Raw genomic sequence first — 57671 nt, 5'->3', positions numbered from 1 at the left:
GTCAAATAGCGACGAAAGAGTGCCGGTTGAGTAATGGTCGCGCTGTAGGTGCCAGCATGGGTGAAACGTCCCCACGCCCGCACGCGCTGGACAGGTGTCTGCTCACCTTGCCAGTGCAGAACAAGCTCAGGATAGGCAAAAAGACCGGCTTGTCGGGCGTCGCTGCTGGGTAATTCGCCTGAGGTAACATAGCGTTCTAATGCCGCTCTTAATGCGGCCACGGCACTCTCATAGTCGATTTCTAACTGATCTAACGCTTGTTCGATGGCTAACTGTGGTTGTGACATGATGGTGAACCTCTCTTCATCAGGCGGGGCATAAAATCAGGATTACTCTACCCCGTGTTTTTATACACTACAAACAGAACTCAGCATAAACCAGAATTGTATTAAATTTGTTAAATATTATTGAGTTATTAATGGTTAAACACTAAAGTTAATCCATCGCCTGTCGTAATAGATAATCGTTGAGTATCTCTGTCTTCTCCGTGCGGAAAAAGGATGTGCATTGTGCAACGTGTTATTCGTCCCCTTGCTCAAGTGATTCAACGAACGCCTTGGTATCGTCAACGACGCCGCTACCGAACCCTATTTTGGCGTGAAATAACCCCTTTTGCGGTCCCCATCTTTATCGAAAACCTCTGCGTCCTGTTAATGGGGGTATTAAGTACCTTCCTGGTCAGTTGGCTCGGCAAAGCGGCGATGGCCGGGGTGGGGCTTGCCGATAGCTTTAATATGGTAGTGATAGCCTTTTTCGCGGCGATCGATCTGGGTACCACCGTCGTGGTGGCGTTTAGTTTGGCGCGAGGTGAGGGTGAACGCGCCCGAGCCGCGGCGCGACAATCTCTCGGGCTGATGACCGTCATCGGCTTTGTGCTGGCGATCATTATTGAATGTTTTGGACAAGAGATTATCCAAGTCATTGCCGGCAGCGCTGATCCTGAAGTGAAAGCCATGGCGCTTAACTATCTGCATATCTCAGCGTGGAGCTATCCTGCCGCCGCCATTGCATTGATAGGCAGTGGGGCATTAAGGGGAGCTGGTAATACCAAAGTGCCGATGTTGGTTAATGCGGGGATGAATATTTTAAATATCATCATCAGTTCAATTCTTATTTATGGTTGTTTAGGCTGGAATGGACTCGGTTTCAGTGGGGCAGGGTTAGGGCTAACCCTCTCTCGCTATATCGGGGCGTTAGTCATTATTATTGTATTGGCTAACCGTTTTAGTGGCGCACTCTTGATTCCGATTAAAAGTTATTTCTCGCGGTGGAATACACTGATTCTTAAAGAAGTGTTGAGTATCGGGGTGCCCGCCAGCGTCGAGTCGGTGCTATTTAATGGCGGTAAACTTCTCACGCAAATTTACGTCGCGGGCATGGGCACCAGCGATATTGCCGGAAACTTTATTGCGTTTTCCATTGCCTCGTTGATTAATCTCCCCGGCAATGCCTTGGCTTCATCATCGACGATTATTACGGGTAAACGCCTAGGATTAGATCAGGTGTATCAAGCAGAAAAGCAAATACGTCATGTTTTTTGGCTAGCGACCGTGGGATTAACGCTTATCGCGTGGTCAACTATTCCTTTTGCTGGGCTATTGGCGCGTTTCTATACCGCCGACCCGGAAGTGATTAGCGTTACACAGCATTTGTATGGCTTAACGCCGCTTTTATGCCGATCTGGGCCTGCTCTTGGGTGTTACCGGCAAGCCTGAAAGGGGCGCGAGATGCGCGGTTCGCCATGTATGTTTCGATGTTCAGTATGTGGGGCGCGCGCGTCGTAATGGGCTATGTTCTCGGTATCTGGTTAGGCTGGGGCGTGGTCGGTGTATGGCTTGGGATGGTGATGGATTGGGCAGTGCGTGGCGTCTGTTTTTGGTGGCGATTGCACAGTGGTACTTGGTTAAATAATTATCGAAAAATGATCCAACGCGCGAATAAATCGATTTAACTCGGCCTATAAGACAATTCCTATCGCAATCTGAATTATTAGGCTTATTGTGTAAAGCTGGCGAAAAAATAGCACCCTAAGCTTCAGCTGAAAGTGTACGGTAAGCGAAAAGTTTTAATTTTCTGAGGAACTAATGACAAAGACTTTACCTTCGGCTGTCTCATCGCCTTCTTTTGATGATGGCGCATATGATAAAGGTCATTTAGAGACTTTGTATGCTTACAAAGCGATGCTTGATGCCAGTATAGATTGTATTAAAATTCTTAGCCCAGACGGGCGAGTAATCAACATGAATCAATCTGGCTGCACTGCCTTGGGGGTGGATCCTCTTTCAGGCTTTGGAATGGAGTGGCTACCGCTGTTGCCGGAAGAAATTAGAAAGCCGGGCAGAAAAGCGCTGCAAAAGGCTCGCTCAGGCGAGAATGCGCAGTTTCTGGGAAAAAGCATTAATGAATTAGGCGAAATTACCTTTTGGGACAATCTCCTCACCCCGGTTCACAACGAGCAAGGTGTCGTCAGCAGCATTCTCTGTGTGTCGAGAAACGTGACACAACAGTGCTCGGCGGAGACCAAACTGCGTCATCTTAGCGAGTTCGATGAGTTAACCAATATCCCGAATCGCCGTCATTTCCAGTCCTATCTTAAGAAAGCGTTGCGTATTGCTAAAGCGACGCATCAATCCGTGACCTTATTACACGCCGATCTCGACCACTTCAAACTGTTAAACGATACCCGTGGAAGCCTTTTCGGCGACCATATACTCAAGGTTGTCGCCAAACGGTTAATAAAAAAGCTATCGGGTCAAGGCTATGTTGCGCGTCTGTCGAGTGATGAATTTGCCATCATTATTCCTCAAACAGTGAGTACTGAAGAAATCAATCAGCTCGCGCAAAATATCATCAATGCTATCGCTAAACCGATCAGCCATAATGGACAATCCGTCCGTCTATCAATGAGCATCGGTACCGCCACTTGGCCTTATTCGGTCGAAAATAGCGAGATGTTAACGAAAGCAGCGAATGTCGCCCTCAGTGAAATCAAGCAGAACGGTCGCGGTGGCGTGCTGCAGTATCATAGCCAGTTGATGAAGAGCGTCACGCGCATTGCCGAGCAGTTAGAACTGGCGCAATATGCTATCGATCATCATAAAATCGAACCCTATTACCAGCCCAAAGTGCGATTGAACGATGGGCAGTTGGTGGGCTTGGAAGCGTTACTACGCTTTACCACCCCAACAGGTGAATTAGCTTATCCCGGTGCTATCTGGGCGGCCTTTGAAAACCGGTCACTGGTCGAAAAAATCGGTGAGCAAATGCGTACGCGAGTGTTCGAGGATATCAAAACGTGGACTGAGAAAGGCCTCACGCTGGTGCCGGTGTCACTGAATGCTTCGCCGGTCGAATTTATGTGGGACGACTATGCCGAAAAATGTCTGGCGCAGATTGCCCACTATGGAATCGACCCTCGGCTGATCGAAATTGAAATTACCGAGCATATGATTGTTGGGCATGGCGCAGAATTTGTGATCCGCGCGATTAAAGAGCTAAGAAAGCAAGGAATACGTATTGCGTTAGATGATTTCGGCACCGGTTACTCAACCCTGAGTAATATCAAGGATTACTCGGTGGATGTGATTAAGGTCGATCGCAGTTTCGTCAGCAGCTTACACCAAGGCCGCGAAGGTAAAGCCATTATCAAAGCGCTTTTGCTGTTGGCAAACTGCCTAGGTATGGATGTCGTGGCGGAAGGGGTGGAAGAGCAAGAGCAGTGTGACACGCTGATTAACGAAGGCTACCTTATCGGACAGGGATTCTTATTCAGTCCAGCAGTCAGTAACGCAAAAATCCAAAAACTTCTCGAATCCGATTTGGTCTCCGACTAATTAAAAATGGGCTAAGCCATAGGGATTAGCCCATCGCGATCTTTTAACTTTCCGGCTGATATACCTGCCACCACAATGCGTCAAGCGGCGTATCGCGATCCTGCTCATCAGCGTTAGGGTGACGGGGCTTCTGCCAAGGCTTTTTCAAAATATAGTGAATATTCTTCACCTCATCGAATTTCCATAAGCCTTTATGCTGGAAGGGTAAGGTTTTCAGCGCGTTATAGCCGTAAGAAAGCGGTGTCCAGCGGTTCTCATAGACTTCATTAAGCAAGTCTTGTTCTGAGAAGGGATAACGACTTAAATCACTGATCCCCTCTACCTTTTCCACGAGATGGTTAGCCATCGCTTCATCTGGTGTTAACACTAGGAATCCGCCATTTAGGTAGAGATCCAGTGATGCAGGCGGCGGTTGCTTTTTCTCTTGCCAAGTATAATGACAGGCTTGCGGTTGCCAGCTAGCAGGGTAGCTAGCGATCTGATTAGGGTTACAGCGGCAGGCATGACAGGCGGCAATGTGCCCCTCGGCAAGAGGTAAGTCAAACAGCTCATCCATATTGCGTACCGCCAACATATCCGCATCGAGAAAGACGATACGACGGTAGTCGGTTAAGCCCCAGACACGCAGTTTCGACCATACCTCGCCAAATTGCGCGGAGGCATAGTGTTGGCTTAGCTCCGCTTTAGGGTATAGCGGGGTGATCTCCACCCAACGGCAGCCCTCAGCCGCCAATTGATCGCGCGCGGCTTGACTGATGGCAGGTGTGACCATTACCACCAACGGCCACTGGCTCTGTTGTTGCGTTAGAGAGCGCTGGAGCGCAATGACTCCGACCAAGTAAGCATCTTGGGTCAGAAGGGTTGCCCATGCGTTCATGCGGGATCTCCTATCGATGAGGGAAACAGTTGCTGTATATAAGGGTTGCTAAAACGCTGCTGCGGGTCAAGTTGCTGCTTCACCGCAGAAAAATCCTGCCATCTAGGATAGAGGGTGGGCCAGTCATAATGTTGGGGATCATAATATTTACCCCAATGCGGCCGTCCGCCGTAAGTAGCCAAAATCTTCTCCACCTCGGTGAGGAAGTGTAAGCCATCTTGCGACAGAGAACCGTCGTCGGCGTAATAGACGACAAAGCCGAAGTAACAGGTATCCTGTTGATAGGCCGGACTTAACCATGCCTCCGAGGCACCGGTACAACGCAAGATAATCGGATAGTGCATATGCGGCTGTTGCTCGGCATACCATTGCTTAATATGGCTTATAATCGCCGGGGTTTGCGCGAGCGGCACACCGATTTCAACGTTGATTTGCGGCACGGCGATGCCGCGGCATAACAATTGGTAAATATCCCCGGTGACATCGGTGAAATCTTTAAAGCGCGCGACAGTCCGAAACTGCTTGCCACCATGGCCATGAACCTGAGTGTCCGCGTGCATCAAGGCCAAGGTTTGGTCAATGGTCGCGTTTAAGCTCTCGTCCTGATCGGAAGAGTGCTGTACGACTTGTTGGGCGTTCTCTTGATAACGTTGCTGCGCCGAGGCGTCGGCAGGGTCGATATTCCAGACATGCAGCAAGTTATCGTCGACAAACCACCATGCTTTACTGAAAAGATGCTGATGGTTCCAATCGATAATATCGGTCTCTAGGCTATCGGCGCTGACCGCCGTCTTAACGCAGGTAAAGTAGTTTTCGGGTACCGTGGAAAGCGTGACTTCGGTAATAATCCCTAGGCAACCTAGATTGACCATTATCGCAGAGAATTCAGCATCCCCACGTTGAAACGTCCGTTTTTCACCATTGGCGAGGATAAGGGTGAAGCTTAGGACTTCGTCAGTGATGGCACTTTGCTGCAAACCTTGGCCATGCGTACCGGTCGCGAGCGCTCCGCCCACGGTTTGCACGGCAATCACCCCAGGGGAGCATTTCAACATCCGGCCGTTCTGCTGCAGGGTTTTAAACAGTTCTTGTAAAGGCGTCCCTGCGGCAACACGCACGCTGTTTTCATCCATCGCGAGTACACCGCGAAAGTGTTTTAAGTCCAGCAGGATGCCTTCGCTCTGTGGCGAAACCATACGACCAGGGGATAGGCGGCTGCCGATAATCCGGATAGGGCCTGAGGATTCTTTAAGCAGTGCTTGTAAGGCTGCCTCGTCTTTCGGCGTATACAGCTGCTGCTTAGAGCCTAGTTGTGCATTCCGTGCCCAGTTGAAGATCTGCTCTGCAGAAGGTTCATCCGTTGAACGCTGGGGGTAAAGTATTGGGTTCTGTATCACTCTCGCTCCACTCGCTCATTGGCATAAAAAGGGTTGTCGTTTAAGCGTAGTCGATTTTTATTAAAAATATGAAATGGATCACTGTTCTAAAACGATCTTAGCAAATTTTTTCGGCAGAGGGACGGTAAAAGGCACGATGAGCGTTTAGTTGGCGAATTAATGAGTCACAGTAGGATAAGGGAAGCCTGCGGCGTGAGCCTATCGCCAAGACTTCCCACTGACGATTAATAGCCGTGATGTTTATCGACGTGATTACGCAGCGGACGATGTTGCTCGACCCGCGCAATGTTATCGATAAGCTGCGAGACAATCACGGAGACCTGAGCGGAAGAGGCCATATGCGGCGTGACGATGACGTTAGGATGTGTCCACATCGGGTCCTCCGAGGGCAGGGGTTCAATCGGAAAGACGTCGATCACTGCGCCGCCAAGCTGTCCGCTGTCTAAGGCCGCTATCACCTCATGATTGACCATGTGGTCACCCCGACCACAGTTAATTAAAGCCGTACCCTGGGGTAAGCGATTGAGTAAGGGGGTGCCTAGGATGCCGCGTGTTTGCGCGGTTAATGGTAAGACATTAATAAGGACATCCAAGTTGTGGCAGAAGGCGTCGAGTTGATCAGGACCGGCAAAGCAGTCTACCCCAGCCAGTGTTTTTTCGCTGCGCGCCCAACCTGATACCGGGTAGCCGAGTGAAGCGAACTGACTGGCAAGGTAACTTCCTATCTCCCCCAGACCCATTATCCCCACGCGAAATGCATGGCTTGGCCGTTGTGCGTAAAGTTGCCACCGTTTCTGTTGTTGATTATGGATCGCGCGGTCGAAATAGCGCTGAAAATGTAAAACGCCCCACAGTGCATACTCGAACATTCCATGGCGGAAATTATCATCGACCACGCGACACAAAGGAACATCACTGGTGAAGAGCGCCTCGGGGAGATGATCGACCCCTGCAGAGGCTGCTTGTACCAGCTTGAGGTGGGGACAATGCGTTAACAGTTCTGGGTGAGGAAACCAGCAACTGGCATAATGTGCCGCCTGTGCTGACGGATGTGAAGGCAATACCGCCTCCACCTCATTATAATCAGCCAGTGCGCTACAGATCTCTTCTGCTAACTGCGGATCATCACAATCCACCACAACGATTGATTTATTCATAGTCATCAACTTTTATAAGAGTCATCAATACGGTCTAATCGGCGTAACCAGGCTTGCCACACGAGCTGACGTTCTTGTTCGACGCCCATCAGCTGTTGGCAGGCGTGGTGACTCAAGGGTTCAGGAATCGTGCAGATTGTACCCAGTGGCGCCAACTGTGCCGCCGCCAGCTGAATTTCACAGGCCCGATTAAGGTAGTACATAATATAAAAAGCATCAGCGATGGTACGTCCGACGGATAGCAGGCCATGGCTTTGTAAGATCAGCGCAATGTTCTCGCCCAAAGAGCGTTGGATCCGCGCCCGTTCATCCAGGTCAAAGGATACGCCCTCATAGGGATGGTAACCCACCCGTTGATAAAACTCAGTACTGATCTGATTAAGTTGCAATAACCCTTCTTCACATGCGGCAACCGCCATACCCGGTAAGGTATGCAGTAGGGTGAGGGAAACATCTCGGCGAACAATAGAAAGCAAAAAGCCCGCTAAACTTGCGTTAAGCGGGCTTCTTTAATATGGCTCCTCTGACTGGACTCGAACCAGTGACATACGGATTAACAGTCCGCCGTTCTACCGACTGAACTACAGAGGAATTGTCCTGAAGACGGGGCAGATAGTAGCGTCTCCCCATTGGCTTGTCAAAGCGGTTTTTAGCTTGCGATGACTGACTGCTGATAAAAGAAGCAATAGGCAAGCGTCAGGCATAGAAAGGTAGGGGCGAAGACTAGGGCACCTGACACTTCAGGTGCCCTAAAGGCTAAGCGGTACGCGCCCGGTTACGGGCGGCACCGAGGTAGTTAATCCCGACAGCTACCGCGATAAGTGCGCAACCGGCCAGTAAGCGTAATAACGGCACATCACTGCCCCAAAACAGAAGGTTGATCACTAAACCAATCGGGACGTGAAGTTCGTTGAAAATTGCCAGAGCGGTGACACTGACCAGCGTGCTACCTTTCGCCAACCAAAGGCTCCCTAAGGCGGTAGCGATTAATCCAAGGTAGACCAGTAATCCCCACTGTAACGGCGTTTGCGGCAGTTGGTCGGTATGACCAAATAATCCAAACAGCAGTGCAGAGATCACTACCGCGCCCAAGAAAAAGTGACCGAATAGTTTGGTCATTGCTAATTGTGGATGACGGGCGAGTAGCAAGCGGCGACAGATCACTTGCCCTGCGGCGAAAGTGGCGTTGGCTAACTGCAAAATCCAGAAGCCACGCCAAAAATCACCGGTTAAACCATGGTAGTGAATAACCATCCCCCCAGATACGGCGAAGGCGGCAGCCAATAAAGTCCAAGGGTTGAACTGACGATCCAGCGCGTTATTGATTAAGCCGATATAGAGCGGCGTTAGCGTGGTGAACAGTAACATCTCCGGTACGGTTAACAGGCGAAAGCTTTGATAAGCCAAGGCATAGGTGATGCCAAATTGTAACGCCCCACATAGCCACAGTCCGGTAATTAATTTTGCCGGGAGCCCGCGCCACGTCATCATTGGCACAAAGACTATTGCCGCGATCAGCGTTCGGATAAATACCGAGAAAAATCCATCAACATGACCGGCAAGAATATGTCCGGTTAGGCTGAATGATGACCCCCATAGGAGGGTGACTGCTAACATATACCACACAATAATTAACCTTTACGAAATGAACACTGACCTAACCCGTGAGAGGTGAAAGGCACTACGGGTTTAGGAAGCTTCTGTCTGCTGGTCTGGTACCGAGGTTTGTGAAGCCTTAAGTAACTGAATATCTAACATCACATAGACCATCGTACTGATAAACAGTGAGATGACACTGCCAATTACGCCGCTGGTGGTAAAGGTGAAAAAGTTATACAGCACCACCCAAGTCACGCAAACGAACAGCGCCAAGGCGCTCTGTAAACCGGTATTCGAGTAATTTTGCGGACCACAGTTTAAACCTTCAATAAATTGGCTGAGTTGTTGACCCGTGCGAGCCTCTAAGGCAGCGATGGTTGTTTGCCAGCTGAGCTGCCGACGGTAGGCCCGACGGGTAGAGAAGAAAAACAGTACCGAGATAAAAAAGCCAGAGAACGAGATAAGAACTGGGATTGACTCAATGGCGTAGCGTAAAGCGGTATGGCTAAAGTCTATCGGCGAGGTCGGTAAGGTGAGAGAGGCCCCCAACATGACATAGAGGAACATAAAGAGCACCATAAAGGCGCGGGTACGCTTATCGGCCGAAACTTCCTCGTGACGCTGTTGCGTACGCGCCGTGGTAAGTAGCGTATTGATCTGACGCGCACTCTGCTCATCCAAGGAGGCGTGGGAAACGATAAGGGTATCAATATTTGGCGTAGCGAGTGACTCGGTGTTGATCGTCATAGTGTTGAATACCTGTCATTAGGTGTGAACTGGATTGGCTCAGTGTATCACGTAGCGAGGTGGCTAAGTGCAGGGTAAACCCGTCAGGGTAAGAGAGCAGCATTTACTGCTCTCCCCGTCTTATTTTAGGCCGCAGTGCGAGGGGCTTTTTTGACGAAGCAGACGGTAAATACCGAAAGCAGACAGCCCAAGGTTAAATAGAGCGCAACGCCCTGCCAGCTGCCTTGGGTTAAGGTGACCAGCCCCGCTGCGATAAAGGGTGTAAACCCACCGCCGACCACGCTGGCGACTTGGTAGCCCACACCCGCACCGCTGTAACGATAACTCGCTCCGAACATTTCGGTAAACATCGGCTGTTGTACGCAGACCACCATATCGTGGGCAAGATTTGCTAACAGCAGCGAAAATAGGATGATCGGCAGGGTAGCCCCCTGTTCGAGCGCCAAGAAAAAAGGCCAGGCGCTGACCGCGCCGATCATTGCACCAGTCACGTAAATACGTCTACGACCAAAGCGGTCCGCTAGCCAAGCGAAACAAGGGATGGTTAAGCAGCTGACGGCACCCACCATTAAGCCTATCGATAGGAACAACTCGCGAGGTAAGCCAAGATTTTGCGTAGAATAATTAAGCGCAAAGGTGGTGACGATATACATCGTCAGTAATTCACATAAGCGTAAGCCGATAATTAAGAAAAATGCGGCAGGGTGTCGCGTGAGCGCTTCAATCACCGGTAGCCGCGGTTTTTTCTCGGTCGAGGCAGCAACCGGCGACTCGTCGAGGCCATTACGTAACCACAGCGTGACTGCAACGAGGAAAACACTCAGCAGGAAGGGCACACGCCAGCCCCAGCTGGCGAATTGGCTTTCGCTGGTTAAAGCGCTGATTAGGCTAACGGAGCCAGTGGCCAAGAGAAGGCCTACGCCATAGCCCATTTGCACACCACTGCTGTAGAACGCTTTGCGATGTTGCGGGGCATGTTCGACCGCCAATAACGCTGCGCCCCCCCATTCACCGCCGACAGCAAAACCTTGTATCGCTCTCAGCATCACCAGTAAGACTGGCGCCCACCAGCCTAGGGTATCAAAAGAGGGCAGCAGGCCAATCCCGGCGGTTGAGATCCCCATCAACCAGACGGTGATGATCAACATTTTCTTGTGACCTAAGCGATCACCAAAGTGGCCAAATACGATGCCCCCGAGAGGCCGAAACAGAAAGCCTACGCCGAAGGTGGCAAAGGCCACTAAGGTCCCCATCGCAGGACTGATGGCAGGGAAAAATTGATGATTAAAGACTAAGGCAGCGGTTATGCCATATAATAAGAAATCATACCAATCGACGACTGCTCCGGCGAAGCTTCCCCAAGCTGCGCGTTTAGCTTGAGAAGAAGAGGGTGACTGGGCGGGTGTTGAAAGGTTGGTGTTTGCTTGCATAATTATATCTATTATCCACGACGACGTGTTTTTTATTGGCGGACAAATAATACTGAGTTCTCATTGAAAAACAATCGCCTGTTACCGGCTTTACGCACTGTTTTCGCTTGAAAATTGGCAGGATCCTGGGAATTGTGTAAAGCTAATTGAATGATTATCCCGACATTAACGAGGAAAGTTATGCCGAGAATACGTCTGACCGTGACCCGCCTCTACGCGCTAAACGACGAGCGGATGGTGGCGAGTAAAGCCACTGCAAAGATTTATGTCGGGGACGAGTGCATCGCGACGGAAGCGATCTCCGGGTTAACCGAAACCCCTGTCTTTAAATATATCCACCATGCTTTTCCAGCGGGAAGACCGATTCGCGTGGAATGGGATACGCCAGGTTTCGCCGACATGACGGCAGTCGAAGAAAATGACTGCCCGTGCTGTCAAGACAGTGCCATCATTTAACGCTACTGATAAGGATACCTATTTTGGCTGGAACAAGTTTATTTGCGCTGTTGGATGATATCTCGACCCTCCTTGACGATGTCTCGGTGATGGGTAAGGTGGCGGCGAAGAAAACCGCTGGTGTGCTGGGGGATGATCTCTCACTGAATGCCCAACAAGTCAGTGGCGTGAAAGCGAATCGCGAACTGCCGGTCGTGTGGGGGGTGGCGAAAGGCTCGTTACTTAATAAAGTGATTTTAGTCCCACTGGCGCTGCTGATTTCTGCGTTTGCGCCTTGGTTAATCACGCCATTATTAATGTTGGGTGGGGCTTATCTCTGCTTTGAAGGGATTGAAAAAGTCCTCGATTGGATTTTTCCTGAAAAAGATAAAAAAAGCCCGGAAGCCCGACAAGCGCGGTTAGCCAAGTTAAGCCAAGAAGATGCAGCGAACTACGAGAAAGATAAAATTAAAGGGGCGGTACGCACCGATTTTATCTTATCAGCTGAAATCGTGACGCTGACGTTGGGCATTGTTTCTGAAGCACCGCTACTGGATCAGATCGTCATTATGGCGGGGATCGCGCTACTGGTGACAGTCGGGGTATATGGCTTAGTGGGTGTTATCGTCAAAATCGATGATGCAGGTTATTGGCTCGAAGCGCGTCAAAACGGCTTGGCGCGAGGCCTCGGGAAATTTTTATTGCTGTTGGCACCGAAGTTGATGAAATTTCTCTCCGTAGTCGGCACCTTAGCGATGTTTTTAGTTGGCGGTGGTATCGTCATCCACGGTTGGCCGATACTGCACCACTGGATCGAACAGCTGACGCATGGCCTGACGCAGGCGCTCCCTTCAGCAATCAGCAGTATTGGTGAGAGCGTGATCACTAACCTCGCCAGCTTGGTGGTGGGAGCCATTCTGGGCGGCGTGGTGCTGATCGTGGTGAAAGCGGTGAGCAAGCTGTTGGGCAAAAAAAAGCCCGCCGAGCAGTCAAAATAAGTCATTTCTAGCCTCTCCCCCTCGACGTGTTGCGTCGCGGGGGATTCTTACCCCCGATAGTCGGTCATCATTTTTTCTTCAGCCCCTCCTTCTACTTTACGCCTTTCATCTTCTTATGCCTGCTATCCCTCACGGTTAGAAAAATGGCTTTAAAAAACACTCGCAGTCAATTGTCGTGATGCTAACTGGGATGCCACCGATCCTACGCATAAATGGCGGATTCAAGCCGATGATGCTGACGTCTCTTCCTACAGAGGGGCTAACACGACTCTGCCGTGACGCTAGCCGCCACTGAAGATCAGCAGCAGTTGTTGGCTCTGGTTAAGTAGCATAGCCTGAATCGCATCCAGTAGCAGAGGCATACTCTGGTAAAGGGAGAAAATACCGATCAATAGGGTTAAGGGAAAGCCGATGACGAAGGCGGAAAACTGTGGCGTCATACGGTTAAGTAGTCCTAAGGCCAGGTTCACGGCCAGCAACATGAAAATTAGTGGGAGTGAGAGTTGCAGCGCTTGAGAGAATATGGCGCCGCCAAATTGCGCCAGACCGACAAATCGGTCGGTTAATGGGGTTAGGGCATCGTAGGGTAATTGCTCGAAGTTATCGGCCAGGTGCTCGATCATCCACACAATGCCATCGACACTGACAAACAGCAGTAGGCTCATATAGGTCAGTAATCGAGAAACCACAGAAAGAGAGCTGTGGCTACCGCTATCAAAAAACGAGGCAAAAGAGAGCCCCATTTGCAGGGCAATGACCTCTCCGGCTAAGCGGATGGCAGCAAAGACACACTGCATACTGATTCCCAATGCCGCGCCGATCACGCATTGATTGAGTATAAGCAATACACCCTGCGAGGAAAACAGCGTCACGGGGTGAGCGGTACTCGGTAGGGTAATCAATAGGCTGATGACCAAGGCGAGCGCCACGCGTAGGCGAAGGGTGATCGATTTCTCTGACAGTAATGGGGCAACGCTAAAGAAGGCGATGATCCGACAAAAGGGCAGAAAAACCGAAGGTAAACGGTCAAGCAACCCGAGTAGGCTCAGCCATTCCATCGCTTAACCGACCCACTGCGGAAAGGTGGTGAGCAGGCTCTTAATATACTCGGTCATAATGGTTAGCATCCAAGGGCCAGCCACCATCAGCGTCACGACAACAGCGATAATCTTAGGGATAAACGATAGCGTCTGCTCATTCACTTGAGTCGCCGCCTGCAATAGACTAATAATTAACCCGGTAAGTAGGGCCGCCAGCAAGGGAGGGGCGGCGAGAAATAACGCTACCTTCATCGCGGCCTGACCTAAGGTGGTGATCATTTCTGGTGTCATCATCAATTCTGCCCCGTTAACTGATAAAGCTCTGTGCCAAAGAGCCGATTAAAAGTTGCCATCCATCTGCCATCACAAACAGCATCAGCTTAAAGGGCAGCGCCAGGGTTGCCGGGGGAACCATCATCATCCCTAACGCCATCAATACACTCGCCACCACTAAATCGATGATCAGAAAAGGAATAAACAGCGTAAAACCAATCTGAAATGCCGTTTTTAACTCACTGGTCACGTAGGCAGGTACCAGAACCCGAAAAGGGACGGCCGCGGGGGTTTCTGGTGCTGGCAGGTGGGCCAGACGGGTAAAGAGCGCCAAATCGGTTTGCCGTGTTTGATGCAGCATAAATTCCATTAAGGGTTTTTTTCCGATATCGACCGCTTCAACTAACGTCACCTTCTGTTGTTGATAGGGAAGATAAGCCTCTTGCCAGATACGATCGAAAGTAGGCCCCATAATGAACCAGGTTAAAAACAGCGATAAGCCTATGACCACCTGATTGGGTGGCGCTGAAGTCGTGCCTAACGCATTACGCAGTAAGCCAAATACGATGATCAAGCGGGTGAAACTGGTCATCAGTAATAAGGCTGCAGGAATAAAACTGAGCGCACCGATGAGCACTAACGTTTGCACCGGCAACGCCCACTCTTGCTCGTGGCCAAACAGGGGTTGCGCCGCCGCATACTGCGGGAGGAGGCCTATCGTCACCATAGCGATGAGGCGAATACGCATAAAATCTTTCATCGTGTTTTCCTTGCACGCAACTGTGCAAATTTCTCAGCAAAGTGGCTGGAGGCGGTCGTGGGCTGAGCGCTTAGCTCCTGCAGCGGCTCGGTCAGCGTACAGAGTAAGTGAATCGACTGCGGCGTCACCCCAATAACGATCTGTTGCTCCCCCACTTGCGCAATCATTAGGCGCTCGCGTGGCCCAATTACCAATGTCTCCTTAATGGCAAGCGCGCGCACGCCGCGATATCGCCCTCCCTGAGGAAGATGCTTAAGTAACTTTTTGATCCCGAGCAGTAGCAAAATAATCACGATCAGTGCCCCACCTGATTGCAACAGCATTTGGCTTGCTGGGAGCGCGACATCTGGGGCAGCAGTGGTTACCGTCATGACCATTCACTATCGACTTAAGCGACGCATGCGCTCGGAAGGGGTAATAATGTCAGTGATACGCACACCGTACTTATCATTGACGACCACCACTTCGCCCTGCGCAATCAGGTAATGGTTGATAAGAATATCCAGAGGTTCGCCTGCCAAGCCTTCCAGTGGAACGATCGACCCTTGGGTTAATCGGAGTAACTCTTTAATCGTCATCCGCGTCCGGCCTAATTCAACGGTGAGTTGAATAGGGATATCCATGATCAAATTGATATCTTGAAGCGGATCAATAGGCTCGGGCGCAGTGATTGCGGGGAGCGGGTCCTTTTCGGCCTGCTCATCATTAACCTGTTGTTCTGCCAAGGCTTCGACCCAAGGGTCCGAAGCTAATTCATTATTTTCTGGGGTCGCAGGGGTATCACTCATGGGAAGTTCCTTCTTGTAAAGTTGAGAGCAGTGGCGTAATCAGTTGATTCACACTCAGGGCATATTGGTCGCGATGAATACCGTGAGAGGCGGTAAATACCGGCACGTTATCGACGGTAGCGATGATATTCTCCGGCGATTCTATCGCCAGCACATCCCCAACCTGTAGGCGCATAATTTCCCGCAGTGTGATGGATAGTTCGCTGAGCCGTGCGGTGACTTCTAACGGTGATTGTTGCACTTCGTTGACCAAGTTTTCCCGCCACAGGCAGTCTTCTTGCTGACTATTCTCTAAAGGGGGATTTACCAGCAGTTCGCGAAGGGGTTCTATCATCGAAAACGGGATACAAATATTGAAGTGTCCCACCAAATTACTGATCTCGACTTGGAAAGTGGTATTGATCACGATGTCATTAGGCGAGGTAGTAATATTGGTGAACTTAACCTGCATCTCCGAACGCACATATTCCATGGTCAGGGGGTAGATGGCCTGCCACGCTTCCTGATAGTTGTCTAAGGCTAAGCTTAATAAGCGGCGGATAACGCGCTGTTCGGTATAGGTGAATTCACGGCCTTCTACCTTGGTGGGGAAACGGCCGTCCCCACCAAATAAGTTATCTACCACGATAAAAACGAGGCTCGGTGAAAAAACAATCAGTGCCGTCCCGCGCAAGGGTTTCATATGCAGCAAATTCAGGTTAGTCGGTACCGGCATATTGCGCGCAAACTCTTGATAAGGCTGGATATCGATCGATTCCACCGTAATATCAGGACTGCGACGCAATAGGTTGAATACCCCCATACGAAATTGGCGTGCAAAACGTTCGTTAATGATTTCTAAAGCTTGTAGTCGTTCCCGAACCACCCGACGCTGTGTCGTCGGGTCATAATCTCGAATGCTATTCGGGTCACTGTTTTCGGTGGAGGTTTCCGTTTTACCGGAGTCACCGTTAAGTAATTGGTCGATCTCAGCTTGAGATAAACTCGTATCAGCCATTACTGCTACCTCAAAATAAAGGTGGTATAGAGAATATCGGCGACATCCTGCTCAGGTAATCCGGGAGCGAAAGGGGGCTTTAATACTTGTTTGATTTCCGCCGATAATGCCGTTTTACCTTCTTCGGTTTGCAGCGCCGATTGTTCTTGATGGCTGAGCAGCAATAGAATCCGGCTTCTGACTTCCGGCAAGTACTTCACTAAACGCTCCTCGGTGTGCATATCCTTAAGCCGCAACGTGAAGCCAACGTAGAGCACGCGCTCATCTTGGGAGGCTGACTCCACCAAGTTAACGGTAAAAGGTTCAAGCGGGTAGAAAAGGGGTTGAGGGACGGTGACCTCCTCAGGGACTTGGGTTAGCGTCTGAGTCTGGGGTGAAGTCGTCAACGCCTGCAGTTTCCACACCGCGTAGCCTGCCGCACCGCAGGCAATAAGCACGATGACGAGTAAAATAATGATCCATTTACGGGCGGATTTGTGGGTTGATTCGGATTTGGTCGACATGAGTCCCGATATCCTTTCATTAGCAATTAAATTGGTGTGAGGCTTATTATCCAAGGTTGAAAGAGGGGTAATCGGCGGAATAGCGGTAGTTTACTTGGCGATATTAGGGTGTTCGCTCAGTCTTTAATCGACCGAGCGAAGCGTTAGACCAGCAGTGAGATTTGACTGCCATCACGTAGCAGTGCGGGGGGAGTCTCTGCCGAGGACGATGGCTCGTGGACCTCGCCTTGCGTCAGCGTAACACTGGGCGGTTCAGGGGTCTGATGCGATGAGAACGCTGACTGTTGCCCTGATGCCGCGTCGTGACCCACTTGACTGTTCCCCAATTGAATACCGTTATCGGCCAACGCTTGGCGTAACTGCGGCAGGGCTGCCTCTAAGGCTGATCTGACTTGCCCGTGATTGGAGAGCATGACTAACTCAGCATGGTCCTTATTCACCGTCATCGAAATCTTCACATCCCCCAACTCTTCTGGATGCAATTTCAAGTGGATAGTCTGTTGCCCTGGCTTATGAAAAATAATCTGCTGTGACAGATCACGTTGCCACTGTAGAGACCCTAAGGGGGCCTTTAATTCTTGAGCGCTCGCCGGCTGGAGGGCGAGTTCAGGAAAGGAGGGGGACTGTGTCAGTGGCAAGGAGGCCGTGAAAGCGTGAGGTGTACGGGAATCGTTTACTGAGGTTTGCACCGTCATGACAGAGTGTGGCAGCAACGGCGCTGTCGCGGCAGCGAGTGCGGTAGGCACTGTCGGGGTGAGAGGCTGCCGAGTCTCGAGCGTCTGCTGTGCAGAGTGTGGGTCTAGCGTAGCGTTAAGCATACCTTTTTTCGCGGCGAGGGCGGGGCCTACATGCGCTGCAGAATGTGTTACACCGGGTGAGGTGGACGGTTCGATATCTGACTCAGAGAGCGTCGAGGGGCTAGAGGACAGTGGACTCTGACTTTGCGGCGCCGTAGGTAACATTGCGCTAACGAGGTTAAGCAATGTCGTCGCCTGCGCTGGCTTAGAACGCTCCTGGCTATCAATATCAAGCGTTTCAGGCTTGGGCTCGGCTTTACTCCGCGCGAGGGATTTTATTGCGTGGTGTTGAGGGGCCAAGAGATCACCGAAAGTGGGGGTAAGACGATCGTCGGTGAGGCATGTTTCAGGCTTGAGCGTCGTTGAATGCGGTAACTTCACGACTTTCCCGGGGGGGGCGAGCAGCGTTACTAGGCTAATGGTCATCACTCTTTTCCTTGAAAACGACGGGTAGCAAATTCATCATTGGATTTCTGTTGGGCGCGAGCCTGGCTCAGCGTATCGCGTTGATGGCGGCGTTCTAGTAGCACCTGTAGCGCGTTAACTTTTTTTCGCGACTGTTGCCAATCGCCTAGCAGATGATGTTGCTGTTGGTCGAGCACCTCGACCGCAGCATCTTGCGCGCTCAGGGCCTGCTCGACGGTATGTAAAAAATCATGGTAATTATCGCGGCGGTAGCCGTAGATCCCGCCTTCCGACTCATGACGCAGCAGTTGTTGATAATCATGGCGGTAGTGCTGCAGTAGCTGTTGCTGCGCGTTAGCCTGTTGACGCTCGTTTTGTAACGTCGCCAGCTGCTGGCTAACGTTATCGAGCTGAACCGTTGCCCGCTCTTTTAATACCTCTAAAACGCTTTTATGACTCATTACTCCTCCTCATTCACTGAGACCAGTGCCGCGAGCGCACTACACGCCTGCGTGTAATCACAACGTTCATTAATCTCTTGCTGCAAGTACCGACAAATTTCCGGGTAGCGTTCGATTGCCCTATCCAATCGCGGATCGGAGCCTGCGGTGTAAGCGCCAACACTGATTAAGTCTTGGTTACGCTGATACAGTGCCAATAATCGTTTGCATTCGCGTGCATGCTGCAACTGCTCAGGCGAGACAATCTCGTGCATCACTCGACTGATCGACGCTTCAACATCGATAGCTGGGTAGTGACCTGATTCGGCAAGTTCACGAGATAGGACGATATGGCCATCAAGAATGGCGCGCGCTGCGTCGGCGATGGGGTCTTGCTGATCATCACCTTCTGTTAACACGGTATAGAAAGCGGTAATCGATCCATTAATACTCTCGCTATTGCCCGCTCGTTCGACCAGTGCCGGAAGTTTAGCGAATACCGAGGGCGGATAGCCTTTGGTGGCGGGAGGTTCGCCAATCGCTAACGCGATTTCCCGTTGTGCCATGGCATATCGGGTTAACGAATCCATAATTAGCAGCACGTTGTAACCGCGGTCGCGAAAATCTTCGGCAATCCGCGTGGCATAACTTGCGCCTTGTAACCGTAATAAGGGGGAAACATCTGCCGGGGCGGCCACGACGACTGCCCGTGATAATCCCTCCTCGCCAAGAATATGTTGGATAAAATCTTTTACTTCGCGGCCACGTTCACCGATAAGGCCGACCACAATGACATCGGCACTGGTGTAGCGGGCCATCATGCCCAATAGCACACTCTTGCCAACGCCTGACCCGGCAAATAAGCCCATCCGCTGACCCCGGCCCACCGAGAGTAACCCGTTAATGGCCCTGACTCCGGTATCCAATACCTGATCAATCGGCTTGCGCAGTAAGGGATTAAGCGGTGGGGTAGTCAGTTTTCCCGTCTCTAAGGGCGGCAACGGGCTATTATCCAAGGGGCGGCCACAACTGTCGACAACCCGACCAAGCAGGGCGGGGCCTAGAGGTAGGCTCCCTTCCATCCCCGCCTTACCTAGCGATGCATAGACCCTGCATCCTGGGCGGATCCCCTCCATAGCTCCGAGTGGCATTAAGTAGAGCTGGTTGCCTTTAAAACCCACCACCTGCGCTTCGCATTTTTTTTCAATTGCATCGTGTTCGCGCTCAATCCAACAGCGACTGCCTAGCGGCAATTGCAAGCCACTGACTTCTAACACTAAGCCTGTTGCGCGAGTCAGGTAGCCATAATGGCGAGGGGCGAAAGTGGTGCTGAGGCTTTGCTCGAAACGGTCTAACCGTGCCATCCAGCGATGTAGCGCAAGCATTAGTAGACTCCCTGTTGCGCGAGTTCGCATAAGCTTTGCCAACGGGTGGAGAGGGCGCTCTCAAGTTCACCCTCTTCACTGACTAAACGGCAATCACCGCGCGATAAGCTATTATCTACCACCACTTCCCAACGCGGATGTTCGGTGAGTGTCGACAGTTGGCCTTGCAGACATTGATGGTCTTGTGGGTTCATTTTTAGCGTGAGAGTACCGCTAAGCAGTGCTTCTTGGGCCAATAACTGTTTGACTTGCGTCATCACCATTCGCGCATCGTGGCTGACCTCTTCTCCTGTCAGTTGGTGTGCAATTTCCAAGGCTAATTGTACTAATCGATAGCTGACGGTCTCCTCCAGCAGATCGAATGATAAGGTTACCTGTTGCACCAGTTTTTCCACACTGGCCAGTGCCTGGTGTTGTTGGGCGCTAGCCTGCTCACTCGCCTGCTGGGTGGCGTGTTGCAAGCCTTCGCGTTCACCCTGAGCGAAACCGACGGCATAGCCTTCTTCCCAAGCCTTATCGCGTACTGCAGCACGAAAGGCTTCAATCTCTTGTTGGGCTTCGAGCGTTGCCGTCGGCGCTGGCGCACTGACGGGCAGTGGGTCGGCTGGCACGGTGACCGCAGTATGTCCAGGCTCGCCAAACTGTTGCGGTTGCCATTTCTGCCACGGGATTGAGGGATCTTGTTTAGACATAGGCTTCATCTGCACCTCCAATGACCATATCGCCGCTTTCGGCAAGCTTTCTCACAACCAGTAGAATGGCTTTTTGTGCCGTTTCCACATCGGATAGACGTACTGGGCCACGGTTGACCAAGTCATCACGTAAAATATCGGCAGCACGCGTCGACATGTTATTCAAGAATTTGTCACGCAGTGCGTTATCTGCACCTTTGAGTGCAATCAATAATTGTTCTGCATCGATCTCTTGCAGTAAGCGTTGTAGGCTGCGGTCGTCGACATCCACCAGATTTTCGAAGAGGAACATTTCGTCGATAATTTTCTGCGCAAGATCGCCGTCAAAGGCACGAACTGCATCGATAATGGTCTCTTCTTGCTGAGATTTCATTAAGTTGAGAATTTCAGCCGCGGTACGAATTCCTCCCATCTTGGCACGCTTAATATTTTGACCATCGAGCAGGTTATTCAGTACCTCGGTGAGTTCCGCCAAGGCTGCCGGTTGTACGCCGCCGAAGGTGGCAATCCGCAGCATAACATCTTGGCGTAAACGCTCATCGAACTGCGCCAAGATATCGGCGGCTTGTGAACGTTTTAAATGGACCAAGATGGTGGCGATAATTTGCGGGTGCTCCTCGCGAATCAAGTCGGCAGCAGAAGGCGGATCCATCAGGTTCAACGTATCCATGCCGGAGGTGGTATCGCGCGTTTCCAATAAATCTTCCAACAAACTGCTGGCGCGTTCTTCGCCCAAGGCTTTAATCAGAACGGTACGCAAATAATCATTCGAATTAATGGATAGCGCAGCATATTGCTCCGCATCTTGCTCGAATTGCTGCAGCACATGGGTCAATTGCTGATGGGACACTTGACGCATGGTCGCCATCGCACTACTCAGGTGTTGGACTTCGCGCTGATTAAGGTGTTTAAAGACCTCTGCCGCGCGCTCCTCACCGAGGGTCATCATTAATATTGCACTGCGATCCGTGCCGGTCATTTTCATAGTTCACTTCCCATCCAATCGCGGATCACTAAGGCCACCACTTGAGGCTCATTTTCTGACATTGTTCGAATTCGTTGACTCATCTGCTCGGCATTGATCCGTAACTGTGCTTTGCGTGCCGCCTCGTTAAGACTTGGATCAACCACGCTGGTTTCTTGAGGTGTCTCGACAACCGGTGGGTTGAGCGTCTGTTGAACGTGGCGGAAAGCGGGTGACACAATTTTGCGGTAGAGCACGAGGGCGATGATGATGACCACTAACCAGCGTAATGCCTGAGTCGCCAAGGCAATCCATTGAGACTGTTGCCACCAAGGTAGGGCATCGTCGGCAAATTCCTGTGCGCTAAAAGGGGTATTGACCACATTAACGCTATCACCACGCGCCTCGGAAAAGCCCATCGCTTGTTTAACCAAACTGGTTATTTGATTGATTTGCTCGGTGGAGAGGGCGACGTCTTTACCTTCCTTATCCTGTTGATAATTCACCACGACGGCCACAGAGAGTCGCTTGATGCCACCGGTGCTCAACTGGGTATGGCGAGTGGTTTTATCGAGTTCGTAGTTGACGGTACTTTCATTGTTCCTTTGCAGCGGTGTTTTCTTCGTAGCGGCGGTATTGTCTGCTTGTGCCGCGGTGTGCTTATTGCCTTCGATATTGGCTTGGGCTGGCGGTGTGGGTTGATTCGATAAAGCCCCTGGAACGCCCTCGGCTTGCTGTGCGTTTAACTCGCTCTGGCTACGTTGTGCGGAGCGAATGGCTTGTTTAGCCGCATCACTATTGGGTTGATAACGTTCATCGGTCTGTTCTTGACGGTCGAAATTGATCTCGGCAGTGACTTGCGCGCGAACATTCTGTTGCCCCAGCATTGGACGTAGTAACTGCTCAATACGTTGCTGCACCGTTTTTTCAACACGCTGGGTATATTTTAATTGCGTGGTATTTTGCGTTTGTGCGGCTAATCCCGCGCCAGAAAGCAGTTCGCCCGCTTGATCGACCACCGTCACATTATCGGCACTCATCCCCGCCACGCTACTGGCGACTAAGTGCACCACAGCATTGATTTGTGAGGCATCAAGCACGCGCCCAGGTTGTAATTTAAGCGTGACGGCAGCAGTCGGCGGCTGTTTTTCCCGCACGAAGACACTGGGCCGAGGAATAGCGAGATGCACCCGGGCGGTCATGACGGGATCGAGTGTTTCAATAGTGCGCGAAAGCTCTCCGGCTAACGCGCGTTGAAAATTCACTTGTTCGTTAAACTGGCTTAAGCCAAATTTTTCATCATCCAGTAACTCAAACCCCGTAGTGCTACTTTTCGGTAATCCTTGGCTCGCTAGCCGTAAACGAAGCTCCCTGACTTGCTGATGAGGAACAAGAATGGCACCAGTATCGGTATCGAGTTGGTAAGGGACGTTCATTTTAGTTAAGGCGCTGACGATATTTCCGCCTTCGGCTTCGGATAATGAACCATAGAGTGTCCGATAATCAGGGCTTCTCGCCCATAAGGCGAGAGCCGCAATCACTGCTATGGACAGTGCGGCAGCCACGATAAAGACCACCTTCTGTTGGTCGCGCAAGGTAGCGATAGATTGCTGGACTCTGCTCCATAGAGACGTGGGTAGGGTGGCTGTGTTAATGCTCATACAGACACTCCTACTGAAGCCCAGCGGTGGATGTGATGTGACAGCACATGATTCTCCTCATTGACACAAATTAATAATGACTCTTTATCAGGCTTATTATTTGAGTTCTGAGAGGAAGTAATGGTCGAATGAGGGGATCTTTTCGGGGTTAATTTTTAGATTTGAATCATTAGCAGGCTGCTAGAGTGTGAGGATACTTTGACATTTAGGAGACTTATCGTGACTACGGTATCTGCCATTAACTTACCCGAATCGACACCTTTATCGAGCATTTCAACCCGTCACGAGGGGACGGAACAGCCCTTTTCATCGGTATTTTCTTCCATGCTTAATGGGATCAGTCAGTACCAGGATCATGCCGCACAACAAGTTCGCGAGGTGGAGTTAGGCCATAGTGAGGTGGGGATCAATGATTTAATGGTGTCGATACAGAAAGCCACGGTTTCATTACAGTTAGGCGTGCAAGTGCGTAATAAAATGATTGCGGCTTATAACGAAGTAATGAATATGTCGGTGTAAAGGGGTTAAATTTATGATATATATAGTTATTTATTGACCACCTTTAATCCATGGGGCAATGATGGGGCAAAATCGTTTAATTTGTTGTTCAGCATCGCTCTTTGAGTCTCATCATTTTCAGGCATCCAAGACCCGTACACATTGTGAACCCTCTGCGCGTTGGCATGACCCATTTGGTTAGCAATAAAATTGGGGTTAGCTCCAGCAGCTAAAGACCAGCAGGCATAGGTATGACGAGATTGATATGCTTTCCTGTCTGTGATGCCTGCAACCTTCAAAGCTGCTTTCCCTCTTAGCGTCATAAGTAAACTGGTCGAGTAACCTCATTTTTGAATTCAAAACCAGATTGTTTTTAATCTCATCCTTTCTCTCAAGTTCAATCTTCTATTATAAATCGATACTTTTTTGTGTGGACTTATTGCTTATTTATGATGCTCTGGCAGAGCTAAATGCTGCAATCATCACTGCTGCTGTTCTTATAGAAAAGAAAAAATTTATGTAATCATCGAGACCCTAATCCATGAATTTCCCCGTAATTTTTATACGAATTTTATATATCTCGTCCCACTTCAACACACACAAGCTCATGCTTAAACTGAATGTCTTTCATAGCCTCTGTCTGAAGCTCGCATTGTTATTGGGTGAGGTAGACGGCCATGAGGCCTGTCTATGTTATTAACTGATTTTCAGCATTGGCTTGATTATGCGTCCGGGTGTTTTATACAGCTTCAAAGCATCCTTCCATGATGAAATTGGATAGGTGTAAGTAGCGTTTGACAGGCTGCAACTAATTAGTGGCCATATTTCTAAAAATAACGATTGCTACTGTTGAACAGGTATTCTGTCTAGATAATTTCTTAGATGAAACCAGGTTACTGATGGGTGATGTAACGCTTGTTTATATGGCTTTCCAGATAAAGAGCCATAACCGATGAATTTTGACACCTTAGGTAAGTGATTTAGTATTAATTCCGCCAGGTCGCCTCCCGTAGCGTCGTAAACTACATCTGACATCGATGAATAATGCTGTATTGCTGATAAGTCATCCTGACTTATTGGCAATATTCCACATGAAGAAATTTTTTATGGTGTATTGGCGATCGGTGTATACCCGCTACTGATTTTGCCCCAAAGCGTATAGCCCACTGCCCAAGATAAAGAGCACAGTCAGATCCGGCAGCAGTCAATAAAACTCTTTTACCTTTCACTGGGAAAAAACGTAACATCATTAGTGCAGCTAAGGGATTGATGTATGCTCTAGCAGCTAACTCATCAGATATATTGGTAGGGACAGGAATTGCTAATTCAGCATTGCAATCGACAATAGACTGCCACGTTCCAGGACCTCTCAAAGGTAAGACTCGTCTTCCTTTCAAATGTGACCATTTATCAGTTGCTACAAGGACTTCACCGACCCCTTCATAACCAACGATGAATGGAGGGGTTATCCTGTGGCCATATGCTCCAGTTACGGGAATCAAATCTGAAGCGTTAATAGGTGAAAGATTCATTTTTACTCGTATGTAATTTTCTTTCAGCGCTTCTGTGTCCGTATTTTCAATCTGAAGTATTTCCTCTGGAACTCCAAACCTTCTGCACCATATAGCTGTATTACTCATTATTACTTCAGACAAAAATCTATTAAAATTCGTTGATACGAATGTGAATCCCGTTTAGAAACTAATTATGACCATAAAAATGGAGTACGCTATTTTATCCAATACACTAATGAACTATCTAGTAATCTTTAGTTGGTTATTCTTGACGTTAATAGACCTTGCTAGTTAGCTTTAATACTGATGGGTTAGTCGCCGCGACCGTTGAGTTAGATATGACGACTCCTTCAGACTTTTACATAACCTCAGCCTATTCTTTACCTCTTCATCACGCTTCCTTGCACGTTCTGCCAGCATGGATTCTGGTAGCGGAGGGTTAAATGCTGCCTTGTTATTCTCAGCTCTGTGCTTTCCCTGCTCGGTGTAACCTGTATTCCTCCAGTCAGGATTTTTCCGTCGTTGGTAATCGACATCACCATGCCCAAATATAACCATGGCGATTACCTCTCCCCAATGACCAGAACGCGCCCAGAAAGAGTAGATATCATTCGGTTGCGGACATCGTCTGGAAAGCGTGCTAATGCCTCTCTCTGACCAAGAGACTGGCGTAAGAATACCGCCGATTATTTCTCGGATAAGCTTATGGGAATTCCGTAGATTAAGTTGGGAGGGGAGTTATTACTGGTTGCTAAAAGGATACGTCGTCATCGAAGTCCATTGGCGGCTCATTCGATTGCTGTGGCTGACTACGTTGAGTCTGCTGAGTATTATTTTTAGGTTGGCTATGGCCATTTGATTGGCCTTCTTGCTTGCCGCTTAACCATGCCCCCTTAATCCAGATGCTCAACCATAAATACCCCGAGCAGAAAGGATTTACCCGCGAAGAGTATGACCAAGTGGTTGACGATTACTTTACGATGAAAGAGCTGCGGCTGAAATAATTATCGGGCGCGATTACAACGTTGACTCCTTGCCATACACATTGATGTTAAAAGCCACTATGTTAATCTTTGGTTACTTATAAGCTAAGGACTGTTTATTATGAAATGCCACAAGTCACTATTATTGATGTTTGCTATGGCAATCACCTGTACTTCCCATGCAGCGGAGACGTTTAACTTCACCTGTAATGGCAAGGAGATGAAAGCATCTTTCCCTGATACTGACCACGCAGTGATGCAATATGATGGGGAGTTGTTTCTACTTAAGTCAGTAGTTTCAGCTAGCGGGGCTAGGTATCTTGGCGATGGTTGGCAGCTATGGTCCGCTAAAGATGACATCACATTAACCAAGTTAACCAAAGAGCAGACTGAAAAGGATGATGTGCCAATGGGACATGAGATTGAGTGTCAAGAAGTTGACGCAGACTCATTAACTCCTTAGTAATCACTCTTGTTACAGATAAGCCACCCACGGGTGGCTTTTTTGTGCCGGCTACGAGCCTGTAATTTAAATTGTGTACCTGCCTGTTTTTGGTATCTTCACTCCAACAACGGAGACAGGCAAATTATGGACGAAAAGAAACTCAAAGCCCTCGCGGCTGAACTAGCTAAAAGCCTCAAAAACGAAGCCGACCTCAATGCGTTTTCCCGCATGCTGACGAAGCTGACTGTTGAAACTGCGCTCAATGCAGAACTGACTGACCACCTTGGGTACGAGAAAAATTCCCCAAAATCAGGCTCGAATACCCGCAACGGCTATTCATTTAAAACGCTGCTGTGCGACGACGGAGAAATCGAGCCGAATACGCCACGTGACCGTGAAAACACCTTCGAGCCGCAGCTGATAAAGAAAAATAGACCCGTCTCACGCAGATGGATATCCTGATTGCCTGCGTGGACGGTTTGAAAGGCTTTCCTGATGCGATAAACAGCGTATACCCGCAAACGTACATCCAGCTGTGCATCATCCATATGGTACGCAACAGCCTGAAATACGTATCGTGGAAAGACTATAAAGCGGTCACCAGCGGGTTAAAAACGGTGTACCAGGCGCCTACAGAAGAGGCGGCCCCGATGGCGCTGGATAACTTTGCAGATATCTGGGACGATAACTACCCGCAGATCAGTAAAAGCTGGCGGGCGCACTGGGAAAATCTCAATACGTTCTTCAACTATCCACCCGACATCCGCAAGGCCATCTACACGACGAATGCCATCGAGTCACTGAACAGCGCGATCTGTGCGGTCATCAAGAAGCGCAAGCTGTTGCCGACAGACGCCTCGCTGCGAAAGGTAATTTATCCGGCGCTCAAGGATGCTTCGAAAAAATGGAGTATGCCGATCCAGAACTGGCGGCTGGCGATGAGCCGTTTTATTATTAAGTTCTGTGACCGCCTGGGCGATCACCTTTGACACGGTGGCAGTTACACAGAGCTACTGACAGGCTCTTAGGTTTAGATATGACGACTCCTTCAGACTGACGCGTAACCTCGGCCAATTTCTTTACCTCTTCATCACGCTTCCTTGCACGTTTAGCCAGCATGGATTTTGGTAGCGGAAGGTTAAATGTTGCCTTGTTATTCTCAGCTTAGAAATGGGTCTTTCTAGTCTATAAAGTCTGCACTCAACAGTGAGATAACGTCCTCCTTGTATGGGGTGACACAGTCAGCTTCCTTTAGACGGTTCGAAATATCGTTAATTCCATAAAATAACATTCACGCTTTTTTACGATCGCTTATCGAAGGCTTATTTTCATGTTGCGAAAGCCGACTGAATAAATCTGTTAATTATTTACCATTGGTGCAGCTAACCGGTAGTTCTGATAAGAGTAAATCCGCCTCATCTAAGGTTTCCCACTACGAGACCGTACCTTTTTAGATGCCTCTCCTACTATGCCAACACCCAATTACATTATCGATATCAACTATCAATAAATGAAGAATGATTAGTTTATTTTTCACCGTAGGCGAAAAATAACGCTTATATTAGGAGAAATCTCATTACTGATTAAAGTTATGAAAAACATCTTATTGTGTTTTAGCCTGCTCTTTTTGTTCAACTCCAGTGCACAGGCTTTCGCCTGCAAAACGGCTGCCGGTGCGACGATCCCAATTGGCGGGGGCAACGCTAACGTTTATGTTAACCTGACTCCTGAGGTTCAATCAGGCGGCAACTTAGTCGTCGACTTAGCGAACAGTATTTTTTGTCATAACGACTATCCGGCAAGTATTACTGACTACGTGACGCTGGCATCGGGTTCTTCCTTCAACGGGGTGCTGAAGAACTTTAAAGGCTCCGTAATCTATAATGGCCAAAACTATTCATTCCCGACAACGAGTGAAACGTCGAGAATGCTCTATCGATCCAAAACAGATACGGCCTGGCCTGCGCGGCTATTACTGACGCCCATCAGTACCGCTGAGGGGGTGGTGGTGACTTCCGGGACCTTAATCGCTTCATTAGTGCTCCACCAAACCAACAATGTCGGTAATGACTCCTATTATTACACTTGGAATATCTACGCCTCTAATAATGTCGTGGTGCCAACAGGAGGCTGTGATGTCGATAACCGAAACCTGACCGTACAACTCCCTAACTATCCTGGTCAGCAAGCTTTTACTATCAATGTTCACTGTGCCACCGATAAAAATCTTAACTATGCCCTCAGTGGTACGACAGTCGACTCCGCTGGGACAATCTTAAAGAATGTGCTCGAAGGAAATACCGATTCGGCAAGCGGAGTAGGGGTTCAGATTCTCAAAGACGGTACGCCGGTTAAGTTTGGGGATACCATCAAACTCGGTAAAGTCACCTCTTCTGGAACAAATATTACCTTGACGGCTCAATACCAACCCACCAGTGGGCAAATGACCGCAGGGAAGGTCCAGTCAATTGTCGGGATGAATTTCACTTATCAATAATATCTAACAGACAAAGCTACCTAAGGTAGCTTTGCTGAATTAGCGCCAAGCGTTATCTTTACCTACCAACGATGCTTCACCCTTTTAGCTTAAATCGATCTCTTCCCAAAAAGTAGCGCCATTAGTGACACTATCACTTAATTGAGTGGTAATACTTGTTGCTCTAAAGGTTAACTAGAATCACCATGCATAATACGCCGAATAGGGTTTAAATCATTGTTATCTATGTACAGGTGGCTGTTGCGTATAAAGCTATTGTGCGCGCGACCGTTAGAACAAATAGCCCAGTCGCACACTAAGAAAACTATCCTGCTTAAAGCCTTGTTCGACGCTAAGGTCACGGCCCAAGGAGAGCTCTGTTTGAAAAGCGGCGGTGAAAAAATGTGCCGCCGAGAGACGAAGGTAACGGGTATCCAGCTTATCGTTTAGCGACTGATGATTGACGACATCGCCTGCGCCTTTTATCCAGCCGCCACCGAAGCCTAATTGGGTGGCGGGGTCAAGATTATAGCGAAGATAGAGTTGGTACTCGTATTTAGGCGTTTCCAGAAGGTTATCAATAATGTTGAGGCGATGGCAGCCAAGCGTGGCATATCGATGGCGCAGCTTTCCCTCGCTTGGCTGTTAAGTCAGCCCGCGGTGACGGCACCGATAGTCGGTACGACAGCAGAAAAGCATATTATTGAGGCGGTAGAAGCTCTGGATATCACGCTGTCAGAGGAGGAGATTGCCCAGTTAGAAGCGCCTTATATTACGCATCCCGTATTGGGCATGATGTAGGCTCATAGGCTTAGGTGACCCCATCAGCCCCGGTAAAGGGCCTGATGGGGCAGGGTGCTACTGATGTTCTACCGAAGCAGAAGTGTCTTTTTGCATATCCATACGGATCTGCGCGTGGCTGAGAAGCGCGAAGATAAAGGTTCCGCCACAGATATTCCCCAATAGTGTTGGAATAGCGAACGGCCAAACGAAGGATTGCCAAGGCAGTGCGCCGGTAAACACAAGGTAGAGGACTTCGATGGTGCCGACCACGATATGTGTAGTATCGGCGACCGCAATAAGCCAAGTCATTAGCAAAATAACCAGTATTTTGGCATTCCCCGCCGACGGCAGCATCCATACCATGGTGGCGACAATCCAGCCAGAGACCACCGCTTTAGCGAACATTTGTGTGGGGGTGTTCTCCATCACCTTCATGCCAATATCGTGGAAGGCCTGTTTAATGGCGGGATCAAACACCGGCATATAGCCAAATGCCCACGCCGCGATAGCGGTCCCAATCAAATTACCCAATAGCACCACAGCCCACAGCCTTAAGAGCAGATAGAGGTTGTTGGCGGTGGGCTTCTGCATAACGGAAAGTACCGGAGTGATGGTATTTTCGGTGAACAGTTGTTGGTGAGCCATGATGACGATAATAAAGCCAAAGGTATAGCCGATGCTTTCGATCATCAAGCTGCCGGAAAAATGCCCTAATTCAGCATGAAAGATCCCTTTTGCCATCAGCGAGGCGCTCATCGATAATCCTGCGGCAATTGCAGACCATAATAACGCCCAGATATCGCGTTCTAGCTCTTTTTCACCCTCTTGACGGATATGCTCGTGGGTCGCCATGGCCTGCGAGGGAAGATTCTCCTCATCCACTTCGATATCTTCCCCTTTTTTGTTCTCTTCACTCTCGACCTCTTGAGAGTGAGTCTCATTTTTTTTGTTTTGATTCATCGGCTTTACTCAGAAAATAGCGTGGTACTTCAAGTCTAGCACTCTTTAACAAAATTGCAGTATCCGGGCGGGGAGAAAGAAGGGCTTTTCTAACAGTGAACGACGAAGCGTGGTGGGGGAAAGAAAGGATTATGTCGCGAGCGATCATTGCGCAGCCTAATAACCCTTTACTTCACCGGTCAAGGCGATAGAGGCGGATCATAGAGCTTAATCAGTGCATTATTGACGATAAGGGTAGAGAGGGCTAGAAGACGCTCTTCTTCCTGCTCGTTATAGAGACGATAGGAGTAGAGTTCGACAATTTGAATGTCAACGATATCCACCTCAAAAAAAGGGGCAAGGAACGCTATTTTCGTCATCAGCAATCTCCTTTTAACCGGGGTTGGGCCATTACCACGCAACCTAAACCAGTAGGATTGGGAGGGATCTCCGCCTTATAGGGCAGAGATGAATAAGTATAGTGTATTGTCGGCCAGCTAAATGGAAAGTTAACACTAAAATGATATTTTTGTGATAGCGGCTGAATGGATATTGCTGACTGCTCTGCTTAGGAGGGGGCGGTGATACCAGATTAAAGTGACTTTAGGATAGCATCGGTGCGTTAATGTGAGATAAAAAAAACCCGCACGAAGCGGGAAGTAGGAACATAACAGGATTTCGAATGAACATACTGACAGTCATCGGGGGATGACTGTTCTTTTCCGGACGAAAAGAGTATGTCTTCAGTGATTAAGCGTAGTACGACTTACGTGATAATCAATATTCTATTAGTTAACTTTGTGATTATTTGTGCGATAACTTGTTCCAAATAGCGGTGAGGCAGAACAGGCAAAAAAAACCCGCCATAAAGGCGGGAAAAATTTTATTGCAGTTTTCAGGATGTAACAGCATTGAGGTGCTATATCTATTCAGACTGGCGCATTTTCATAAAGTTCACAAAGTTTGCGAAAAAATTACGATCCCGGTAAGTAAGCGCCACTGGCTATAAACCAAATAAGTAACGCAACCCCCGCAACGATAATCGCTACGGGGAAAAGATAGCCTAATTTCATGATGCATCATTCCCTAGTGGGTAAAGTCCCCATTATCCCACGGACTGAACGAGAGGCAATCCCCGTCGGTAAGATAATGGGTTTATCACTAAGCCTAATAGCCGCGGGCTGATCCTGCTGGGCGTCTGACATCATTCGCCCCATACAAAAAGCCCGGTCTGACGTTGCCCGACACGGCACTGTCGTTACCTGAACTCGGTGTGCCTACGCCCGCTGCACCCGGAAGCCCGACCATAATAAGCTCCGCTGCGCCCCAAGGCGTTTGCTCGACCGTGTGATAGCCCATCTTACTCAGAATATTCAAAGTATCGACCGAGAGACCATTTTTCTCGTAGTAGACCTCATCGGGATACCACTGATGGTGGATCCTAGGCGCGTCCACCGCTTCTTGTGGTTTCATCCCAAAGTCGATGATATTCAGTGCGGTTTCCAAAGTAATAGTGATAATGCGTGATCCCCCCGGCGAGCCAAGCACTAAGAAGATTTTACCCTCCTTGGTGACCAAACTAGGGCTCATGGAAGAGAGTGGACGTTTACCCGGTGCGATACTGTTTGCAGTGCCCTGGACTAAGCCATAAAGATTTTTTGCCCCGATTTTGGTGGTAAAGTCGTCCATCTCATCATTCATCAATACCCCTGTACCAGGTGCCATCACCACGGCACCAAAGCGTCCGTTCACCGTATAGGTAGTGGATACGGCATTACCGTAGTGGTCTACGATGGAGTAGTGAGTCGTTTCCGGCTTTTCACCGGTGGCCACCAGTGGCTTAACTTCAGTGGAAGGTGTCGCCTTATCTTTCTGAATTTTTTCACGCAACGATGCGGCGTATTGCTTATCCATTAACTTGGCCACGGGGTTTTGAACGAAGGCAGGATCCCCTAAGTAGGTGTTCCTATCGGCATAACTAAAGCGAAGTGCCTCCGTCAAGGTATGCACCATTGCGGCAGAGTTAAAGCCCATCGATTTCAGATCGTAGCCTTCCAAAATATTCAGTGTTTCACAGAGTGTTACCCCGCCTGAGCTAGGCGGTGGCGCTGAAACAAAGGTATAGCCGCGATAGGTACAAGTGAGCGGGGCGAGTTCGATGGCGTGATACTGTGCAAAGTCTTGGGCGGTAATGATACCGCTACCGGCTTTAGACGCCTGTTCAACGGCTTTAGGGAATTGACCATGATAGAAGGCATCTGGACCCTCTTTCGCGATACGTGACAGCGTACGCGCGAGGTCGGTTTGCCGTAAACGATCACCAGGTTGTAGCGGGGTACCGTCTGGACGTAGGAAGATTTTCGCCACCGCCGGGTCTTGTTTAAAATGCGCCACCGTGGTGTCGAGAATGTCAGTATCGGCACGGGTGAGGATAAAACCTTCTTTCGCTAGCTTGATCGCGGGGGCCATTACCGCTTGGCGGCTGAGTTTCCCATATTGACGACGTGCCATTTCCATACCCATCACCGTACCGGGAACGCCAGTGGCTTTCCAGCCATAGAGACTGCTACCGGCAATCAAGTCACCCTGGGCATTTTGATACATTTCCGCGCTGGCGGCGGCTGGTGCCATCTCGCGGAAATTAATAAAGGTATCCTTACCGTTTGCCAAATGGATGGTCATAAATCCACCACCACCGATATTGCCACAACAAGGATTAACGACGGCTTGGGCATACCCCACGGCGACCGCGGCATCGATGGCGTTACCGCCTTGTTTCAGAATATCAACCCCGACTTGGGTTGCTAAGTCTTGCGAGGTCACCACCATACCATTTTTGGCTTCGACGGCGGGAGCGGAAGCGGCTTGCACGAAGGGGGCTGGCGCTAAAACGAGTAACGCGAGGGCGGAGAGAGTGTATTTGCTTAACATTAAACCTAACCTTTTGAATTATTTTCTTCTACCATAAACGGATAAGAAAAAAACTCAAGCAATTCAATGGGATATCATAAGTAAAAAACAATATCTGTGATAGCGCACAAAAAAACCTCACCTTGGCTGGCGTTGTGGCTCGGCAATCTTTATCATTAGCTCCCTTTTATTCGCTATTTTTTGACACGTTAAGCGTGTATTGAGCGAGGTTTATCGTGTTTGTAGAGTATGGTGTGCTGAATTTCTGGACCTATGTGGCAGGAGCTATATTTTTAGTCTTGATACCGGGTCCTAATACGCTTTTTGTTTTGAAAAATAGTATGAGTGGCGGGGTAAAGAGCGGTTACCAAGCGGCGGCGGCAGTGTTTATTGGCGACGCGGTATTAATGTTTTTGGCTTACACAGGGGTTGCTACCTTAATCAACACTACGCCGGTACTATTTAATGTGGTGCGTTACCTTGGTGCAGGTTATCTGCTTTGGTTGGGGCTTAAGATGCTTTACACCACGTTTAGCCAGCGTCAACAGAGCGCGGTAGCGCCGAGTAAAAAAGTGCGGGGTGCGGTGTTTAAACGTGCTTTGGTGTTAAGCCTAACCAATCCAAAAGCGATCTTATTTTACGTGTCGTTCTTCGTACAGTTTATTGACGTACAGAGTGCGCATCCGGGCATCGCCTTCTTTATTCTGGCGACAGTATTAGAAATTGCGAGCTTCTGTTATCTCAGCGTGCTTATTTTTAGTGGCTCGTCGCTGACTCGCGCGATTGGCTCACGCCAGCGTCTTGCTAAGGTTGGAAATTCAATGATAGGTCTGTTGTTTCTTGGATTTGCCGCTCGTTTAGCCACGATGCAGTAGCGCCCGAAAAAAAGCTCACGTTAACGTGAGCTTTTTTGGCTAGAGATGGTTTTTTTCGCAGAATTCTTCCCATGTCATTCCCAGTGCCTCAGCGTGGCTACGCAGGTAACTCTCAATCGCTTGCGCGGCGACGGCATTATCCGTTTCGACTAGTTGAATGGAGAAGATAATACCGTCTAATTGTTTTTGACGTATAAACGCGGCGTAGATACGCTCAGCATGAAGAGTACGCAGTTGTTCTACCGTCATGCCATTATCGCGAGCATCTTTTTCAGTCACTTCATCAAGTGCCACTTGAAAGTCTGGGTGGGCTGAGAAAAAAATATCGCGCGCTTGGGCGTAGTACTGTTCTGGGGTTTTCATCGAAGGGCCTAGCTTTTGTAAGAATCTGAATTAATTATACCCGTTTCAGGCAAAGATGTCAGGGGAAGTCATTAGCTAGCTTGCATTGTGCTAGCGAAACATTATACCTTAGCGCCAGAAAAAATCTGTAGGGATGCCATATGAAAACTCGATTATTACTGTCACTTTTCGTGCTTGCGGGTTGCAGTCCGATTACTAATTATCAAACTATCGTCAAAACCCCAGCGCCACAATCACTGGAAGGGGTATGGCGGACATCAGGCCCACAATCCGGATTAGTCAGTAAAGATGCCGTCGGCTATTTAATTATTGACCCGGCGGGGAACACCTTAGACTGTCGTCAATGGCAACGCGTGATTGCTAAGCCAGGGAAGTTGAGCCGCATTGATGATCAATGGGTTAACGTCAACCATCAAGTTCGTATCATGCCGTTAACCCGTGAGAACGGTATGCTGCATTACGATCGACTCACCCTGACTAAGGTCTCTTCACCTAGCGAAGCATGCCAAAAAGCCCTTGCCGAAGCAAAGGCCCAACCTCAAGCAGAGACCATTCAAAATATCGAGATTGACGGTCAATAATTAGCGTGTCAGGCGGGGTTAACCCGCATGATAGGCATGATTGATTTTATCTTGCGTCACCTGTTCAATTTGCGCGTTAACCTCTCTCTGTAATTGATAGAGAGAGGTTTCCACACCCTCCTGAGCAGCCAATAGCCGCTGAATCATTGCTTGATTATCCATGTCCTCTAAATGCCGCACAGCGTGTGAATACGCCTCTGCCATGGGAAGTAAGGCGGTGAAATCTTTTATCTCAAGCGCCTGCTGAATTTTATCGAGTAAATCGAGGCTTTGTTGTACCTCTGGAAGTAACGCCATGATGATTATCCCTCTTGGCTAAGTGACGTTTGCCATGCCGTAGCAATGGTCTGCAGTAATTCACGGCAGTGGTCGAGTTTTTGGCGATCATTATGCAGATTCGCCAGCATCAATTGCTGTACAACATAATGAAACAGTGACAAAAGCTGTCCGGCGAGAGGATCCTCAGCATGAGGTTCAATGGCCTGTATCAGGCCAGTATCGATAATCGCGACGGCTTTCGCGATCATGTTGCCCTTATTGATGATGTCCTGGTGCGCCATCGAAATGGCTGCGCGCCCTAAGGCATTCAAGGCGCCGTCAAATAACAGGGTCGTCAATTGATGTTGGCTGGCGCTTAACACCGAACTTTCCAGCCCCACTTGAGCATACACATTCGCGAGTTGACGTTTATTCATAGCGATAACCTTAATCGTCCGATGTGGAGAATTGTGCCGTCAGATAATCTTTGGTGGTATTCATCTGCGCGATAGTCTTTTTTAACTGGACGAACTGAGACTTGTAACGCGCCATGGTGGCATCGATGCGTGCTTGCTGCTGATCATAACGAACCTCTAATTTATCGTAAGAGTCATTTAACGCATTGACTGCGGTTGTCAGCGTGCCTTTAGATGAATAGTTGTCACTTAAAATATTATCGAGAGCGTTGTTGGCTAGGGTACTAAAGCCTGTGGTTTTCCCATCGCCCAAAAAGAACTGGTAAACCGCCTGAGGCGTTGAGGTTAATGCAGACGAAAGCTTGGTCTCATCAATATTTATGGTACCAATGCTGCCATCTGCCGCTTTAGTGGTATTTTGGGTGATCCCCAACTCAGCCATAATGGTTAAGGCACCCGATTGCGTGGTGTTTAGCACTGAGCGCAACTGATTTTGAATATCACGCACTGTACCGTTACCCATTAACGGACCATTCGAACTGGTATCGCTCGACAAGGTACTCCCGCCAGTGTATTTGGTGATGTTGGTGATAACCGATTGCACAGTATTGTAGGCAGTCACCCAGGCTTTGATATTCTTTACGGCGTCAGCGGTATTATTGGCAATTTCCAAACGTTCTTCGCCGTTAGAAACCGCTTTGAGGTTTAAGGTCACACCATAAGGCGCATCGGTGACGGTATTTGACGCACTTTGTACTTCGATACCGTTGACGACTAAGACGGCATCTTGCCCTGCCGTAGTTTGTTGCATACCCGTCGCCGAATCACTTCCTGAGTAACCTATCAGTGCTTGCAACTGATCATCGCCATTGACTGAGACACTCAGCGTATTATTTGCCCCCGTCTCTTTCGAGGAGAGAGAGAGATAATATTCCCCATCATTCGACTTAATACTGGTTGCCACAACGCCAGCGCCACTCTTATTGATGGCATTGACGATACCATTAAGACTGGTATCAGCGTCGTCTAACGCTATGGTTACAGGCTGACCCTCGCCGGTTTGTAAGGTTAAGGTACGACCTTGCGCACCTGCCGTGCCGAGAGGCTGGTTGTTACTACTGATGGCGTGCGAAAGCAACGTCTGCGCGGTAGCAAGCTGTTTCACATTGACTTGGTAACTGCCGACGCTTGCATCACTGTTACTGGTTGCAGTAAACGACTGGTTGGTGCTGATGATACTGGTTGAATTCAATGCTGAGGTCGAGTTAAGCGCCGTCGTCGCCTTTTGTAACGATTCCAATGCACTGCGTAGTTGGCCAAAGGCCGAAATTTGGCTTTGAACGGTGGTGGCCTGTTGGGTGATGGGAGTTAGACTTTGTGATTCATAGGTTTCTAACTCAGCATACATTGAGTCGAGATTGAGCGTACTGTTTCCGATATCTAAACTATTAATAACCGCCATGGTGTCCTCTCTATCTACTAAATTGTAAAATCTTTATCGGCAAAATAGAGAAAACAGTTAGTCAGCAGCAGTTAATTTTGCGCTATCGATAAAGTTCATTCAGCACCTGCCGATAATCCCTTTGACCACGTACTGAGACGCAGTACGTAACATTCACTCAGAGCAAAGGAATTGAATATGGCTGTTATTAATACCAATATCATGTCTCTAACCACTCAAAATAACCTGAATAAATCACAATCGGCGTTGGGGACGGCAATTGAGCGCCTCTCTTCTGGGCTGCGTATTAATAGTGCTAAAGATGATGCTGCAGGGTCAGCAATTGCCAACCGTATGTCGTCTAACATTCGTGGGTTAACGCAGGCTTCGCGTAATGCAACGGATGGGATTTCACTGGCGCAGACCGCAGAGGGTGCGTTAAACGAAATGAACTCCAACTTACAGCGTATTCGTGAGCTGACAGTTCAAGCGAAAAATGGGACCAACAGTGCCGAAGACGTGAAATCAATTCAAGCAGAGGTCGACGCCCGTCTATCGGAAATTACCCGTATCGGTACCGCGACGACTTTTAACAACATCAAATTATTCGACAGCGATCAAAGCATCAATATTCAAGTAGGTGCGAATGATGACGCCGCAGCGAACGTGATCACTATCTCATTGACGGATGATGGTTTTAAATCCACCGCACTGGGTGCCGCCTTCTCTGTCAGTGGTGGTGGTGGTGCTGGCAGTACCGATGCTTCTCTTGCAGAGATCGATAAGCGTATCGCTTCAGTCGACTCCGCGCGCAGTAGCTTAGGTGCGATTCAAAACCGTTTCGAGTCAACCATCAATAACCTGAACACCACAGTTAACAACTTAAGCGCTTCACAATCTCGTATCCAAGATGCGGACTATGCGACAGAAGTTTCAAGCATGTCACGTGCGCAAATCCTGCAACAAGCGGGTACCTCTGTACTGGCAAAAGCGAACCAAGTCCCACAAACCGTTTTATCTCTGTTACAAGGCTAATAACGGCGGCATAACCCTAGCGGTATTGACGGCCCGACTCCCTAAGCGGACTCGGGCCGTTTTTCGTTTCTATGGTCGATTTCAAGCCGTTTTGCAGGAAGAAAATCTTCTCTTCAAGCTCATCGTAAAAGCATGTTTTTTTCCTGCGATAAGAAATGATTCCTAGCCTCGATAATATTCAGTATGAATAAATGGAAAAATAGGAACTGCACAGTGGAGTGTCTATATAATCAGGAAGGATTGCAGAGTGAAGCCATTGATTGGCCACGCTACCTACAGTTAGTTCGCCACGAGGCATTGCGGCTGCAGGTACGTTTGCCCGCCAGCGTCGATCTTGATGATTTAATACAAGCCGGGGCAATGGGATTGATGAATGCGATATCACGTTATGATGCTCAGCAAGGGACTGCGTTTACCACCTATGCAGCCCAGCGTATTCGGGGCGCAATGCTTGATGAATTACGCAATCTGGACTGGGCGCCACGTCGCGTACGCCGAGACGCGCGAAATGTTGCCGCGGCAATTGCCAAAATTGAGCAGCAAAGCGGCTGCCATGCAACAGAAGCAGAGATTGTCTCTGCCTTAAATATTAGCCGAGAAGAGTATCGCACCATTCTGATGGAGACAAATAATAGCCAACTGTTTTCATTAGATACGCTCTACGAGGACCATAGCGATGCGGCAGACCATTTATTCATCGCTACCGACGATCAAAATCCACTCGAGGCTCTGGTTGACCAGGATCTGCGTCAACAAATTATTGCGGCGATCGGGCTGCTTCCTGAACGAGAACAACAGGTACTCAGTTTATATTACCAAGATGAGTTGAATCTCAAAGAGATTGGAGCAGTGTTGGGGGTGGGTGAGTCTCGGGTCAGTCAAATTCACAGTCAAGCGATCAAAAGGCTCAGTAGTCGATTAAAGGGATAAGCAAGGCATGGGGACATGCCTTGCTGTGTTTTTATCGATTAACCAATCGTCATTAAGCTTGCATTGCCTCCGGCTGCTGCCGTATTGACGCTGACAGAGCGTTCGAATAAGAATCGCTCCAGCGCAATACTGGTTTCGCCTTGGTCATAGCCTTGAACGATAGCGATTGGCCCTGAACGTTCAGCCACTTGTTGGCATAACGCCGAGAGCTGATCAGTCACACCGTGGTAGATGACGGCATCATAGCGGTCGCTAATGGCTTTAGCCGAGAGATCGATACAGTTGCGTACTGCATCCGGCAGGGTAGCGAGTAGCTGACGGTGCTCGGCATCATCAGGCCAGAGTGCGCGACTGCCACAAGCGGTGACGGCGGCTAACTGAATCAGCCGATCTGAAGGCTGTTTAGCGATACAGAGCACGCGGGCACGCGGGAGTAATTGATAGGTATTACGTTCCCCTGTTGGGCCCGGGAGTAACGCGATACGATTCGACACCGTAGTATCGCGGTACATCTCACACGCCTGCGCAAGCACGCTATGCTCGTTCTGCTCAGCCCACAACTGTAAGGCGCTTACCGGGGCAACATCGGAAGGCTGATCCGCAGTAGAATGCAACGGTAATCGTGACAGTGTCACTTTTGAGGCGTTATTCGGCGCACTCGATAGCAGACGAGTGAGGTAGAGCGGTCCACCGGCCTTAGGCCCAGTACCGGATAATCCCTCACCACCAAAGGGTTGAACCCCGACGACGGCACCGACCATATTGCGGTTAACATAGAGGTTACCGGCATGCATTCGTTCAGTGGCCAAGCTGATGGTTTCATCGATGCGGCTGTGTACACCAAAGGTCAGTCCATAGCCTAATTGGTTAATCTCAGTCAGTAGGCGAGTGAGGTGCTTACTGTTGTAGCGCACCACATGTAATACCGGACCAAAGATTTCACGGGTGAGATCGGCTGCTGAATTAAGCTCGATCAGGGTCGGGCGAACGAAGGTGCCTTGTGACAGAATCTGCGCATCGCTTTCACCATGCCAGCTGAATTGGGTCACCTTAAAGCCACGCTGCCGCATATCGTCAATATGATTAACAATATTATCCCGTGCCTCTTCATCGATCACCGGGCCAATATCGGTGGTCAGCAATTCTGGATTACCGACACGATATTCTGCCATGGCTCCTCGTAACATTTTAAGCGTGTGGTCCGCGATATCTTCCTGTAAACACAGTAAACGTAATGCGGAGCAACGTTGGCCGGCACTATCAAAAGCGGAGGCCACAATATCGACCACGACTTGTTCAGTCAGCGCGGAGGAGTCGACCACCATCGCGTTAATCCCACCGGTCTCAGCGATAAGTGGGATCGGACGGCCTTGGGGATCGAGGCGTTTAGCCAGTTCGCGTTGTAGCAGGGTGGCAACCGCCGTCGACCCTGTAAACATCACCCCGCGTGTGCGCTTATCGGCCACCAGACGGGCACCCACCGTTTCCCCATCACCTGGGAGAAATTGCAGCACACCTTGCGGAATACCAGCTTCCAATAAGATCGATACAGCCTGATAAGCGATTAACGGCGTCTGTTCCGCCGGTTTAGCCAGCACAGTATTACCTGCTGCCAGTGCCGCAGCGACTTGACCGGTAAAGATTGCCAGCGGGAAGTTCCACGGGCTAATACAGACGATTGGGCCAAGAGGACGGTGGGTCTCATTATCAAAATCTTGGGTCACTTGGTCTGCGTAGTAGGTTAAAAAGTCAACCGCTTCACGCACTTCAGCAATGGCGTTGGCATAGGTTTTACCGGCTTCTCTTACCAGCAGCCCCATCAGTGTTTGTAATTGACCTTCCATTAACATCGCTGCGCGTTTTAGGATCGCTGCGCGCTCTTCAGACGGCGTTGCAAACCAGATCGCGCTGGCTTCATGACTCGCATCCAAGGCGAGATCGACTTGTGCTTCGCTGGCGTTAATGACTTCGCCAACAATATCGGTTAAGTAAGAGGGATTACGTACCGGTTGTCCGGCTGCGTGCTCACTCTCTACACCCAGCACGGGTTTAGCCACCCACGATTGCGAAGCAGTGGTGAGCAGGGCGCTGGATAGCGAGGCTAAACGATGTTCATTCGCCATATCCAAGCCTGAGGAGTTAGCACGGCTGCCATACAGTTCCCGTGGCAGAGGAATACGGGGATGCGGAAGCCCTACCTGTCCTTCCTCTCGAGTGAAGGTATTAATGGTTGCGACGGGGTCAACGATTAGATCTTCAACGCTTAACGATTTATCGGCGACGCGGTTAACAAAGGAGGTATTCGCCCCATTCTCTAACAGGCGACGGACTAAGTAAGCGAGTAAGGTTTCATGGGTACCCACCGGGGCATAGATCCGGCATGGTCGGTTGAGTTTCCCATCAGCCGTTTTACCGACGACTTGATCATAAAGTGGCTCACCCATGCCATGTAGGCATTGGAATTCGTATTGGCCAGGGTAGTAGTTATTGCCTGCCAACTGATAGATTGTCGCCAAGCTGTGGGCATTGTGTGTAGCGAATTGCGGATAAATCAGATTAGGTGCGGCTAACAGTTTTCTCGCACAGGCAATATAGGCGGCGTCGGTATACACTTTGCGAGTATAGACCGGATAATCTTCCAGACCTTCGACCTGCGCACGTTTAATTTCACTATCCCAGTATGCGCCTTTAACCAGACGGATCATAAGACGACGTTGGCTACGCGCGGCCAAATCAATCAGTTCATCAATCACAAAAGGACAGCGTTTTTGGTAAGCTTGAATAACAAAGCCAATTCCGTTCCAGCCAGACAGTGCGGGTTCAAAACAGAGCTTCTCAAGTAAATCTAACGACAGTTCAAGACGGTCAGCCTCTTCTGCATCGATATTGATGCCAATATCGTATTCGCGGGCAAGCAGCGTCAGGGACTTAAGAATAGGATACAGCTCTTCCATCACACGGTCATATTGGGCGCGTTGATAGCGCGGATGGAGGGCCGAAAGTTTAATGGAGATGCCCGGACCTTCATAAATACCGCGACCATTCGACGCTTTACCAATCGCATGAATCGCCTGTTGGTAAGAGTGCAGGTAGGCTTTAGCATCTTCGGCAGTGAGCGCGGCTTCACCGAGCATATCGTATGAGTAACGGAAGCCTTTATCTTCTAACTTACGGGCATTCGCTAAGGCTTCGGCAATGGATTCGCCGGTGACAAATTGTTCGCCCATCAGGCGCATCGCCATGTCGATCCCTTTACGGATCAGTGGTTCACCACTTTTCCCGATAATACGGTTGAGGGAACGCGACATATTGACTTCGTTGTGGGTTGACACCAATTTTCCGGTAACCAGCAATCCCCATGTCGCTGCATTGACGAACATGGAATTACTTTGACCAAGGTGCGCAGACCAATCACCATGGCTAATTTTGTCGCGGATAAGCGCATCACGCGTTGGTTTATCGGGGATCCGTAACAGGGCTTCGGCTAAGCACATTAATGCTACGCCTTCCTGAGAGGAGAGGGAGAACTCTTGCAAAAGACTCTGTACTAATCCGGAACGCCCGCCTTGGTTTTTCTGATTACGTAATTTCTCGCTTAAGTGCAGGGCTAGGGCATGGACTTTCTCTGCAACCTCTGGACTCACTTTCGCTTGTTCAAGCACCATCGGCACCATATCCACTTCTGGGCGACGCCATGCGGCAGTCACTGCAGAACGCTTGACGCTTTGTGGCAGGACATGCTCAGCAAACTCTAAGAAAGGCTGATAAGGCGTGGCGATATCGGCGGCATCTTGGGCAGACGGCTCAGTCGATGAGGCGGAAGCCGTCGGATAAATGGTTTCACCCGCTTCAACCTGTGCAAGCAGGTTAAAGATAGCCTGTTTGATTAGCCAGTGCGGTGTACGGTCTATTTTTACCGCAGCACGCTTAAGTCGTTCGCGGGTTTCATCATCAAGTTTTACGCCCATGGTGGTGTGTGCCATGCCAGTTCCTCATTAAAGAAGTCGATAAAAGGTTGCACCTTGACTATCTCTTGAGTTGCACCTTTAGCGCAACCCATTTGTAGTAAAAAAGTGAACAAAATTAAATAAATGATAATTACTAGTGGATTTATTCAAACTAAAAGCGGTTATAAGTGCGATTTAGTTCAAATAAAACGCTTTGTAGCATAAAAAAATTTGATCGAGATCCCTGTTTTGTAAAGAGTGAAGTGAAGCCTATCGCTTTTATGTTAAAAGTTTGTATTCGTTGCAACCAGCGGTGCAACTTTTATGATGTAAAAGATGGACGACAGCGATAAAAAAAGAATATCTTAATTAGGAAAACTCATTGATAATACTAATAAAATAGAGGATTAATCATGGTAAGCACTCCCTTATTAGTGACGTTCTGTATCTATATTGCAGGAATGTTACTTATCGGTTTTATGGCATGGCGCTCGACAAAAAACTTTGACGATTTCATCTTGGGTGGTCGCAGTCTGGGCAGTTTAGTGACCGCGTTATCGGCGGGCGCTTCAGATATGAGTGGCTGGTTATTAATGGGGCTACCTGGCGCCATTTTCTTATCGGGAATTTCGGAAAGTTGGATAGCGATTGGTTTAGTGCTCGGTGCTTGGGTTAACTGGAAAATTATCGCCGGCCGTCTACGGGTACAAACTGAGCATCACGGTAACGCCTTAACCCTGCCAGATTATTTCACTCATCGTTTTGAAGACCGCAGTAAAATCTTACGTGTTATTTCAGCGTTGATTATTCTGGTCTTTTTCACCATTTATTGTGCTTCAGGTATCGTTGCGGGGGCGAGACTCTTCGAAAGCACTTTCGGTATGGACTACACAACGGCCCTCTGGGCAGGTGCGGCCGCAACCATTGCGTATACCTTCTTAGGCGGGTTCTTGGCGGTCAGTTGGACCGATACCGTCCAAGCCAGTTTAATGATTTTCGCACTGATCCTTACACCAGTGATGGTAATAATGGCCGTGGGTGGCGTAGACAGTTCATTAGACGTTATTCGCCACATTGACCCACAGCGTTTAAATATCTTCAACAACCTTAGCGTAGTGGCGATTATCTCGTTACTCGGCTGGGGCTTGGGCTATTTCGGACAACCGCATATTTTAGCGCGTTTTATGGCTGCCGATTCCCACCGTACTATGCGTAGCGCACGTCGTATCGGCATGACTTGGATGATTCTTTGTTTAGGTGGCGCGGTGGCGGTCGGCTTCTTTGGCATTGCCTATTTTGCTGATAATCCCTCACAGGCAGCGGAGGTAAACGGTAACAGCGAGCGTATTTTTATTGAGCTAACGCGTATTCTGTTTAACCCTTGGATCGCCGGTATTTTACTTTCCGCTATTTTAGCGGCAGTGATGTCAACCTTAAGTTGCCAGCTGCTGGTGTGTTCCAGTGCGTTAACGGAAGACTTCTACAAGGGCTTCATCCGTAAAAATGCGGGTCAACGCGAGAAAGTATGGGTAGGGCGTTTAATGGTGCTTATCGTTGCGCTGATTGCGATAGCGTTAGCCAGCAATCCAGAAAATAAGGTACTGGGCTTAGTCAGTTATGCTTGGGCCGGTTTCGGCGCGGCATTTGGGCCGGTGATCCTGCTTAGCGTGTGCTGGTCAGGGATGAGCCGTAACGGGGCCTTGGTCGGTATGATTGTCGGAACGTTAACGGTCATCATCTGGAAACAGTTTGCGTGGTTTGGTTTGTACGAAATTATCCCTGGCTTCCTGTTCGCGACAGTGGCGATCGTCTTGGTCAGTCTCTGCGGAAAAGGGCCTTCACAACAGGTGCGTGATCGCTTCCAACAGGCCAATCAAGAGTACCTGCAATAACGGGGAATGGTTCTCAGGTGCGATTGATTGCGGCAGATAAGTGACGACGCGCTTATCTGCCGCGTTACGCTTTAGCTAAAAAGCGCTGCACCGATATAACTGCCTTCTTTTGCGGCAGGCGGCACAAAGAATAGTCCGCTACCAATATGCGAGATATATTCATTTAGGGCATCGGAAGCCCCTAATTTACGCTGCAAGGTTTCGAAATGGGCAGGGTCATTCTGGTAACTGATAAACAGTAATCCCGCATCGAGTTGCCCATACGGATTTAACCCATCGGTGTAGTTATAAGACCGCCGTAAAATCCTCACTCCCTGATTATTTTCATGTGCGGCTAAGCGAATATGCGCGGTAGCCGGTATCACTAATTCGCCCTCGCTATCGTGTTTGTGAAAGTCAGGCGGATCAAATTCATGGGTGCCTGACAGCGGCGCACCAGAGAGTTTATGGCGACCAAAGACCTGATTTTGATCGCTAACGCGATCGGTATCCCAGTTCTCAATGTTCATCTTAATTTTACGCACCACTTGGTAACTGCCTTCTTGCTGCCAAGCGGGGCCATCTTTAATCCATACATGTTGAGAAAACTCAGCGGCCTCAACTAAGTTACGGGTACCGTCTTTAAAACCAAATAAATTGCGTGGGGTCTCCTGGCCTTTGCCTGCGGAGGCCCGACCAAAGCCCATTACGGTCCAGCGAGTTTGGGCGGTTCCTGTGCTTTTGGCAATGCGGGCTAAGACGCGAATAGCATGGTAGGCCACTTGCGGATCATCGGCGCAGGCTTGCAGAGAGAGATCGCCGCCAGTCAATTCTGGTTGCAGATTATCACTGGGCAATGCCGCCAGCGGCCGTAAGTGTGGGGGGCATTTTGCGGCAAGGCCGTAAGTATCGGTAAAGAGCGAGGGGCCCATACCAATGGTGACGGTTAAGGACGCGGGGTCTAACCCCACCGCCTCGCCGGTATCCGTACCAACACTGCCTACTCTCGAGGGCTCGACGGTACCGACGGCTGCACCCTGAACCAATTGAGCGATGGCCGCCGACCAGCGGGCGAGCAATATTTGCAGCGCTTGCTGAGTGGGCGTCGTCATATCAAAAGTCATAAACATAATATGACGTTGCGGCGGTGTCGTAACGCCGGCTTGCCCATGGTCACCATAAAATGGCCACTGATGGGAGAGGTCGATATTATCCTTCTCGCTGGCCTCTGCGGCAGAGGCCAGTGTTGGGGAGAGGGCAGGAAGCGTTAGCGCGCTGGCTAACGATCCTTTTAACATATTTCGACGCGAGACGAGGCCATGGGCAAATCGTGGCTTATCGTGACGACTCATTACTTAGGCTCCAGCGTGTGTAGCGACTTTCTCAGCGATATGGGAAAGCGGCTCTTGTAAGGCTTGTATTGCACGGCTTAATTTCGCCGCGTTTTCTGCTTTCAGCGACTGAGTGTAAGGGCGATAACCGCCTAAACTTTTACTGTCACGGTACTGATCAAGCAATTTGCGCACCGCACTAAATTGTTCGCTGACCTGTTGGGTCAGTGCCGGGTCGATTTTTGCTAAGCCAGGCTGTAAGTAGGCGAAGGCTTGCATCGCCCCTTCGACGTTGCCTGCAAAGTCGACCAAATCGATATGGCTGTAAGCTTCTTCCTCACCATTAATTTTGGTATTTTGCACCTCTTCAAGCAGGTCTGCGGCACCGTTGGCTAAATCTTCAGGTTTATAGGTGAGACCTTTGACTTGTTTATTTAATTCTGCAACGTGCGTGACTAAACCTTGGGCAGTTTGCTTGGTTTTCTTATCAATCTTGCCTTTCTCGAACAGGTCGCGCTCAATAGCATGGAAGCCATGCCAGCCGACTGCTGGGTCGAGGTTCGACGCACGCATATCAATGAGATAGTCTAGGTTGCCGGCATTATCCGTCGCTTTGTAGCCAGGAAGTAAGAAGCCGTCGACATCAGATTCAATCCGTTCGTAGAAAGGGCGAGCCTGCGCGTAGGCGATTTTTGCTTGCTCCAGCTGACCCGCATTGATGGCCGTTTGCAGTTTCGCGACGGCGCTGACCATGCCAGCAACGGTACCTTCTACATAGCGACCGTAACCGTCTGTCCCCTGTTTTAATAGGGCGCTGATGCTATCGGCGGATTGTGCGCTACGCTGGCCGTTCACGGTAAAGTCGACTAATTCTTTCGCTGCGCCAGGGCAGTAAAGCTGATAATTGCCACCCTCGAGGTTAAGGGTAAATTTCACCGCCGGTAGGCCGGGCGCGAGGTTTTCTTTTTCACCCAAAATACGGTTGTTACTTAGCAGTTCGATCTCAGTAATTGCGGTGGCAGTTTTATTCACGATGTTAAAGGTGACGGGTCCTGCCTTGACCTGATTCGTATCGAGTTGACATTGTCCGCCGTTATCGCCCGTTAAGGTAATATTGACTTGCGTGACGTCGGGCGTTGTGGCGGCATGCGAGGCGCCTACAGTCAGTAAGAAGAACGCAAGGGTACTCAATTTTAGAGCGGGGCGGCGTAATAATTGCTGTTTCATCATAGTCGTTATCTCATTATGTTTTGAGCGTTATGGTGTGATCTTTTTTTTGCTGCGGACGCTCAGCGCGAGTGCACCGAGGCTCATTACCACTAAAACGATAGGTAACTTATGCTGCAGGAAATCGTAGACGTTTTCTGTCTCTTGATAAGCAGCTAATGCTTGGTTTGCGTGACGTTGCCAGACTGCACTTGTCTGCCATGGGCAGCCTACGACAGTGGGGGATAGCGTCACACTTAGCAGTCTTGGCGATGATAAGCCACTGCCACTTAAGGTTAACAGGCTATTGGCGGTGCTGTGTGCCGCGATAATTTCTCCCTGCTGCACGGTAAGCGTGATCTGACAACTCAACTGCCACTGGCTTTGATAGGGACCAGGGTGCTGTTGAGGATGCAACCCAGGGGGAACGCGTTGGTGATAAAGTGCAATGACTTGATCCAGCGAGAGTTGAGTCGGGGCATCAGGCCATTGAGCTTTAAGCGTGACGGTGTGTTCATCCGGTACGGGCGCGACAGCGGCGGTGCTAAAGGGCATAAAGCGCGTAGACTGACCGGTAAGGGTTAACTCGAGGCCGTCGGCAGTGCGTACCAAGGTGCCGATAGGCACTTCGCTGTCATCTTGTGGCGTGACCAGCGGCAGAGACTGCGCTAAGTGGAACGCGGGAGGTGAAAGTAATTTGGCACAGATTACTGCGCCGACCAGTGTGACGAGACTTAGGCTCTGCAACAGGCGGTAAGCGACCCTCGGACTTGGCTGATAGCGTTGTGGCCAAGCCAAAATTAACACGAATAGAACGAGATAGCTTAGCCAGCCTAGTAGCTCTGCAGTGCGTGGGTCGGCAGGGATTCCCAGTACGCCGGTGATGAGTGCGGCACGGACCGAGCCTGCTGGCAGTAACCAATAGAGGTCCAACACCTTATGTTGGCCGATCAATAGCCAACCCGCTTCGTGAGCACTGCGCAGGGCAGAGACCACTAGCCCAGCAGCCACGACGACCAAGAAAATACCGGTTATTTTAAAGAAACGACCGAGATTAAGACGTATACCGCCACGATATATTCCCCAACCGATCATTAGCGCCAGTAACAGGCCAACCACTGCGCCAACAGTCGCCCAGATCGATGATTGCGCGGCGGAGAAAGTCGCTAACATAAAGACGCTGGTTTCGAAACCCTCTTTGAGCACGGCTAGAAAAGCCATGGTCGGTAGTGCCCAGCGGCTCGATTGGCGCAAGGCTAGGCTTGCCTCGCTCTCAAGTTGATATTTCAGTTGTGGTGCATGGTGCTGCATCCACATAATCATACTGCTGACGAAGATCACCGCAATGGCGCCGATTATTGCCTCCATCGCCTCTTGTTCGGCTTGGGGTAAAGCGCGTTCAGTTAGACTGAGTCCGACGCCTACTGCTAGGGAAAGTAATACGGCAGCGAAGACACCCCACCACATGGGGACTAGTGATTGCTGATTTTTTCGTAAAAAGGTCGCGATAATACTGACGATTAGAACAGCTTCTAATCCTTCACGTAACGCGATGACCAAGGTGGCTAGCACGGTCACTGTCTCTAAGTAAATTAATGTAAATAGGAATGGTTAGTAATATCATTTCTATTTAGTTCTGTAAAAGCATTCCAAGCTGTTATATGACCCGCCAACAGGATTTTTCGTATCAGAATATGTCGTTAGCTGGCGGGTGAGGCCGCTTTGCGTAAGGTTACTGAGTAGCGTGGGCGCGCGTAAGTGTTTCCTCGCTTGGCGATGCGTCGATGGGCTGTAAGCAGGAAAGATATTTTGCACTGGATTGCCTGACGATATCGTCTCCCCGCTGCAGAATATTTTGCCCGTTAAAGGCCCCATAGATTTTGGCAAAGCGTAACGGGGCTAATCGATCCCTTATCGAGCAAACGCTCTGGGCGGGGAGTGGTAACAGGTTAGGATAGCTCCACATAAAAGAGACTGCATCGGCACCGGGCGTAACCTGAATAATATCCCCCGCTAAGAGTACTCCCTCTTCTGTCGACCAATGTAAGACGCTTCCTCCCGCAAAGTGCCCACCTAAACGGATTAAGCGTATCTGTGAGGTTAACGATAAGCTCTCTCCCCTCACAGTTTTATTGCAGGGGAGCGGCGCATAATTCATTGCTGATCATCGCTATGGAGATAAATTGGGGCGTTAAATTCAGCGGCCCAATCTTGCATAGTGGTGTAGTAGTGGGGATGCGATAAGGCGATGGCGGTTAAGCCGCCTAAAGCATGGATTAAGGTTTTAGTGGCCTCATCAAGACAGGCAATACAATCCCATAAGATATTGCCCTCAGGGGTTTGGATAATAAACGCGCGCTGGCCGATAGCAAACTCCGGAATAGTTTGTAGGCTAAAGAGTTGGGGTTGGTGCTGGGTCCAGTGGTTACAATGGGTTGTGGTAAGCAAGTCACGTTCTATCCACTGTTGGCCTTTCACCGGCACGTATTGGCGTTCATCGAGGCAGATTTTACAGTGATCGGGTGCAGCCGCGTCGACAGCATAAGAAGTCCCACAAGCAGTACATAAGGTAATCATTAACATCTCCCATTGAGCTTATAGCGTAAACATATTAAGGGTATTTTTGTTAATGACTTGTTATTTAGAGCGCAATGAGTGTCAAGATCAAAACCGGATACCGCCAAGTGACCTAATCCAGCAAGGGAGACAAAAAAATCCCGCCATCAGCGGGATTGAGAGGGTTATTTTTCCCAGTCTTGACGTTGTTGAGTTTTAATGATTTCAACAAACTCTTCTGGAAAGACATTTCTGAATTTTGCATGACTATCGATAATGACATCACACATTGCTGAAATATCTTGGTTTTCGTCGTATTGAGGCAGGTCAAAAGTTAAATCACTATGGTCCACATGGTTTTCTTGAAGTGAAGACCAGTTTTTGGATGCTTCCATAATTCTGTCGTTAAACCCGGTCAGATAGGGACCCGGATTGATGGTTGAAACGCTGATGCCGAATTCGTTTAATTCAGATTTAAAGGATTCAGCAACCGCTTCTAATGCATGTTTTGATGCGCAATAGGCTCCGGCGAGTTCAGGGGTCATTAATCCCCCAATAGAGGAAATAAACACGATCCGACCGGTTGATTTTCTTTTAATTAAACTGTCAGCAAAGCGTTTCGCGACTTCCGTGGTTGCGAAGAAGTTCACCTCAAATTGCTTTCTGAGAATCGTCTGCGGCATATCGATCAGTGCACCGCCTTCACCAATACCCGCGTTATTGACCAGAATATCCGCCTGCTGCGCAATGGCATAATCAATATCAGCGGAATCACAAATATCGACCTTTATCACATTGATGGATAAGTTATTTTTTGAGGCTTCTTCTCTTAAGGGGCGCATTTGACTTGGCGATTCGACTGCTGCGATAACGTCATAGCCTCGTTTAGCAAGTTCAAATGAAAATAATTTCCCAAATCCACTTCCTGCACCCGTTATTAGAACCTTCTTCATTGTGACCTCCTATAATTGGGATAAGATATTCAGCGCGATCGCTTTATCAAGATGGGGATTATTGGTCGACACCCCAACACAATAACGCTCGCCAGAAGTGTTCTGGCTAATGACACCACCTGCGAGAAAGCAGTATTCCTCACAAAGTAGATTTTGTTGACCGATGGTGATTAACGACTGATAGATCACATCGCTATCAAGAGTAAATTTATACGCCGTCTCTGCTTTCTTAATACTTAATGTAAAACTGGCTCTCGCAACGTCACCCGATTTTAGACAGGCGATAACCTCGCCTTGTGCATTGATCACGGTGACATACAGTCCTACGTTATAGTCTTTGGCGAGAGCATGAATACCCGTGACGATTTCTGCCGTTATCTGTTTCATCGTTATCCTCCAGCGTCTCTTACGCATTGGGACCGGTTCGTGGTCGGCCAACTAATAAAAATATAGCTTATTAAATTATAAGTTATAGTATGATAAGTTAAAATATAATAAGTTATTTATTATTTTATTTATATTCAATGCGTTAATATGAATTTTTTCTTTATCTAATGGCTAAGTGGGTATTTTCGCGCTCGGCAAGGCAGAGCTTCATCGGCCAGCCCGGGGGGGAATAGAGGGCAGTGGTTCAGGACGAATGAAGTGATTATCACAAAAATGTCATTTTTGAGTGATAAATGTAATAAGTGTTGATTTGTACTATAGTTTATGAACATGATGAGCAGGCAACATCGTTCTATCATAACAACCGTTGGGAGATCGCGAATGAGACGACCTGGGTCAGTGGGTAAACGACTTCTTTCACACTGTGCACCCTGTTGTGCCATGCATTTCTCCTATTCCTCTCCTCTCACCGCGATCTATTCGCTTATACCGCTATCTTGCGACAATGTACGTCAACGACTTCTAATCTCAGGCAGTAAGGCTCATAAGGAAGCTAACCTCTAAAGCGTTCAACTATACGTCGCCATCGGGCAGACGGTAACTGAAACCAACAGTAAGGTGCCATCATGGGAAGACAAAAAGCAGTAGTCAAAGCACGTCGTGAAGCAAAACGCGTCCTTCGTAGTGATGCGCGGAGTCATCGTTCACGCGAAGAAGAATCAGTCTCCTCCTTGGTTCATATGAGTGGTCTTGATGCAATCGGTATGGCGCGAGATGTCCGTGACCGTCAACCGATCGTTGCACGTAATGCGTCACAAGCCCATTATTTGCAGGAAATCACCACAAAATCATTGATTTTCGCTACAGGCGAAGCGGGGTGTGGTAAAACTTGGATCAGTACCGCTAAAGCCGCAGAAGCCTTAATTAACAAAGATATTGAGCGGATCATTGTGACTCGCCCAGTGTTACAAGCCGATGAAGACTTGGGTTTCCTCCCTGGCGACATTTCTGAAAAATTTGCTCCTTACTTCCGCCCGGTCTATGACGTATTAGTCAAACGCTTGGGGTCCTCCTTTATGCACTACTGTTTACGCCCTGAAATTGCGAAAGTTGAAATTGCACCTTTCGCTTATATGCGGGGCAGAACCTTTGAGAATGCTTTCGTTATTCTTGATGAAGCGCAGAACGTTACCGCCTCACAAATGAAAATGTTCCTCACTCGCTTAGGGGAAAATGTGACCGTGATCGTTAACGGTGATATTACCCAATGTGACCTACCAGCAGGTGTTAAATCCGGGCTTGCTGATGCGATGCAGCGTTTTTATGATGACGATGTTGTCGGGGTGGTACGCTTTGGTGCTGAAGACTGTGTTCGCTCAGAACTCTGTCAACGCACACTGCTTGCCTATCAATAATCAGTTGTGCCATACAACCGCCCAGTAGGGCGGTTTTTTTATTTATCGTTATTGAGGGAGAAGCATGAGCATAAGGATTAGAAGGGCGCGGGGCGACGAGGCCGAGTTATGTTGGCGTATTCGTAATCTAGCGATCATCGCACAGTGCCAAGCTTGCTATCCTTTATCCGCCATTCGCGCGTGGACGCCAGAAAAAATGCCTGGTGGTTACCGGCAGGCTATCCTGCACAATCCCTTTTATGTTGCAGAAAATGTGCAACATCAGCTCCTGGCGACCGGGTATCTAGATATCGAGACGCAGCGTGTTGAGGCGATGTTTACCTTACCTGAAGCCATGCGGCAGGGGATCGCGGCGCGTATCATGACTTGCATTAAACAAGAGGCGCTGGCGCGAGGCATAAACGCCCTCGCACTTTCTTCACCCCCTAATGCTCAGGGGTTTTATCTTAAACAGGGGTTTCAATGCGTGCGTAATGATACCCACTATTCGCCTGCTGCCGATTATACATTTGACTGCATCGAGATGCTTTACCGGCCGCAGTAAGCTATTCAAGGAATCAGTATGTCGTTACTGACCCAATTAGGCATTCGTTATCCGATTTTTTTAGCACCGATGGCTGGTGTGACCACTCCCTTACTAGCCAGTCAGGTTTCTGAGGCGGGCGGGCTTGGTGCTTTAGGGTTAGGCGCTTGTGATGCTTTTCAGGCTGAGGCCGCGATCAGGGCAACACAACAGCTGACAAGCCAGCCTTTTCAGGTCAATTTCTTCTGCCATCGTTCCACGCCGTTGGACCCGGTTAAAAGTCGGGCATGGTGCGAGTACCTCTCAGCGCATTTTACGCAATTTGGACAGGCTGTTCCTACACAACTTCTCGCCCCTTATACTTCCTTTACTGACTCACCTGAGTTACTCGAGGTTATCCTCGCCACCCGCCCGGCCGTCGTCAGTTTTCACTTTGGTTTACCGCCTAAGTTTATCCTGCAAGCCTTACAGCATGCGAAGATTCCTTACTGGGTGAGTGTCACACGACTCAGTGAGGCGCTTTATGCCCAACAGCAGGGGTGTTCAGCGATCATTGCGCAAGGGGTTGAAGCGGGCGGGCACCGTGCGACGTTCGACCCACTGTGTGATGCGGGACTGAGTACAGAGGGATTATTACAGCAGTTAGCGCCGCACATCTCGCTACCGATTATTAGTGCGGGGGGCGTGATGACGGGCGGGCAAATTACTCAGCTGTTAACGCAAGGGGCGAGCGCTGCACAATTGGGAACCGCCTTTATTACTTGCCAGGAGTCTGCCGCCAGCGATCAGCTAAGACAACGTTTATTCATGGCGAAAGGTACGCAAATTACCGATGTGATTTCTGGGCGGCCCGCCCGTGGGGTTATGGGACGTTGGCAGCAAGAGATCGATCACCCGTTACGCCCAGCACATGCCGACTATCCTTATAGTTACGCTCTAGCCAAGCAGTTGGATAAGGTCGCCAGTGCGCAAGGCGTTACCGATTACCAAGTCTGTTGGGCGGGCACGGGGGTAACGGCATTACGGCCCTTGGATGCGCTCCCCTTAATGCAAACGCTTATTGCTGAACTCAATTAGGCCTCTTACTTTACCCAGGGTAAGTCTTGGTAACGGGTGGTGTAAGCGGGGGATAATTTTTCTCGCTTCATCGCCCAAGGTTTCTGAATTCCTTGTCCTGCAAACCAAATCGTTCCTCTACCACGTTGATTGATCCCATCAACAACTTGCATTAGTGCATCGCTATTTGCGTGAGGGGCTAGTGGGTCAAAAAGATTAAGCTGCGCGACACCGTGCTGAAAAAAATCACCTAAGATAATCCCTGCCTTCATATAGCGAGGCCCCTCCCGCCAAATTTGGTCAAGTAAATAGAGCGCTAGCCGCACGATATCGCGCGTATCTTGGGAAGGGGTAAGGAGTTGACCGGTGAGTTGATTGGCATAATAGACTTCGCCCACAGCATGTGGGCTGGTACGGATAAAGACGCCTACCTGGCGGCAATACTGTTTTTCACCGCGTAATTTTTCGGCAGCCCGTACCGCATAATTACAGACTGCCTCACGCATCTGCACGTAGTCAGTGATGCGCTGGGAAAATGAGCGGGAACAGAGGATCTGCTGCTTGACTGGCGCAAACTCTTCTAGGGCCAAACAGGGCTCGCCGCGCAGTTCGCGCACTGTCCGTTCAACAATGACCGAGAAAGATTTACGGATAAACTGGGTGTCTTGTTGGGCAAGATCCGCGGCAGTATAAATGCCGAGCTGTGCGAGTTTTTTACTGAGCCGACGGCCAATGCCCCAGACTTCCTCTACCGGCACCAGCGGCAGCAATTTGTTTTGCCGTTGTGGCGAAGAGAGATCAACCACACCTGCAGTTTTAACCCATTTCTTCGCGGCATAATTGGCGAGTTTTGCCAAGGTCTTGGTGGGGGCAATGCCGACACCTACCATCAGGTGTGCTTCATTTTTGATGCGCTGGCGTACCTGCTGACCATACTGTTCCAGCGAGCAACATGCCGCCATACCGGTAAGGTTAAGAAAAGCCTCATCGATTGAATAGATTTCGACATGTGGGGCCATCTCTTCGAGGAGTGTCATCACGCGATGGCTCATGTCCGCGTATAAGGCGTAATTGGAGCTAAAGACCGCTATTTTTTGTGGGAAACTTTGCTGTGTCAGTTTGAAATAGGGTTCTCCCATCCGAATATTCAGCGCTTTGGCTTCCGCGGAGCGAGCGATAACACAGCCATCATTGTTACTTAGCACCACCACCGGCTTACCGCGGAGATCGGGACGAAAGATCGTTTCGCAGGAAGCGTAGAACGCGTTGACATCCACTAACGCAAACATTAGGGATTCAGCGTTTTGATAACATGCTTTACGACACCAAAAATCTCGAATTGGTCGGCATCATCGATAGGAATGGCGGCGTAGGCGGAGTTTAATGGTAAGAGGTGCAGGGTGGGCTTTAGCATCAGTTGCTTGACAGTAAACTCTCCCGCTAAGGAGGCAACGATAATATCGCCTTGCTTAGCGGTTAATGCACTGTCGACCACCAGCATATCTCCTTCACTAATCCCGCCATCAATCATCGAGTCACCGCTCACTTTGACAAAGTAGGTTGCGCTGGGATGGCTGATAAGAAGTTGGTTGAGGTCAATTCGTTGCTCAACATAGTCCAGAGCAGGGGAGGGAAAGCCGCAAGGAATACGACTAATAAATAAAGGGAGCTCAAGGAGCGCACGAATACGTGCAGGTTGATAACATAGCATTGTCATCTCTCAGATTAATACTGTAAATATATACAGTATCGGTGTTTTGCTGAAAGGTGCAAGACCCAATCGTACAGATTTCGGTAACGTTATGATGAGAATGAATATTTAGGCGATCTCGGATGCAGAGGGAAAAATACAGACAAAAAAAAACCCAGCGCGAGTAGCACTGGGTTTAGTCATTAGCATGGAAGTGCTAATGGAGAAAAGAGTCATCGTCACTCTTTTACAGAGTATGGCGGTGAGGGAGGGATTCGAACCCTCGATACGTTGCCGTATACACACTTTCCAGGCGTGCTCCTTCAGCCACTCGGACACCTCACCAAATTGTTTGTTACGCTTTGCAGCGCTAACGGGGCGCTACTATAGGGAGTCGCCCCGCAGCGGTCAAGTACTATTTCACGCTTTTTACTTATCCGCTCAAGAGCTGAGCGACTCGGCGGAATGTCGTGCTTTTTCAGCTTAATCCTTAACCCGATCTGCAAATTTCTTGCGTAACTTCTGTAGTTTAGGTGGGATCACCGCCATACAGAAACCATTGTTTGCCCCAACGCGATCCCAATAATCTTGGTGATAATCTTCAGCAGGGTACCACACCGTAAAGGTTTCAATCGTCGTAACGATAGGTTGCGAGTGATCCTGCTGGGCGAGTTCGATCGCCTGTTCAGCGGTCTGCCGTTGTGCGGCATCCAGCGGAAAAATAGCGGAACGGTATTGTGTACCGATATCGTTACCTTGGCGATTAAGCTGGGTCGGATCGTGGGTCGCGAAACTCACTGCGAGGAGATCGGCATAGCTAATCTGCTCGGGATCAAACCCAATACGTATCGCCTCGGCATGGCCAGTCGACCCGCTACAGACTTGTTCATACGTTGGATCTGCTGATGCGCCGCCGGTATAACCACTTTCGACAGACGATACCCCTTTCAAGCTTTGAAAGACGGCTTCCGTACACCAAAAACAGCCGCCTGCAATGATTGCATATTCAGTTGCCATATAGACCTCATAATTAACGTCATTTTTCACGTCCCTAGAGTAGCGGAATGTGTTCACGGTGACCATGAGCAGATTGTGCAGTCGGAGCAGTTCT

Annotated in this window: 56 protein-coding genes, 2 tRNA genes and 6 pseudogenes (1 of these 64 running past the window's edge); 18 read left to right on the top strand and 46 right to left on the bottom strand. The window is 49.3% G+C overall.

The genetic code is table 11. The features are described from left to right. Window positions 1–287 carry the 5' portion of an AMP nucleosidase gene (locus HGT71_RS02885; protein WP_214216466.1) on the bottom strand. The gene continues 1159 nt to the left of window position 1, outside the view, so 287 of the gene's 1446 nt are visible here — the first part of the coding sequence; the start codon lies at window positions 285–287; its stop codon lies off the left edge, out of view. Window positions 288–500: 213 nt separating this feature from the next. Here HGT71_RS02885 and HGT71_RS02880 point away from each other — a divergent pair. Beyond that, a pseudogene (locus HGT71_RS02880) lies at window positions 501–1951 on the top strand (EmmdR/YeeO family multidrug/toxin efflux MATE transporter). 133 nt (window positions 1952–2084) lie between these two features. Beyond that, the gene (locus HGT71_RS02875) at window positions 2085–3833 is read left to right on the top strand and encodes a sensor domain-containing protein (RefSeq protein ID WP_214216465.1); all 1749 of its coding nucleotides are present in this window, start codon (window positions 2085–2087) and stop codon (window positions 3831–3833) included. 43 nt (window positions 3834–3876) lie between these two features. On the opposite strand, the gene HGT71_RS02870 is transcribed toward HGT71_RS02875, so the two are convergent. The 9 genes and pseudogenes from HGT71_RS02870 to shiA form a co-directional block, all read right to left on the bottom strand. After that, a complete protein-coding gene (locus HGT71_RS02870; protein WP_214216464.1) occupies window positions 3877–4710 on the bottom strand; it encodes a glycosyltransferase family 8 protein in 834 nt (277 codons plus the stop codon). Then, window positions 4707–6107, bottom strand: a complete 1401-nt coding sequence (locus HGT71_RS02865) for a D-arabinono-1,4-lactone oxidase (RefSeq protein WP_214216463.1) — start codon at window positions 6105–6107, stop codon at window positions 4707–4709. The genes HGT71_RS02870 and HGT71_RS02865 overlap by 4 nt, the downstream gene beginning before the upstream one ends. A 224-nt stretch (window positions 6108–6331) precedes the next feature. Continuing rightward, window positions 6332–7264 carry a 2-hydroxyacid dehydrogenase gene (locus tag HGT71_RS02860; protein ID WP_214216461.1) on the bottom strand — a complete coding sequence of 311 codons (933 nt, stop codon included), beginning with the start codon at window positions 7262–7264 and terminating at the stop codon, window positions 6332–6334. Window positions 7265–7269: 5 nt separating this feature from the next. Then, window positions 7270–7758 (bottom strand): annotated as a pseudogene (locus HGT71_RS02855) (class II aldolase/adducin family protein); the annotation flags it as partial. Between the two features lie 21 nt (window positions 7759–7779). Further along, a tRNA-Asn gene (locus HGT71_RS02850) sits at window positions 7780–7855 on the bottom strand. Between the two features lie 165 nt (window positions 7856–8020). Beyond that, the gene (locus tag HGT71_RS02845; protein ID WP_342355440.1) at window positions 8021–8890 is read right to left on the bottom strand and encodes an EamA family transporter; all 870 of its coding nucleotides are present in this window, start codon (window positions 8888–8890) and stop codon (window positions 8021–8023) included. A 63-nt stretch (window positions 8891–8953) separates the two neighbouring features. After that, entirely contained in the window at window positions 8954–9610 is a 657-nt protein-coding gene (locus HGT71_RS02840; RefSeq protein ID WP_214216459.1) for a RipA family octameric membrane protein, read from the bottom strand. After that, window positions 9570–9713, bottom strand: a complete 144-nt coding sequence (locus HGT71_RS02835; RefSeq protein WP_214216457.1) for a hypothetical protein — start codon at window positions 9711–9713, stop codon at window positions 9570–9572. Before HGT71_RS02835 ends, HGT71_RS02840 begins: the two co-directional genes overlap by 41 nt. Window positions 9714–9735: 22 nt before the next feature. Then, the gene (gene shiA / locus HGT71_RS02830) at window positions 9736–11040 is read right to left on the bottom strand and encodes a shikimate transporter (protein WP_214216455.1); all 1305 of its coding nucleotides are present in this window, start codon (window positions 11038–11040) and stop codon (window positions 9736–9738) included. A 180-nt stretch (window positions 11041–11220) separates the two neighbouring features. Between shiA and HGT71_RS02825 the strand changes: the two genes are divergently transcribed. Further along, entirely contained in the window at window positions 11221–11496 is a 276-nt protein-coding gene (locus tag HGT71_RS02825; protein WP_048913252.1) for a hypothetical protein, read from the top strand. Between the two features lie 23 nt (window positions 11497–11519). Further along, on the top strand, window positions 11520–12473 hold the full coding sequence (locus HGT71_RS02820; protein ID WP_214216454.1) for a DUF808 family protein: 954 nt from the start codon (window positions 11520–11522) through the stop codon (window positions 12471–12473). 281 nt (window positions 12474–12754) lie between these two features. Here the strand turns inward: HGT71_RS02820 and fliR are convergent, their stop codons facing one another. From fliR to fliF, 13 genes are all read right to left on the bottom strand, one after another. Further along, window positions 12755–13531 (bottom strand): flagellar biosynthetic protein FliR, encoded by a 777-nt coding sequence (fliR, locus tag HGT71_RS02815; protein ID WP_214216452.1) that lies wholly within the window; start codon window positions 13529–13531, stop codon window positions 12755–12757. A gap of 3 nt (window positions 13532–13534) precedes the next feature. Then, complete coding sequence (gene fliQ / locus HGT71_RS02810; protein WP_099822323.1) at window positions 13535–13804, bottom strand: flagellar biosynthesis protein FliQ; 270 nt, start codon at window positions 13802–13804, stop codon at window positions 13535–13537. A 16-nt stretch (window positions 13805–13820) separates the two neighbouring features. After that, on the bottom strand, window positions 13821–14534 hold the full coding sequence (gene fliP / locus HGT71_RS02805; protein WP_214216529.1) for a flagellar type III secretion system pore protein FliP: 714 nt from the start codon (window positions 14532–14534) through the stop codon (window positions 13821–13823). An 8-nt stretch (window positions 14535–14542) separates the two neighbouring features. After that, complete coding sequence (locus HGT71_RS02800; protein ID WP_214216450.1) at window positions 14543–14917, bottom strand: FliO/MopB family protein; 375 nt, start codon at window positions 14915–14917, stop codon at window positions 14543–14545. 9 nt (window positions 14918–14926) lie between these two features. Beyond that, a complete protein-coding gene (gene fliN / locus HGT71_RS02795; protein WP_214216449.1) occupies window positions 14927–15334 on the bottom strand; it encodes a flagellar motor switch protein FliN in 408 nt (135 codons plus the stop codon). Beyond that, the gene (fliM, locus tag HGT71_RS02790) at window positions 15327–16331 is read right to left on the bottom strand and encodes a flagellar motor switch protein FliM (protein ID WP_214216448.1); all 1005 of its coding nucleotides are present in this window, start codon (window positions 16329–16331) and stop codon (window positions 15327–15329) included. Before fliM ends, fliN begins: the two co-directional genes overlap by 8 nt. A gap of 5 nt (window positions 16332–16336) precedes the next feature. Then, the gene (gene fliL, locus HGT71_RS02785; RefSeq protein ID WP_214216447.1) at window positions 16337–16834 is read right to left on the bottom strand and encodes a flagellar basal body-associated protein FliL; all 498 of its coding nucleotides are present in this window, start codon (window positions 16832–16834) and stop codon (window positions 16337–16339) included. A 143-nt stretch (window positions 16835–16977) separates the two neighbouring features. Then, window positions 16978–18057, bottom strand: a complete 1080-nt coding sequence (locus tag HGT71_RS02780; RefSeq protein ID WP_214216446.1) for a flagellar hook-length control protein FliK — start codon at window positions 18055–18057, stop codon at window positions 16978–16980. Then, window positions 18057–18497 carry a flagellar export protein FliJ gene (gene fliJ, locus HGT71_RS02775; protein ID WP_214216445.1) on the bottom strand — a complete coding sequence of 147 codons (441 nt, stop codon included), beginning with the start codon at window positions 18495–18497 and terminating at the stop codon, window positions 18057–18059. The genes HGT71_RS02780 and fliJ overlap by 1 nt, the downstream gene beginning before the upstream one ends. Beyond that, the gene (gene fliI / locus HGT71_RS02770) at window positions 18497–19861 is read right to left on the bottom strand and encodes a flagellar protein export ATPase FliI (RefSeq protein WP_244986359.1); all 1365 of its coding nucleotides are present in this window, start codon (window positions 19859–19861) and stop codon (window positions 18497–18499) included. Before fliI ends, fliJ begins: the two co-directional genes overlap by 1 nt. Further along, complete coding sequence (locus HGT71_RS02765; protein ID WP_214216441.1) at window positions 19861–20562, bottom strand: flagellar assembly protein FliH; 702 nt, start codon at window positions 20560–20562, stop codon at window positions 19861–19863. Before HGT71_RS02765 ends, fliI begins: the two co-directional genes overlap by 1 nt. Continuing rightward, entirely contained in the window at window positions 20546–21538 is a 993-nt protein-coding gene (fliG, locus tag HGT71_RS02760) for a flagellar motor switch protein FliG (protein WP_048913242.1), read from the bottom strand. Before fliG ends, HGT71_RS02765 begins: the two co-directional genes overlap by 17 nt. After that, the gene (gene fliF / locus HGT71_RS02755) at window positions 21535–23178 is read right to left on the bottom strand and encodes a flagellar basal-body MS-ring/collar protein FliF (protein ID WP_214216439.1); all 1644 of its coding nucleotides are present in this window, start codon (window positions 23176–23178) and stop codon (window positions 21535–21537) included. The genes fliG and fliF overlap by 4 nt, the downstream gene beginning before the upstream one ends. Window positions 23179–23397: 219 nt before the next feature. On the opposite strand from fliF, the gene fliE reads away from it, so the two are divergent. Further along, on the top strand, window positions 23398–23697 hold the full coding sequence (gene fliE, locus HGT71_RS15885) for a flagellar hook-basal body complex protein FliE (protein WP_338327616.1): 300 nt from the start codon (window positions 23398–23400) through the stop codon (window positions 23695–23697). A 26-nt stretch (window positions 23698–23723) separates the two neighbouring features. Here the strand turns inward: fliE and HGT71_RS02745 are convergent. The 3 genes and pseudogenes from HGT71_RS02745 to HGT71_RS02735 all read right to left on the bottom strand — a co-directional run. Then, window positions 23724–23984 (bottom strand): annotated as a pseudogene (locus HGT71_RS02745) (site-specific integrase); the annotation flags it as partial. 765 nt (window positions 23985–24749) lie between these two features. Beyond that, window positions 24750–25316, bottom strand: coding sequence for an alcohol dehydrogenase catalytic domain-containing protein (locus HGT71_RS15925; protein WP_338327751.1), 567 nt, complete (start codon window positions 25314–25316; stop codon window positions 24750–24752). 625 nt (window positions 25317–25941) lie between these two features. Further along, a complete protein-coding gene (locus tag HGT71_RS02735) occupies window positions 25942–26100 on the bottom strand; it encodes a single stranded DNA-binding domain-containing protein (RefSeq protein ID WP_214216437.1) in 159 nt (52 codons plus the stop codon). On the opposite strand from HGT71_RS02735, the pseudogene HGT71_RS15985 reads away from it, so the two are divergent. The 4 genes and pseudogenes from HGT71_RS15985 to HGT71_RS02720 all read left to right on the top strand — a co-directional run. Continuing rightward, a pseudogene (locus HGT71_RS15985) lies at window positions 26093–26194 on the top strand (DUF6246 family protein); the annotation flags it as partial. The gene HGT71_RS02735 and the pseudogene HGT71_RS15985 overlap by 8 nt on opposite strands. A gap of 100 nt (window positions 26195–26294) precedes the next feature. Then, a complete protein-coding gene (locus HGT71_RS02730) occupies window positions 26295–26636 on the top strand; it encodes an MliC family protein (protein ID WP_214216435.1) in 342 nt (113 codons plus the stop codon). 126 nt (window positions 26637–26762) lie between these two features. Then, window positions 26763–27607 (top strand): annotated as a pseudogene (locus HGT71_RS02725) (IS256 family transposase). A gap of 602 nt (window positions 27608–28209) precedes the next feature. Continuing rightward, window positions 28210–29115, top strand: coding sequence for a fimbrial protein (locus HGT71_RS02720; RefSeq protein WP_214216433.1), 906 nt, complete (start codon window positions 28210–28212; stop codon window positions 29113–29115). A 270-nt stretch (window positions 29116–29385) separates the two neighbouring features. Here the strand turns inward: HGT71_RS02720 and HGT71_RS15980 are convergent, their stop codons facing one another. Next, on the bottom strand, window positions 29386–29664 hold the full coding sequence (locus HGT71_RS15980; protein WP_425328663.1) for a transporter: 279 nt from the start codon (window positions 29662–29664) through the stop codon (window positions 29386–29388). On the opposite strand from HGT71_RS15980, the gene HGT71_RS02710 reads away from it, so the two are divergent. Further along, window positions 29638–29895, top strand: a complete 258-nt coding sequence (locus HGT71_RS02710) for an aldo/keto reductase (protein ID WP_214216431.1) — start codon at window positions 29638–29640, stop codon at window positions 29893–29895. The two genes, HGT71_RS15980 and HGT71_RS02710, sit on opposite strands and share 27 nt — an antisense overlap. A gap of 57 nt (window positions 29896–29952) precedes the next feature. Here HGT71_RS02710 and HGT71_RS02705 read toward each other — a convergent pair whose 3' ends face one another. The 4 genes from HGT71_RS02705 to ggt all read right to left on the bottom strand — a co-directional run bounded on the left by HGT71_RS02705 (window position 29953) and on the right by ggt (window position 33747). Beyond that, the gene (locus tag HGT71_RS02705) at window positions 29953–30837 is read right to left on the bottom strand and encodes a formate/nitrite transporter family protein (RefSeq protein ID WP_214216429.1); all 885 of its coding nucleotides are present in this window, start codon (window positions 30835–30837) and stop codon (window positions 29953–29955) included. Window positions 30838–31016: 179 nt separating this feature from the next. Next, window positions 31017–31196 carry a hypothetical protein gene (locus HGT71_RS02700; RefSeq protein ID WP_048913509.1) on the bottom strand — a complete coding sequence of 60 codons (180 nt, stop codon included), beginning with the start codon at window positions 31194–31196 and terminating at the stop codon, window positions 31017–31019. A 594-nt stretch (window positions 31197–31790) separates the two neighbouring features. After that, complete coding sequence (locus HGT71_RS02695; protein ID WP_143056398.1) at window positions 31791–31889, bottom strand: YoaK family small membrane protein; 99 nt, start codon at window positions 31887–31889, stop codon at window positions 31791–31793. Between the two features lie 94 nt (window positions 31890–31983). Next, complete coding sequence (gene ggt, locus HGT71_RS02690) at window positions 31984–33747, bottom strand: gamma-glutamyltransferase (protein WP_214216427.1); 1764 nt, start codon at window positions 33745–33747, stop codon at window positions 31984–31986. 215 nt (window positions 33748–33962) lie between these two features. Here ggt and leuE point away from each other — a divergent pair, with 215 nt between their 5' ends. Continuing rightward, the gene (leuE, locus tag HGT71_RS02685; protein ID WP_214216425.1) at window positions 33963–34601 is read left to right on the top strand and encodes a leucine efflux protein LeuE; all 639 of its coding nucleotides are present in this window, start codon (window positions 33963–33965) and stop codon (window positions 34599–34601) included. A gap of 39 nt (window positions 34602–34640) precedes the next feature. Here the strand turns inward: leuE and HGT71_RS02680 are convergent, their stop codons facing one another. Further along, complete coding sequence (locus tag HGT71_RS02680) at window positions 34641–34964, bottom strand: DUF6388 family protein (protein WP_048911141.1); 324 nt, start codon at window positions 34962–34964, stop codon at window positions 34641–34643. A gap of 140 nt (window positions 34965–35104) precedes the next feature. Here HGT71_RS02680 and yedD point away from each other — a divergent pair, with 140 nt between their 5' ends. Then, on the top strand, window positions 35105–35545 hold the full coding sequence (gene yedD, locus HGT71_RS02675) for a lipoprotein YedD (RefSeq protein ID WP_214216424.1): 441 nt from the start codon (window positions 35105–35107) through the stop codon (window positions 35543–35545). An 18-nt stretch (window positions 35546–35563) separates the two neighbouring features. Here yedD and HGT71_RS02670 read toward each other — a convergent pair whose 3' ends face one another. From HGT71_RS02670 to fliD, 3 genes are read right to left on the bottom strand one after another with little or no spacing between them, the layout of a single operon-like run. Then, window positions 35564–35842: a hypothetical protein gene (locus HGT71_RS02670; protein WP_214216423.1), complete on the bottom strand. Its 279-nt coding sequence runs from the start codon at window positions 35840–35842 to the stop codon at window positions 35564–35566. A gap of 5 nt (window positions 35843–35847) precedes the next feature. Beyond that, window positions 35848–36240, bottom strand: coding sequence for a flagellar export chaperone FliS (gene fliS / locus HGT71_RS02665; RefSeq protein WP_214216422.1), 393 nt, complete (start codon window positions 36238–36240; stop codon window positions 35848–35850). A gap of 10 nt (window positions 36241–36250) precedes the next feature. After that, the gene (gene fliD, locus HGT71_RS02660) at window positions 36251–37681 is read right to left on the bottom strand and encodes a flagellar filament capping protein FliD (protein WP_214216420.1); all 1431 of its coding nucleotides are present in this window, start codon (window positions 37679–37681) and stop codon (window positions 36251–36253) included. Between the two features lie 177 nt (window positions 37682–37858). Between fliD and HGT71_RS02655 the strand changes: the two genes are divergently transcribed. Both HGT71_RS02655 and HGT71_RS02650 read left to right on the top strand, forming a co-directional pair. Further along, on the top strand, window positions 37859–38695 hold the full coding sequence (locus tag HGT71_RS02655; RefSeq protein WP_214216418.1) for a flagellin N-terminal helical domain-containing protein: 837 nt from the start codon (window positions 37859–37861) through the stop codon (window positions 38693–38695). Window positions 38696–38908: 213 nt separating this feature from the next. After that, window positions 38909–39625 carry an RNA polymerase sigma factor FliA gene (locus tag HGT71_RS02650; protein WP_241595028.1) on the top strand — a complete coding sequence of 239 codons (717 nt, stop codon included), beginning with the start codon at window positions 38909–38911 and terminating at the stop codon, window positions 39623–39625. A gap of 38 nt (window positions 39626–39663) precedes the next feature. Here HGT71_RS02650 and putA read toward each other — a convergent pair whose 3' ends face one another. Then, window positions 39664–43593 carry a trifunctional transcriptional regulator/proline dehydrogenase/L-glutamate gamma-semialdehyde dehydrogenase gene (gene putA / locus HGT71_RS02645; protein WP_425328662.1) on the bottom strand — a complete coding sequence of 1310 codons (3930 nt, stop codon included), beginning with the start codon at window positions 43591–43593 and terminating at the stop codon, window positions 39664–39666. A gap of 389 nt (window positions 43594–43982) precedes the next feature. Here putA and putP point away from each other — a divergent pair, with 389 nt between their 5' ends. Next, window positions 43983–45464 (top strand): sodium/proline symporter PutP, encoded by a 1482-nt coding sequence (gene putP, locus HGT71_RS02640; RefSeq protein ID WP_214216524.1) that lies wholly within the window; start codon window positions 43983–43985, stop codon window positions 45462–45464. A 71-nt stretch (window positions 45465–45535) separates the two neighbouring features. On the opposite strand, the gene efeB is transcribed toward putP, so the two are convergent. The 6 genes and pseudogenes from efeB to HGT71_RS02610 form a co-directional block, all read right to left on the bottom strand. Continuing rightward, window positions 45536–46795, bottom strand: coding sequence for an iron uptake transporter deferrochelatase/peroxidase subunit (efeB, locus tag HGT71_RS02635; protein ID WP_214216413.1), 1260 nt, complete (start codon window positions 46793–46795; stop codon window positions 45536–45538). 3 nt (window positions 46796–46798) lie between these two features. Further along, a complete protein-coding gene (gene efeO / locus HGT71_RS02630) occupies window positions 46799–48004 on the bottom strand; it encodes an iron uptake system protein EfeO (protein ID WP_214216412.1) in 1206 nt (401 codons plus the stop codon). A 27-nt stretch (window positions 48005–48031) separates the two neighbouring features. Next, entirely contained in the window at window positions 48032–49558 is a 1527-nt protein-coding gene (gene efeU, locus HGT71_RS02625; protein ID WP_214216411.1) for an iron uptake transporter permease EfeU, read from the bottom strand. A gap of 154 nt (window positions 49559–49712) precedes the next feature. Next, window positions 49713–50557: pseudogene (locus tag HGT71_RS02620) on the bottom strand (MBL fold metallo-hydrolase). A gap of 164 nt (window positions 50558–50721) precedes the next feature. Further along, complete coding sequence (locus HGT71_RS02615; protein WP_214216410.1) at window positions 50722–51489, bottom strand: SDR family oxidoreductase; 768 nt, start codon at window positions 51487–51489, stop codon at window positions 50722–50724. 9 nt (window positions 51490–51498) lie between these two features. Further along, entirely contained in the window at window positions 51499–51876 is a 378-nt protein-coding gene (locus tag HGT71_RS02610) for a heme-binding protein (RefSeq protein WP_214216409.1), read from the bottom strand. A 626-nt stretch (window positions 51877–52502) separates the two neighbouring features. Here HGT71_RS02610 and phoH point away from each other — a divergent pair. The 3 genes from phoH to HGT71_RS02595 all read left to right on the top strand — a co-directional run bounded on the left by phoH (window position 52503) and on the right by HGT71_RS02595 (window position 54891). Further along, a complete protein-coding gene (phoH, locus tag HGT71_RS02605) occupies window positions 52503–53291 on the top strand; it encodes a phosphate starvation-inducible protein PhoH (protein ID WP_214216407.1) in 789 nt (262 codons plus the stop codon). A gap of 64 nt (window positions 53292–53355) precedes the next feature. Continuing rightward, window positions 53356–53835: a GNAT family N-acetyltransferase gene (locus HGT71_RS02600; RefSeq protein WP_214216406.1), complete on the top strand. Its 480-nt coding sequence runs from the start codon at window positions 53356–53358 to the stop codon at window positions 53833–53835. Window positions 53836–53853: 18 nt separating this feature from the next. Continuing rightward, window positions 53854–54891 (top strand): NAD(P)H-dependent flavin oxidoreductase, encoded by a 1038-nt coding sequence (locus HGT71_RS02595; protein ID WP_214216404.1) that lies wholly within the window; start codon window positions 53854–53856, stop codon window positions 54889–54891. Between the two features lie 5 nt (window positions 54892–54896). On the opposite strand, the gene umuC is transcribed toward HGT71_RS02595, so the two are convergent. From umuC to msrA, 4 genes are all read right to left on the bottom strand, one after another. Further along, window positions 54897–56159: a translesion error-prone DNA polymerase V subunit UmuC gene (umuC, locus tag HGT71_RS02590; protein ID WP_214216403.1), complete on the bottom strand. Its 1263-nt coding sequence runs from the start codon at window positions 56157–56159 to the stop codon at window positions 54897–54899. Next, window positions 56159–56581, bottom strand: coding sequence for a translesion error-prone DNA polymerase V autoproteolytic subunit (umuD, locus tag HGT71_RS02585; RefSeq protein WP_214216401.1), 423 nt, complete (start codon window positions 56579–56581; stop codon window positions 56159–56161). Before umuD ends, umuC begins: the two co-directional genes overlap by 1 nt. 236 nt (window positions 56582–56817) lie before the next feature. Then, window positions 56818–56905, bottom strand: a tRNA-Ser gene (locus HGT71_RS02580). 138 nt (window positions 56906–57043) lie between these two features. Further along, on the bottom strand, window positions 57044–57577 hold the full coding sequence (gene msrA, locus HGT71_RS02575; RefSeq protein WP_214216399.1) for a peptide-methionine (S)-S-oxide reductase MsrA: 534 nt from the start codon (window positions 57575–57577) through the stop codon (window positions 57044–57046). Window positions 57578–57671 lie beyond the last annotated feature (94 nt).

This window comes from Rosenbergiella epipactidis, from assembly GCF_018494055.1.
In the GTDB taxonomy this organism is placed as follows: Bacteria; Pseudomonadota; Gammaproteobacteria; order Enterobacterales; family Enterobacteriaceae; genus Rosenbergiella; species Rosenbergiella epipactidis.
This window is presented reverse-complemented; position numbering and strand designations above follow the sequence as displayed.

Coding starts and splice junctions, on each gene's coding strand:
- fliG (WP_048913242.1), bottom strand. CDS start 21,538: ATGAAAATGACCGGCACGGATCGCAGTGCAATATTAATGATGACCCTC.
- msrA (WP_214216399.1), bottom strand. CDS start 57,577: ATGGCAACTGAATATGCAATCATTGCAGGCGGCTGTTTTTGGTGTACG.
- yedD (WP_214216424.1), top strand. CDS start 35,105: ATGAAAACTCGATTATTACTGTCACTTTTCGTGCTTGCGGGTTGCAGT.
- HGT71_RS02765 (WP_214216441.1), bottom strand. CDS start 20,562: ATGAAGCCTATGTCTAAACAAGATCCCTCAATCCCGTGGCAGAAATGG.
- umuC (WP_214216403.1), bottom strand. CDS start 56,159: ATGTTTGCGTTAGTGGATGTCAACGCGTTCTACGCTTCCTGCGAAACG.
- HGT71_RS02870 (WP_214216464.1), bottom strand. CDS start 4,710: ATGAACGCATGGGCAACCCTTCTGACCCAAGATGCTTACTTGGTCGGA.
- HGT71_RS02615 (WP_214216410.1), bottom strand. CDS start 51,489: ATGAAGAAGGTTCTAATAACGGGTGCAGGAAGTGGATTTGGGAAATTA.
- fliJ (WP_214216445.1), bottom strand. CDS start 18,497: ATGAGTCATAAAAGCGTTTTAGAGGTATTAAAAGAGCGGGCAACGGTT.
- HGT71_RS02595 (WP_214216404.1), top strand. CDS start 53,854: ATGTCGTTACTGACCCAATTAGGCATTCGTTATCCGATTTTTTTAGCA.
- fliR (WP_214216452.1), bottom strand. CDS start 13,531: ATGGAATGGCTGAGCCTACTCGGGTTGCTTGACCGTTTACCTTCGGTT.
- fliM (WP_214216448.1), bottom strand. CDS start 16,331: ATGGCTGATACGAGTTTATCTCAAGCTGAGATCGACCAATTACTTAAC.
- HGT71_RS02700 (WP_048913509.1), bottom strand. CDS start 31,196: ATGACGAAAATAGCGTTCCTTGCCCCTTTTTTTGAGGTGGATATCGTT.
- HGT71_RS02670 (WP_214216423.1), bottom strand. CDS start 35,842: ATGGCGTTACTTCCAGAGGTACAACAAAGCCTCGATTTACTCGATAAA.
- fliL (WP_214216447.1), bottom strand. CDS start 16,834: ATGTCGACCAAATCCGAATCAACCCACAAATCCGCCCGTAAATGGATC.
- HGT71_RS02825 (WP_048913252.1), top strand. CDS start 11,221: ATGCCGAGAATACGTCTGACCGTGACCCGCCTCTACGCGCTAAACGAC.
- umuD (WP_214216401.1), bottom strand. CDS start 56,581: ATGCTATGTTATCAACCTGCACGTATTCGTGCGCTCCTTGAGCTCCCT.
- fliS (WP_214216422.1), bottom strand. CDS start 36,240: ATGAATAAACGTCAACTCGCGAATGTGTATGCTCAAGTGGGGCTGGAA.
- putA (WP_425328662.1), bottom strand. CDS start 43,593: ATGGGCGTAAAACTTGATGATGAAACCCGCGAACGACTTAAGCGTGCT.
- phoH (WP_214216407.1), top strand. CDS start 52,503: ATGGGAAGACAAAAAGCAGTAGTCAAAGCACGTCGTGAAGCAAAACGC.
- fliP (WP_214216529.1), bottom strand. CDS start 14,534: ATGCGTATTCGCCTCATCGCTATGGTGACGATAGGCCTCCTCCCGCAG.
- fliF (WP_214216439.1), bottom strand. CDS start 23,178: ATGAGCATTAACACAGCCACCCTACCCACGTCTCTATGGAGCAGAGTC.
- fliN (WP_214216449.1), bottom strand. CDS start 15,334: ATGAGTGATACCCCTGCGACCCCAGAAAATAATGAATTAGCTTCGGAC.
- efeB (WP_214216413.1), bottom strand. CDS start 46,795: ATGAGTCGTCACGATAAGCCACGATTTGCCCATGGCCTCGTCTCGCGT.
- HGT71_RS02800 (WP_214216450.1), bottom strand. CDS start 14,917: ATGACGGTAACCACTGCTGCCCCAGATGTCGCGCTCCCAGCAAGCCAA.
- HGT71_RS02705 (WP_214216429.1), bottom strand. CDS start 30,837: ATGAATCAAAACAAAAAAAATGAGACTCACTCTCAAGAGGTCGAGAGT.
- ggt (WP_214216427.1), bottom strand. CDS start 33,747: ATGTTAAGCAAATACACTCTCTCCGCCCTCGCGTTACTCGTTTTAGCG.
- fliI (WP_244986359.1), bottom strand. CDS start 19,861: ATGCTTGCGCTACATCGCTGGATGGCACGGTTAGACCGTTTCGAGCAA.
- shiA (WP_214216455.1), bottom strand. CDS start 11,040: ATGCAAGCAAACACCAACCTTTCAACACCCGCCCAGTCACCCTCTTCT.
- HGT71_RS02730 (WP_214216435.1), top strand. CDS start 26,295: ATGAAATGCCACAAGTCACTATTATTGATGTTTGCTATGGCAATCACC.
- HGT71_RS15925 (WP_338327751.1), bottom strand. CDS start 25,316: ATGAGTAATACAGCTATATGGTGCAGAAGGTTTGGAGTTCCAGAGGAA.
- HGT71_RS02840 (WP_214216459.1), bottom strand. CDS start 9,610: ATGACGATCAACACCGAGTCACTCGCTACGCCAAATATTGATACCCTT.
- fliQ (WP_099822323.1), bottom strand. CDS start 13,804: ATGACACCAGAAATGATCACCACCTTAGGTCAGGCCGCGATGAAGGTA.
- fliD (WP_214216420.1), bottom strand. CDS start 37,681: ATGGCGGTTATTAATAGTTTAGATATCGGAAACAGTACGCTCAATCTC.
- HGT71_RS02655 (WP_214216418.1), top strand. CDS start 37,859: ATGGCTGTTATTAATACCAATATCATGTCTCTAACCACTCAAAATAAC.
- HGT71_RS02610 (WP_214216409.1), bottom strand. CDS start 51,876: ATGAAACAGATAACGGCAGAAATCGTCACGGGTATTCATGCTCTCGCC.
- HGT71_RS02860 (WP_214216461.1), bottom strand. CDS start 7,264: ATGAATAAATCAATCGTTGTGGTGGATTGTGATGATCCGCAGTTAGCA.
- HGT71_RS02780 (WP_214216446.1), bottom strand. CDS start 18,057: ATGACCATTAGCCTAGTAACGCTGCTCGCCCCCCCCGGGAAAGTCGTG.
- efeO (WP_214216412.1), bottom strand. CDS start 48,004: ATGATGAAACAGCAATTATTACGCCGCCCCGCTCTAAAATTGAGTACC.
- HGT71_RS02680 (WP_048911141.1), bottom strand. CDS start 34,964: ATGAAAACCCCAGAACAGTACTACGCCCAAGCGCGCGATATTTTTTTC.
- HGT71_RS02835 (WP_214216457.1), bottom strand. CDS start 9,713: ATGCTGCTCTCTTACCCTGACGGGTTTACCCTGCACTTAGCCACCTCG.
- HGT71_RS02600 (WP_214216406.1), top strand. CDS start 53,356: ATGAGCATAAGGATTAGAAGGGCGCGGGGCGACGAGGCCGAGTTATGT.
- HGT71_RS02720 (WP_214216433.1), top strand. CDS start 28,210: ATGAAAAACATCTTATTGTGTTTTAGCCTGCTCTTTTTGTTCAACTCC.
- HGT71_RS02695 (WP_143056398.1), bottom strand. CDS start 31,889: ATGAAATTAGGCTATCTTTTCCCCGTAGCGATTATCGTTGCGGGGGTT.
- HGT71_RS02875 (WP_214216465.1), top strand. CDS start 2,085: ATGACAAAGACTTTACCTTCGGCTGTCTCATCGCCTTCTTTTGATGAT.